Below are 56,602 nucleotides of genomic sequence, written 5' to 3'. Positions count from 1 at the left end.
ACGGCGGCTGGGCGGCGTCGTATCCCGTCGTCGACGGCGTCATCGGCGACCCCGCGACCCGCCTCGAGTACCGCAACGCGCACGCCGCCGTCGCGGACCCGACCGGCCACAACGCCTACATCGTGTCGCTCGGCTCTGACGTGATCGGGCAGTACTCCATCGGCATGGATTCGGAACTCGTTGAGCTGTCCGAGCCTGTCGTGCACGTCACCGCTGGCATCGGCCCGCGTCACCTGGTCGTCGCGCCGGACGGCCGCAACGCCTACGTGGTCACGGAGTTCACCGGCGAGGCGATCCGCTTCGACCGCTCGGAGGGCGGCCGGCTCGAGCGCCGCGAGGAGGTCCCCGTCCACGACGGCACCCGCGGCCTGCGCACCAGCGCGCTCGGCCTCGACCCCAAGGCCGGGCACCTCATCTGGGGCGCCGACATCGCGCTCGCCGCCGACGGCCGCTGGCTCCTGTGCACCGAACGCAGCGAGTCGACGGTGGCCGCCGTCGAGCTCGACGGCGAGGGCAGGCTGAGCGACAAGGTCGTGTTCACCGACACCGAGGCTCAGCCCCGCGGCCTCACCGTCGGCCCCGACGGCACCACGGTGATCGTCGTCGGCGAGGTGTCCGGCCACGCGTCGCTCTACCGCCTGGCCGACAACGGGACCATGGTCCTCTCCGACCGTGTGGAGACCGGCAAGGGCCCGAACTGGGTCCGCTTCGTCTGAGCGGTCCACCCCCTGTGTACAACCTGTGGCGGCGTCGTCCCCAGGCTTCCCACGCTCAGAAACCAGCGCTGTGCACCGCCCCTGGGGATTATCCCCGGACTTATCCACACAGTTGTTCACACCTGCGGATAAGTCTTACACGGCTGTAGTTACCTCCGTTGGACTCTCGCGAGTCAGGCATCTGCCGCCGTCCTGCCTTGCTCTGACGCAGCAGATCAGCCCGTGGGTGAGGCTGAGGCGGCAATCGGAACGCTCTGGGAGGTCCCTGTTGACGTCAGGGAACGAGTGGCAACCCTCGACGAGGTCCTAACAGCAGTGATCCTCCCAGCTCACGGTTGGCATAATCGCCTAATAGGGGGTTGGACGAGGAGGCAATTCGGGTGTGATGCATCGGATTGTCGGAGGCCGCGACGTAGCCCCACGGCCCGACGCTGACTCTTCAGCGGCCCAATTTCAAGTCGCCCCTGTTCAGTAGTGGATTAGGCCGTTGGTGTTCTCGTTCGATCCCCGCAGTCAGGGCGAGTGAAGGTCGCAGAAGAACACCTTGGTGTTGGTGGCCATGGTGAATCGGGCGTGTTCTGCCATCTCTGATCCAAGGTCAGGGTCTTGTGGAGGTTGGTGGGGATGCTGGCTGCCATGTCGATGCGGTGATCGGTGACTGTGGTGGAGCCGTGATCGTCGGGGAGTTGACGGATCAGGGTGAAGCGGCCCGTGTGTTCAACCAGGGTGATCAACGCGGTCTTGTGACGTGCACCCAGGACGAGTTCTCCTTCCCAGTGGCCGGGCAGCGCCCGGTCAGCGTCTTCGGCGGGTCGTTTCGACAACTCGTGGCCGATCAGCCATGGGCGGGTGGTTGTGACGGGGAGTTTCGTTTGCGGGATCCGTTGCCGTCGCCCTGACCGGAGGGCCTTGTCGACCTTCAGTTCGTCGCGTAGTGCTCCGCGTCCTTGGACGTAGAGGCCTAGTAAATCGTCCCAGCGCTTACCTTCACCGCGGCTGCCAAAAGTTCGCTCATCTCTCTATTTGGACTGCTTCCCCTGAATCGCGCCCTAGTGTACGCTCCCGTCATGATCGATAATGTTACCGAACTGGGGGAAACTCTTCGCGTGCTGATACAGGTTGCGATGAGTTGGTGGGTTTCAACGACGGTTCTCTGTGCGTCGATACTGGGCGCCCTCTGGGTGAAACGCAAGGATGTTAAGAATGCTGGCAAGAGGGCTGTCCGGTGGCTCTTTGGTGTGGTGGCAGTTTTCTTCGGTTCGATAATAGCCTTTGGTTTTGTTGCAGCCTCCACCGCTGGGGGTCTGGGTAAGCAGCTTCAAGCCGCATGTGATATGACGGCTCTTCGTACCTGAGCGTGGGGTGAGCGTGGATCCGGCGGCGGGCGTGTCGGGGGCGGGAGGGGGTCGAGGCCCTCAAGAATCGGGGTTACCACACCACCTGATCTTCAAGGACCTCGACGATGCCCGATCCTACGTCCTGCTGCCGTGCCGGCGGCGGCTACTGCCAGCGCTGTGACCTTCTGCTGGGGTTGCCCGGGCTCCACGTGACCGGTGTCCATCGCGACGACGCGGGGCTTCGGGTTGAGGTCGAGTCCCGGCTGCCGGGGGTGATGGGTTGCCCGACATGTGGGGTCGTGGCGCATGCGCATGGCCGGCAGCGGGTGGAGTTGATCGACGCTGCCTGTTTCACGGCGCCGGTGCGGTTGTGGTGGCGGAAACGACGATGGCTGTGTCCGGAGCCGTCGTGTCCGGTGACCTCGTTCATGGAACAGGACCCCGACGTGGCGCGGCCCAGAGCGTTGCTCACCGCTCGGGCGACATCGTGGGCGGTCGGGCAGATGCGCCGCGAGAACGCTTCGGTTCAGGGTCTTGCCCGTCAGCTGGGTTGTGCTTGGAAGACGCTGTGGCGAGCCGTCAAACCGATCCTTGAAGCAGCCGCCGACGATGAGTCGCGCTTCGCCGGTGTCACCACGCTGGGTGTTGACGAACACATTTGGCATCACGTCTCGACCAGGCCTGTCGAGCAGGGTGGACGCGGCCCGAAGGAGTTCACCGGCATGGTTGATCTCACCCGTGACAAGGACGGACGCGTCCGGGCGCGGCTCCTTGATCTGGTCCCGGGTCGTTCCGGCGAGGCCTACACGTCGTGGCTGAAGGTCCGCGGCGACACGTTCCGCGAAGGCGTCGAGATCGCCACGCTGGACCCGTTCCACGGCTACAAGAACGCCATCGACGACCAGTTGGAGGACGCCATCGCGGTGCTTGACGCGTTCCACGTGGTCAAGCTTGGCACGGCCGCGGTCGATGAGGTCCGCCGCCGGGTCCAGCAAGACATCCACGGCCACCGCGGCCGCAGACACGATCCGCTGTATCGGATCCGGAACCTGCTGCGCGCCGGTCTGGAACACCTCAGCGACGGGCAGAAGACCCGCCTCGAGACCGCGTTCACCGCCGATGACCGCCACGTCGAAGTCGAGGTCGCCTGGCACTGCGCCCAACAGCTCCGCTCGGTCTACCACCAGCCAAGCCACGCCGACGGGCGCCGGGTCGCAGAGCAGATCCTGGCCACGTTCCCGTCGTGTCCGATCCCGGAGATCGCCCGCCTCGGCCGGACCCTGAACCAGTGGCGAGACGCGTTCCTGGGCTACTTCACCACCGGCGGCGCCAACAACGGCGGAACCGAAGCCATCAACGGGTTGATCGAACTCGCCCGCCGCGTCGCCCGAGGATTCCGCGACCCCGATAACTACCGCCTCAGAATGCTCCTCATCGGCGGCGGTCTACGACTATGACCCCACGCTCAGGTCCGAAGAGCCGATATGACGGAAAGAGGGTGTGGGCAGTGTCATACCGTGGAAGCAACACTGCAGGTCAATGAGAGGTTCTCCCGCGTGACGCAACGACGGCCACTGACCGCCCACGACAGGGCCGAGATCTCCACCGGTCTGAAGGCCGGCTGGGGCATCCGCCGGATCGCGGTCCACATCGATCGGGCCCCGTCCGTCATCAGCCGTGAAATCCGGCGTAACTCCACTAAGACCTGCGGCTACCGCGTGGTGAGAGCCGACGTCGAGGCCCAGCGCCGCCGCCGACGACCCCAGACCCGCAAGATCGATGCCGACCCGGTACTGCGGGCCCGCGTGCTGGGCGACCTGAAACGCTCCCGAACGCCACGCCAGATCGCGGGACGGTTGCGTCTGGAGGCCTGTGACCCCACTGTGGAGACCATGGTCCACTCCACACCCGCTGATGGTGCGCAGGTCTCCCACGAAGCGATCTACCGGTTCATCTACGCCCTCCCCAAGGGCGAGCTGGCCCGCCACTCGGTGATGCTCAGATCCAAGCGCACCAGCCGTGAACCACGCTCAAAAGACGGGCGCCGGGCCCCGATCGTCGCGATGGTCTCGATCGATGACCGGCCCGCCGACGTCACCGAACGAAGGATCCCCGGTGCATGGGAGGGAGACCTGATCATCGGGGCCCACGGCAAATCAGCAGCAGCCACGCTGGTGGAACGAGTCACCCGTTTCACTATCATCTGCGGCCTCCCCGAGGGGAAGAAAGCCGTCGCGGTGGCCGACACCCTGGCCGAGCGAATGTGGCCCTTCCCCGAGGTACTGCGGACCTCGCTGACCTGGGACCAAGGATCCGAGATGGCCGAACATGCCCGGTTGACCGCTGCCGTGAACCTGCCGGTCTACTTCGCCCATTCCCGCTCGCCATGGGAACGAGGCACCAACGAAAACACCAACGGACTGATCCGGGAGTACCTACCCAAGGGCACCTACATCACCAGCAACCAGGCCTACCTCGACGCGATCGCCGATGAGCTCAACGACCGCCCCCGAGCATCACTGGGGTTCTACACCCCGAGGGAGAAGTTCGAGGCCCTCCTCGCAGCCGATGTTGCTTCGACGAGTTGACACCGCCGTGTAGATGGCTACGCTATACTCCTCGCAAGTAAGATTCAGCTGGGAATTTTGATTGGCACAACCTCATTCATCTTGTACACGATTGCTTTGTTCGTCCTCGCGTGTCACGTGATCAAGGGGCCTAAGGGCTGACCTTGCTCGGAATCTGACAGAGTGCCACGAACCAGCCTTGATCGCCAGCCCCTGCTTACCCGGCGCTGGAAGCACTGAAGGGCAGGCTAACTTCTGTGAACCCGTCATCGGTCAGTTGCCGCACCACCCGCGCTGGGTTGCCGAGGGCCAGGCTGTTCGGCGGGATGTCGCGGGTGACGACGGCACCCGCGCCGACGACCGAGCCTGCGCCGATCGTCACGCCCGGGCAGACGATGACGCCGCCGCCCAGCCAGACGTTGTCCTCGATGGTGATGGGTTTCGCGGCCTCCAGCTTGTCGCGGCGAGGCGTCGGCTGCAGCGGGTGCACCGGCGTCAGGAGTTGCACGTTCGGTCCGATGAGGACGTCGTCGCCGATGGTGATGGGCGCGACGTCGAGCGCGACGAGGTTGAAGTTGATGAACGTCCGCGCGCCGAGGTGGAGGTTGAAGCCGAGGTCGACGGCGAGCGGCGGCCGGATGAACGACTCCTCGCCGAGGCTGCCGAGCAGGTCGGCGAGGAGCTCCCTGGCCGCGGCCGGGTCGGTGCGGCAGAGCTCGAGATAGCGGTTCTGCAACTCGAACGACCTGGCCGTCGCCGCCGGGATCTCCTCGCCGTCGGCGATGTAGAAGTCCCCGTCCAGCATGCGCTGGTAGTTGCTGCGTGGGTCGCCCGTGAAGTAGTCCATCCGTCGATGCTAGCCAGCCCGCCCGCGGTCACGGCTCGCTGACGACCAGCAGCGACTTGATGGCGCGGCGCTCGTCCATGGCGGAGTAGGCCTCGGCGACGTGGTCGAGGTCGGTGGCGAAGTCGAAGACCAGGCCGGGGTTGATGCTGCCGTCGAGCACGTGGGGGAGCAGCTGGTCGATGTAGTGGCGGGCATGCGCGACCCCGCCGCCGAGGCGGACGTTCTTCCAGAACACCGTCCGGTACTGGAACTCCTGGTATGTGGGGACGCCGACGGCGCCGATGCGGCCGCCCGCGCGCACGATGCCGACGCAGGTGGCGATCGACTGGTCGGTGCCGACGCACTCGAGCGCCGCGTCGACGCCCACGCCGTCGGTGAGCTTCAGGACGTCCTCGACGGCGGCGTCGCCGCGGGTCTCGACGACGTCCGTGGCGCCGAACTTCCATGCGACGGCCTGGCGCTCGGGGTGACGGGAGAGCGCGATGATCCGTTTCGCGCCCAGCAGCTTCGCGGCCTGGACCGCGGACAGCCCGACGGCGCCGTCGCCGACGACCGCGACGGTGTCGCCGGGGCCGACTCCCGCGCTGACCGCCGCGTGGTAGCCGGTGCAGGCGACGTCGGAGAGCGCCGTGAGCGAGGCAAGCAGGTCGTCGGTGAAGCCGCCTTCGGGGCGTGGGACCGGGACCAGCGTCGCGTCGGCGAACGGGGAACGGACCCGCTCTCCCTGCCCGCCGTCGTGGATGCCGTCGCCGAACGAGCCGCCGTGGAAGCAGTTGGCCGTGAACCCGGCGACGCACGCCGGGCAGGTCCCGTCGTTGAACGTGAACGGGGCGATGACCAGGTCGCCGACCTTCAGCGTCGTCACCGCGCTGCCGATCGCCTCGACGACGCCGATGAACTCGTGCCCGATGCTGCCGGCCCGGTGCTTGTTGATGCCGCGGTAGTACCAGAGGTCGGACCCGCAGACGCAGCCGCGGACGACGCGGACCAGCGCGTCGGTGGGTTCGTGGAGGGTGGGGTCGGGGCGCTCGCCGAGCGAGATGGTGCCGTCCTCGTTGAACAGTGTTGCCTTCATGTGTGTCTCCTTAAGGGTGGGTGAGCCGTTTCGTCGGCGCCGGGGCGCCTCCTCAACGCCCTTCGACAGGCTCAGGGAACCGGGTCGGCTCAGGGAACCGGGTCGTTGAGCACTTCACAGGCTCAGTACAGGCCCTGTCGAAACGCCTCGAGCTTGTCGAGAGGTGGGACTGGGTGGGGTTCTCCGCAAATTGTGGACACGTGCCGCTTACGCGGCTTGATCCTTGGTGACCCGGCCGGTGTCGGTCTGGGTCTTGGTGGTTTCGAACTCGACGGGGCGTTGGTAGCCCAGGGCTGAGTGACGTCGTCGTCGGTTGTAGACGACCTCGATCCAGCGGGCGACCTCCCGTCGGGCTTGGGCCCGGGTCGGCCAGGTGTGCCGGTGGTAGAACTCGTGCTTCAGCGTGGACCAGAACGACTCAGCCATCGCGTTGTCGAAGCACACCCCGGTGCGTCCCATCGACTGCTCCACCCCGAGGCGTTTCGCGGCGCGGTGCAGTTGGTCGGAGGTGTACTGCGTGCCGCGGTCGGCATGGAACACGACCTGCCCCGGGACGTCACCACGGAGGGTTCTCGCCATAGTCAACGCGCGTTCGACCAGGTCACTGTCCTGGTGGGAGTCCATCGCCCAGCCCAGCACCCGCCGGGAACACCCGTCACGCACCACACACAGGTAGAGCCAGCCCTCCCCGGTCCGCAGGTAGGTGATGTCCGAGACCCACACCCTGTTCAACTCTCCCGTGTCCCACTCGCGGCTGACCCGGTCGGGAATGTGGTGAGTCGGGACCCCCGGGATCGTGGTCACCGGCGAGAACGAGCGCGGGGAGATCCCCTCCAGACCCTGCCGACGCAACGACGAAGCGACCGTCTTCACGTTGACTGCCGTGCCCTCCTGGTGGAGATCAGCGGTGATCCTCGGCGCGCCGTAGACCTGGTCAGAGGCCTCATGCAGAGCACGGACCCGTTCATCCAAGCTCGCCTGCCGGCGAGCCCGGCTGCTCGGACCAGCCACGCGGCGCTGGGCCCACTGGTAGTAACCCGACCTGGACACCCGCAACAGCCGCGCCATCCGGGCCACCTCAAAGTTGGCCTTCTCCGCCGCCATCAGTTCGAACCGTTCGATCGTGGTGGCTTCGACGCGAAGAAGGCAGCTGCTTTTCCCAGGAACTCGTTGTCCTTGCGTAGCTCGCTGACTTCCCGACGCAACCGCTTCAACTCGGCCCGCTCGTCCAAGCTCAGATCGCCGTCGGGCTCGCCAGCGTCCCGATCACGCTCCGCCTGGACCCACCGCCCCAACAGCTGGGACCCGATACCCAACTCCTGGGCCACATGCGCGATCGGCCGCCCGGTGTCGATCACCAACCGAGCCGCCTCGGCCCGATACTCCGCCGTGTACCTCCGACGACTCTTCTTCTCTGCTGCCATCAGGCACCCTCCCGCGGAACCCACGATCCCGCTTACTCAGGTGTCCACAAATCCAGGGTAGGCCCATGGGGTGCCTTGGGGTGGTCGGGTTGAGTCGTTTCGTCGGCGCCGGGGCGCCTCCTCAACGCCCTTCGACGAGCTCAGGGACCCGGATGGTGGCTCAGGGAACCGGGTCGGCTCAGGGAACCGGGTCGGCTCAGGGAGCCGATTGGCGGGCTCGGGGGCCCGCCGCAGGCGGCGGGCGGGGACGATCACGGCCAGGACGACGACCAGGCACAGGGCCAGCATTCCGCTGCCCCAGGTCATCGCCGTCGACACCTGCGCGGTCAGCTCGCCCGCGTGGGCGGAGGCGGCGACGAGGATCGCCAGGCCGGTCGCCATGCCGAGCTGATGCGCGGTGTTGACCAGGCCGCTGGCGGCGCCGGCATCGCCCGGCTGCACATCGATGATCCCGTAGCTGGTCAGCGGCGCGAAGGCGAGGCCCTGGCCCAGTCCGATCAGCACCATCGGCAGCGCGACGCCGGTCAGGTAGACGCTCGCGTCGTCGACCTGCGCGAGCCACGTCATGCCGACGAGGGTGAACGCGACGCCCGCCACCAGCACGGGCGCGGAGCCGAACCGCTTCACGATGCGCGGCACGCCGAGCGCGACGGCGGAGTTCACGATGGTCATCGGCAGGAACCCGAGGCCGGCCTGGAAGGCCGTGAACCCGAGGGCGTCCTGCATCAGCTGCGTCGTGAAGAAGAAGAAGCCCATCATCGCGCCCAGGTACAGGGCGCGGGCGGCATAGGCGCCCCAGCGACGGCGGTCGTTGAAGAGGCGCAGCGGCATGATCGGCTGCGCGACGCGACGCTCGTTCGCGACGAGCCCGGCGATCAGCACGACGGCCGCGACGACGGAGACGATCACGACGGGGTCCGCCCAGCCGCGCGTGGCGGACTCGAGGATGCCGAAGACCAGGGCGCCGACGCCCAGCGTCGCGGCGAGCGCGCCGACAACGTCGAAGTGGCCGGGCTCGGGGCACGTGTCGGGCAGGTACCGCGGCGCGAGGATCGCCATCGCGATGCCCAGCGGCACGTTGATGAAGAACCCGGCGCGCCACGACACCCACTGCGCGGCGGCCCCGCCGACTAGCATGCCGAGGCTGGCGCCGATGCCCGCGGTCGCGGCATAGGCAGCGACGGCCCGGTCACGCTGCGGGCCGTCGGGGAAGCTGGCGGTCAGCAGGGACAGCGCCGACGGGGCGACGATCGCCGCGCCGATGCCCTGCAGCCCGCGCGCGGCGATGAGCCACCACGACGCGGGCGCCACGCCGACGAGGAACGACGCCGTCACGAAGATCGCGAGCCCCGCGACGAACACCCGACGGCGACCCAGGATGTCGCCGAGGCGCGCGCCCAGCAGCAGGAGGCCGCCGAACACGAGCGTGTAGGCGTCCTGCACCCACGACAGCCCCGCCGCGCTCATGTTCAGCGCCTCGCTGATCGCGGGCAGCCCCGTGAAGATCACCGAGTTGTCCAGCAGGATCAGGAAGTAGCTGACCAGGATGATGACGAGGATGGCGCGCGGGTGCTGCGGGCCCGCCGTCGTCGATCCCGCCGGGGTTCGTGAAGTGCTCATGTATCCAGGAAACGCCCGGTTCGCCGAGCCAACCAGACCCGCCGGAGAGGGGTACTGGCAGGGTCTGTCGCGGACGGCCAGGCCGCGTAGCGTGGGAGCATGCCCAGCCGACCGAGCCCCGCCACCACCGAACTCCGCGAGTTCCTCGCCTCCCGACGCGCCCGCATCACGCCCGAACAGGCCGGCCTCCCCGTCTACGGAGCCAACCGTCGCGTCACGGGGCTGCGCCGCGAGGAGGTCGCGCTGCTGGCCGGCATCAGCGTCGAGTACTACACGCGACTCGAGCGCGGGATCGTCGGCAGCGTCTCCGAGAGCGTCCTCGACGGGCTGGCCCACGCCCTGAGCCTCGACGAGGCCGAGCGCGACCACCTGTTCCGGCTTGTCCACTCGGCGAGCACGCCACGGCCGCGGAAGAAGCCCGCCGCCCGTCGGCGCGTCCGCCCGACGATCCAGCGGCTGCTCGACCAACTCGCCTCCCCGGCGTACCTGCGCAACCAGCGGTTCGACATCCTCGCCTCGAACGACCTCGGGCGCGCGCTGTATGCGCCGATCTACGAGTACGCCGAGGCCCACACGCCCGGCCAGCCGCCCAACACCGCCCGCTTCATATTCCTCGACCGGTCGGCGCCCGAGTTCTTCGTCGACTACGAGAAGGTCGCCGACGACTGCGTCGCCTTCCTGCACATCGAGGCCGGTCGGGACCCGTACGACAAGGACCTCAGTGACCTGATCGGCGAGCTCTCCACCCGCAGCGAGGAGTTCCGGCGGCTGTGGGCCGCGCAGGACGTCCGCTACCACCGCTCCGGGCGGAAGCGGCTCCATCACCCGCTGGTGGGCGACCTTGAGTTGGACTACGAGGCCCTCGAACTGCCCGGGGACCCCGGTCAGCGGCTCAACGTCTACAGCGCCCCGCCGGACTCCGACGCGGAGCGGGCGCTGAGCCTCCTGGCCAGCTGGACGCTGACCCCGTCCGACGACGGTGTCCCCGCCTGACGGCCCGGAATCGTCACGGGGACGGGGAATCTGCGACCCCTTTTTAAAAACATGCGACTATCCAAAATAAAGGCGCCAAACACAGTGCGGGAATTCGCGTTCATGCGGCGCCGCTGAACGGTTCCCCGCCGCCCAGATGTGGGCGTCGTGCGTAGTAACGTGCAGGTCATTGGTTCCGACGGAGTTACCTCGCCGTGCACATCCGCTCAGCGACATGGCTCCCAAGGTGCAGCACTTCTACTCTGGCAGAACGGGTTATTGCGCAGGTGCAAGAGACCCATTCATGGAGGTGGACATGACGGATTTGTCGGTCGACGTCGTCGTTATCGGTGGCGGTGCCACGGGAGCCGGGGTCGCGCGCGATGTGGCGATGCGAGGGCTCTCCGTGGTCCTGGTGGACCGGGCCGATCTGGGGCAGGGAACGACGGGCCGCTACCACGGCCTGCTGCACTCGGGTGGCCGCTACGTGATCTCGGATCCCGAGTCGGCGCGCGAGTGCGCCGAGGAGAACGCGATCATCACCCGCATCCACACGGACGCGGTGGAGCAGACGGGCGGCCTGTTCGTCGTCACGCCGGAGGACTCCGAGGAGTACTCCGAGGGCTTCATGGCCGGGGCCGCGAAGGCGCACATGCCGGCCGAGGAGATCACGATCGCGCAGGCGCTGTCCCGCGAACCCCGCCTCCACAAGGGCACCAAGCGGGCCTTCGCCGTGCTGGACGGCACCGTCGACGGCTGGGCGATGGTGTGGGGCGCAGTTGAATCCGCGAAGGAACACGGCGCGACCGTGCTGACCTACCACGAGGTCGACAGGATCCACCGCGTCGGCGACCGGGTCACCGCCGTCGAGTGCGTCGACCGCAAGGCCGGCGGACGGATCACGATCGACTGCCGCTTCGTCATCAACGCCGGCGGGCCCTGGGCCGGACGGATCGCGGGCTTCGCCGGCTGCCACGACGTCGACGTCGTCCCCGGCCGCGGCATCATGATCGCGATGAACCACCGCCTCGTGAACTCGGTGGTCAACCGCTGCATCTACCCGGCCGACGGCGACATCCTCGTCCCCGTCCACACCGTCTCCATCATCGGCACCACCGACGTGAAGGCCGACGACCCCGACAACCTGCCCATCCCGCGCAACGAGGTCCAGCAGATGCTCGACTCCGGCGCCGCGATGATCGACGGGTTCCGCGAGGCCCGCGCCGTGCACGCCTGGTCCGGCGCCCGGCCGCTCGTCAAGGACAACCGCGTCAAGGCCACCGACACGCGTCACATGAGCCGCGGCATGTCGGTGCTCGACCACCTCGAGCGCGACGACCTGCACGGCCTGCTCACCATCACCGGCGGCAAGCTCACCACCTACCGTCTGATGGCCAAACGCATCGTCGACATCATGTGCGAGCAGCTCGGCGAGGACCGCCCCTGCACCACGGACCAGGAGCCGGTGCCCACGTCGAGGAAGACGCACAACTACAAGGTGACCCACCGCCTCGAGGAACGCGACCATCAGTTCCAGGAGGACCAGATCATCTGCGAGTGCGAGCTCATGAGTAGGCAGATGTTCACTGAGCTGGCCGAGGAGAACCCCGACGCGACCCTCGACGACCTGCGCCGCCGGCTCCGCCTCGGCATGGGCCCCTGCCAGGGCGGGTTCTGCTCGACCAGGGCCGCCGGGCTGCTGTGCACCAACGGCATCCAGGACTCCGCCGGCGCCACGCTGGAACTGCGCGAGTTCATGAAGCACCGCTGGATGGGCCTGTGGCCGATCCTGGCCGGCGCCCAGGTGCGCCAGACCGCGCTCGACGAGTGGATCATGCGCGGCACGCTCGACATCGACCACGCGCCGGGCGACGAGAATCCGCCGGAGAGATACCCCGTGGGTGTCCCGGCCGACAGCGAGGCCGTGGAGGTGGCCCGATGAGAGACGTCATGGTGATCGGAGCGGGGCTCTCGGGCCTCCTCGCGGCGATCCGGCTGCGCCAGGCCGGCCTGTCGGTCGCGCTGGTCCACAAGGGTCGCGGCGGCCTGCAGCTCGGTCAGGGCACCGTAGACGTGCTCGGCTACCGGCCGCAGCGCGTCGCGCGCCCGCTCGACGAGCTCGACGAGTTCCTCGCCGACCAGCACCGCGCCAGCGACATCGCCCACCCCTACGCCCACACCGGCGCCGATGCGATCCGCGAGGGCGTCGGCTACCTCGCCGAGCTGCTGGGGGAGGACTACCTGGTCGGTGACGCCGAGGTCAACGTCGCGCTGCCCACGGCGGTCGGGGCCCTTCGGCCCACCGCCTACTACCCGCCGTCGATGGCCGACGGCGTCGTCAGCCTCGACCCCGCGAAGCCGGGCGCGCTGCGCGCCGGGTCCGCGGTGGTGGTCGTCGGCATCCGTGAGTTCAAGGACTTCACGCCCGAGCTCATCGCCGGCAACCTGGCGCTGAACGACCTGCCCGGCGGCGGCCGCCTCGAGGCCCGCGCCGACTGGGTCAGCTTCCCCGCGCGAGACGGCGAGGTCGACTCGACGGGCCTGAACATCGCCCGAGCGCTCGACGACCCGGCCCGCCGCGGCGCGCTCGTCGACCAGCTCAAGGCACTGGGGCGGCCGGGCGAGACCATCGCCCTGCCCGCCGTCCTCGGCCACGAGGATCCGACGGCGTTCGCGGACCTGCGCTCGCAGGTCGGGTCCCCGCTGTTCGAGATCCCGGTGCCGCCGCCCGGCGTGCCGGGCATGCGGCTCAACGACCGGCTCACCCGGATCGCCAAGGAGGCGCGCGTCGAGGTCTTCCTCGGCAGCAACGTGCTGGGCGCCGACTCCGCCGGCGGGGTGCTGCAGGCCGGCGTCGTCGGCACCACCGGCCACGACACGCACCTGAAGGCGCGGGCGTTCCTGCTCGCCGCGGGTGGCTTCGAGTCGGGGACGCTCGAACTGGACTCCTACCAGAAGGTGTCCGAGACGATCCTCGGGCTCCCGCTGGCCATCCCGGCCGGGGAGCTCATCCACGACACCTGGGCCGGGCAGCAACCGCTGTTCAGCGTGGGTGTCGCGACCAACGACGACATGGTCGTCGTCGATCCGGCGACCGGGGAGCCGGTCTACAGCAACCTGTACGCGGCCGGCGGGGTGCTCGCCGGGGCCCAGCGATGGGACGAGAAGAGCGGCGAGGGCATCGCCGTCGCCAGCGCCGTACGTGCCGCTGACGCCATCATCAGCAATCTCGCGGGAGGACAGCGATGAGCGACCTGTTGGACACCAACGAGACGGCGGTCGAGGAGCTCGGGCCCCGGCCCGGCCTCGCGCCCGGGCAGACGGTGTGGGAACTCCTGGCGGCCGTGAGCCCGCGCATCAAGGACAACCCCAACACGTACGAGGCGCAGCAGCTGAACCGCGTGTCGCTGGACCAGTGCGTCAAGTGCACGATCTGCGAGACCATGTGCCCCGTCGCGAAGGTCACACCGCTGTTCAGCGGCCCGAAGTTCGTCGGCCCGCAGGCCGAGCGCTTCCGCAACGGCGAGTCGGTCGACCACACGCTCGACTACTGCTCCAGCTGCGGCATCTGCACGCTCAACTGCCCGCAGGACGTGAAGATCGCCGAGATCAACTCCATGGCGCGCGCCGTCATGAAGAAGGACCACATGCCGCTGCGCGACCGGCTGATCACGCAGACCGAGCTCGAGGGTCGCCTGCTGACGCCGTTCGCCCCCGTCGCGAACTGGGCGCTGAAGCAGAAGCCGATCCGCGTCGCCGTCGAGAAGGTCGTGGGCGTGCACCGCGACGCGCCGATGCCCGTCGCCCAGAGCCAGAGCATCAAGGGCTGGCTCAAGCACCGCAAGGGACCCGCCCCCCGTCGCCCAGGGCAGCCCGACCGCGGCCCCGTCGTGTTCTTCACCGGCTGCGCAGGCACGTACTTCGAGGTGGAGACCTCCAAGAAGACCATCGAGGTGCTCGAGCACCTCGGCTTCGAGGTCCTCGTCCCGAAGCAGGGCTGCTGCGGGCTCGCCGAGCAGTCGAACGGCCTGTTCGACAGCGCACGCAAGCGCGTCGTGAAGCTGTGCGAGCAGCTCAACGCCGCCGGCAAGGAGCTGACCGTCATCTCGAGCTCCGGCTCCTGCGCGGGCATGATCAAGCACGAGGCGCACGAGATCATGGGCGTCGACGACCCGGCTGTCCGCAGCGTCGGCACCCGGATGCGTGAGACCAGCGAGTTCCTCCTCGACCTGTTCGACGAGGACGAGCTGCCCACCGACTTCAAGACCCTCGAGATGAAGATCCCGTACCACGCGCCCTGTCAGGTCAAGAGCCAGGGCATGGGCATGCCGGCCATCCGCCTGATGGAGCTCGTGCCGGGCATCCGGGTCATCGAGTCCGAGGAGAACTGCTGCGGCATCGCGGGCACCTATGGCCTGAAGAAGGAGAAGTACGACGTCGCCCAGGCGGTCGGCAGGAACCTCTTCGAGAAGGTCAAGGAGCACAACGAGGGCCTCGCCGTCTGCGACACGGAGACCTGCCGCTGGCAGATCCGCAACTCCACCGGCGTCTCGACCGTGCACCCAGTCCACGTGATCCACGCCGCCTACGGCCTCTCGGACGTGTTCAGCCCCGAGGTGTGATCGGAGGGCCGCGGCGCCGGGTGTACGGCCTGAGAGGCCCGGCGTCTGTGCGGTCGGTGCCGCTCCGTAGGTATCGAGCACAACGGCCGAACGCCGATTGGTCGTGCGTTGCGTTGCTGTGGTAATTTCACCGCCGCCTTGACGAAATGCAGCTTTCATACTTAGCTGCACAGGTATGGGGCCGACGGATGAGATTGAGCAGCCTCCGCTTCTGCCGGCCGACGCGCGGCGAACGCAATGGGAGGGACGGCTAGGGGCGACACGCCTGGTTCGCAGTGACTTCGTCGTGCACGGTGACGAGGAAGTCCGTTCCTCGATGAAGGGGATCGCCTATCTGCAGCGGGCGAATCTGCAGGTGCTGTCTGTCGTGCGCGACAAGATTCTCGCCCGCGTCGCCGGATTCCCCAACCTGGTGTTCGCACATGTCACCCTGCCGGAAACGATCGTGATGTGGCCCCGTGACGAGTTCTCGGCCGAGACCATGACACTCATCATCCGGGTGAAGGGGGCGCTGGAGATCGAGTCGGAAGGCGGCATCCTGTCGTGGGACCCCGGCATCAGCCTCGTGCTTCCGGGAACCACGCCCATCAGGTTCAGCACTTCCGGCCCCCGGACCGAGGTGTTCTACATCAGCATGGAAGCGGATCGGTTCGCCGACCTGGTGCCGACCACCGCCGAGCGACCGCAGGGCCGTGCCGTGACCCCCGCCATGCTCGCCCCGCTCCTATCGTTCATCGCCAACACCTGCACGATTGTGGACCCGCGGCCCGAGATCGCCGAGGCTCTCGAACCCGTGGCGCTCGAGGTCGTCCGGAGCCTTCTGGTGAGCGCCTTCGGTCGCCGCACGCCCGTCGAGCCGCTCTTCTCGCGGGTGCACCGCTACATCCTCGACCACTTCCATGAGGCCGAGTTGCGCATCGAGCACGTTGCGCGGCATCTCAACGTCGCGGTCCGCACCATCCAGGTCGAGTTGCAGAACGGCGGGACCACGTTCGTCAAACTCCTACAGCACGCGCGCACCGTCGCCGCCCTTGAACTCCTGCGCTCCGAGCCTTCGGTGACCCGCGCAGACCTGGCCCGCCGCTGCGGCTTCGGCTCACTATCGTCGCTGCAGCGCGCACTGCGTTCGGTGTCTGTCGCAGACGCCTCCGGGTAGTGCCGGACGACCCGCCGCGCACAACTGTGGCCAGAGCCGCAGCACTCGTACGTGGTCCGAGTGCTGCAGCTCTGGCCACAGTTGTGTACGTGGAGGCGCTTGCGCGACGTCGTGGGCGCTGATCCGCATGAGGAGACTTGGCATACGGCGGGCAGTTGGCCCCTCCGCCGGGTCGGTTGGCGGCTCCGGGGCCGTGAGGATGAGTACCTGAGTACAAACACCTAGGTGTTTTGGTCAAAACCCTTCCCACTAGGGCAGAAATGCGCAATAATCTGGCGGCGGCAGAGTGGAGTCTGCCGGTACAGACGAGATCTCTGGCTCACGCCAGTGGGGGGCAGCAGGTATGGGCTCAGACAATGTGACGACCCTGGAGGTTCGACGCCGCGCGGTGGTCACCGGTACGGCTTGGGCCGTGCCGACGGTGCTGGCTGCGGCGACGCTGCCGGCCTACGCGGCGTCGTTCACGCCGGCGTGCCGGTCGACCGCGGGAAGCTGGTCGGTCACCACGGGAACGACGATCTACCACAACGGGACGTCGGGCTACCCTGCAGGCACCACGAGCAACGGACGGACTGCCTACCCGACGGCAGCCCAGTCGGGCACTAAGGGCAGTGGCACCTGGCCGTATTACACGACCGGCTGGACTCCCGGAGCCAGCGGTTGGACCGACCTCGATGCTGCCATCGCCGCGAAGAAGGTGACCTTCACCCATCAGATGACCTTGCCGAACCCCGGCTTCCTCTCGATGGGCGACCGGTCCACAGGCACTGGTGCCGGCCCGGCGAGGGCGATTACGGCGACCTTCACGCATCTGGTGCCGGCCGGTACGCACACCTTCACGTTCGAGGTGCAGTACTCCGCTCTGGCGCTCGCGATCCAGACCCTGCAGATCACCGCCGCCGGGGCGGGGGTATCGATGACGCCGATCCGCCGGTACTTCGGCACCACGAGCGTGACTAACGGCGGTAACGCTGGACTTGGCGACTACACGCGCGTGACGCAGGAGTCGACGCAGACAACCAACGTGTCGCTGACGGCGACGTCGTCGGGAACCATCACGTTCACGTATCTCTTCACCCTGCTCCAGCCCATCGGAATTGGCAACAACACCGACATCTGGGTGGCCAATCCGAGGCTCACCGGCGGCTGCACCGCCTGATCCGAGTGGAACCTGCGGGTTTCGCTTGCCGCTTCCCAAAAGGCGAACTCTGCGCCACACTATTGACCCCGGCATGTGATACCACCGGGCGCCATGGGGGTGGCGATCAGTCCCCCACAGGGGGGAAGATGACGATCGACGAAACGACCCGTCAGGTGAGTCGGCGAACCATGGTCAGGGGGGGCGGCCTGGGCCACCCCGGCGGTGCTGATGGCGACGGCGGTTCCGGCCTACGCCGCTTCCGTGACGCAGGCCTGTACGGCGACAGCCGCGGGCTGGTCGGTTGCGGGTGATGTGAAGCTGTATCACAACGGCGAGTACCGGTTGGCCGCCGGAACCAACCGCAGCGGTAATCCTGCCTACCCGACTGTGGCACGTTCGGGCGACTATTGGAATGGGACGTGGCCCGTCTACACGACTGGATGGACGCCCGGCGCGGCCCCGAGCGACTGGGACGGACTCGACGCAGCCCTCGCGTCCAGGGGCATCACGGGCTACACGTGGGACATGTCGCTCCCCACGACCAAGGGCTTCCTGTCCATGGACGACCGCGCCAACACGAGCGGGAACAACGCGGCACGGGTCATCACGGCGACCTTCACCTACAACGCGGTCGCGGGGCAGACCTATCCGTTCAAGCTGTCGGTGATCTACTCCGGAACCTCCGCGATACACGCGGTGGCGATCACTGCGTCTGGCGCGGGTGTGTCGATGACACCTATCCGTCGGTACGTCGGCGACAAGGGAGTGACTGACGCGGGGTCATTCCCGCTGTCGGACTACACCGCCGATGGCACGGGCCTCAAGGTGTATCCGGTGACCCTGACGGCGACGTCCACCGGCGTCGTCACCTTCACCTATACCTTCTCCCTGCTCTGCCCGGCCGGGAGTATGAACAACGCCGACATCTGGGTCGCCGCCCCTGAGATCACCGGTTGCGTGGCTGCGGGCTGAGCCCAGTCGGGACTGACGTTCGCGCAGCTGGCTCGGTTCCGGTGCACAACGATGCGCATTTCGGCGCTGCTGCGCCCATGGTGCAGCGGTCCCGAAATACGCATCGTTGTGCGGGAAAGGTGAGGCGGTTGGCTGCGGGGGGAGCGGAGCAAGCTGGGAACGGGAATGCCCTGAGCCGAGCGACGGGTCGGGACCGGTTCGGAGTGCAGTCGCCCCCCACCCGGATTGGTCAGCGTGCGGCGTCGGGTTACGCTCGACGGGTCCCCGTGCGAGATGCCGGGGCGGAAGGAATCATCGTGAATCGTCGTCTCGTCAGCTGTGCCCTGGCCGTGACCGTCGTTGTCGGCCTCGCGGGATGCTCCGGGGGCTCGAACCAGTCGGTGGCCGACGCGTGTGCCAGCCTGAACGAGCCGCTGTCGGAGGTCGTGACAGTCCTGCAGGACACGTCGAACTCCCTCGACACCGATCCCCAAGGCGCGGTTGACGCATGGACCCAGCTCGCCGTCACGTTCGGGACGCTGACCGCGTCCGTGTCGAACACGGAGGTCAAGGAGGCGCTCGACGCCACCCGCCAGGATGTCGCCGCGGTCCGCGACGTGCTGCAGCAGCTCGTCGACGGGGACACCACCTCCGAGGCGAGCCTGGAGACGGCGAAGGCGGAGATGCAGGGGTCGCTCTCCTCGCTCGCCGGCCTCTGTCAACAAGGCTAGGGCGTTCGACCCTTCGCTTCGCTCAGGGATCCGGGTCGGCCTCAGGGAACCGGGTTGGTCTGAGGGTCAGCCGACCGTGGCCATCGAATCGAGGACGACCGGCATCGTCTCGGCCATCGCGTCCTCGTCGCTAGTGTAGAGCGTCAGGCTGAAGACAGTCCCGTCCGTGTGCTGCATGTACACGCCCGACATCACCCACGCCGCCGCGTCGCCGTCAGCAGGGTTCGTGGCCTGGTAGCCGACGCCGGTGCCGAACAGCGTGTCGATCTCGAACGTGGAGGCGTCCTCGAGTCCCGACTTGGTGGCGGCCGTCACGAGCGTGTCTCCGACCGGAAGTTCCGTCAGCGTGGGCGCCAAGGTCAGCTCGACGCTGATCACGCCGTCGCTGACGTCGTCGGCGTAGGCGACCAGGTCGACGTTGTCCCACCGCTCGTGGAACTCCTCCAGCGTCTTGCCCTCGGCCTCGGCCTCCGACTGCAACTCCTCGTCGGTCATGGTGGTCAACGCTGAACCGGAGGCGAGGATCGACATGTCCTCGGGGATCGCCAGCGTCAGCCCGAGCATCGGGGCCTCGACGTACCGGTATCCCGCCGGCGCGGCCTCCTCCGTGCCGACGGCGGACGACGACGTCGACGCGGTCGGCAGCGACGCCGACTCCGAGCTTGCCGCAGCCGAGGGCGTGACCGCCGAACTCGCCGACGACGAGGCCGACGAGTCGCCGGTCGTGGCCGTCGAGCAGCCGCTCAGCGCAACCACCGCCGTCAGGCTGAGCGCAAGGCCGATCGTCCGGGCCGGGATCGTGGGGGCGTGTCGCCGCATCGTGGACCACCTTTCAGCCGCCCAGTCTGTCACCCGCGGCCAACCCCGGCGCCGCCGGAGGTTCGGCTCACAGCGCTTTGACACCCTGCTGACAGCTTCCGGCGGGTTCCGGACCCGGCCTGCCTAGAGTTGGGCATATGACAGCGCAGCAGGCCGCGGTCGACGCGGCGATCACCGATTCACTCGCGGAGCCCAGCGCCGGGGTCACGCGCGTGGACGTCGGAGACGAGACGACCCTCGAGACGGCCTGGGGGCTCGCCGACCGGCGCCACGGCATTGCGATGACGCCCACGCACCGCGTGGCCATCGCGAGCGGAGGGAAGGGATTCACCGCCCTGGCCGTGATGAGCCTCGTCGTCGACGGAACCCTCACGCTCGACACGACGGCCAGGTCGATCCTCGCCGACGACCTCCCCCTCATCGACGACCGGGTCACGGTCAGGCATCTGCTCGCCCACCGTTCGGGCATCGGCGAGTACCTCGACGACGACGCAGACCTCTCCGAGTATCTCCTCCCCGGTCCGATGAGCGGCTATGTCTCCCCGGAGGACTACCTCGGTGTCCTCGACGGCCACGAGTCGATCTTCGAGCCTGACAGCAGGTTCAGCTACTGCAACGGTGGCTTCGTCGTCCTCGCGATCCTCGCCCAACGCGCCTCCGGCATCGACTTCCACGAGCTCGTCCGCGACCGCGTAATCCGCCCGGCCGGGCTGACCACGACCGACTACCTCCGCAGCGACCAGCTCCCCGGCGACGCGGCCGTCGGCTACGTACAGGTCCACGGTGCATGGCGCACCAACGTCTTCCACCTGCCCGTCATCGGCGGCGGCGACGGTGGCATCTACACCACGGCCGCGGACCTGCACCGCTTCTGGAGGGCGCTCCTGGCGGGGCGGATCGTCCCGGCCGACGCGGTCACGCAGATGACCTCGATGGTCACTTCGGCCGACGAGAGCGGCGAGGGGGTCGGCTACGGCCTGGGCTTCTGGGTGCCCGGCCCAGGCCGGGTCCGGCTCGTCGGGATGGACGCGGGATCGTCGTTCGCCTCGGAGCACGACGTCGCGACCGGCACCACGACGTCGGTGCTCGCGACGACGGGCATGGGTGCCTGGGGCGTCTGCGAGGCGCTCGGGATCGACAACCTGTAGGTTCGTGACCCGGACTCAGGAGGACACATGGGCAGACGCAAGAAGCAGCGTGGCGCGCAGCGGCCCCGCCCCGAGGCGGACTACACGCTTCCCGTGGCGGCGAACGGCACCGTGATGGTGGACGTCAACGACGGGAGACGCGTCGCCTTCGGCCCTGCGGCCGACGAGACCGACGAGGATGCCCGCGCCAACCCCGTCTGCCACGTCTGCGGGCAGCCGGCCCGTCGCGTCGACTACGCCGAACTCGAACAGTTCGACCCGGCCGCCTTCGAGGACCTGCGGGACAACTTCACCGACGACGAGATCTTCACGTGCTGGGTCTGCGAGGCGTGCGACCGGTTCGGGTTCCTGATCGGGCACCTCGACCATGACGACGACACCCCTGAGCCCTACGAGGATGACTACTTCGACCCCGAGCTGGACTGCGCCGCCTGCGGCTCCTACGACGTACTGGTCGGCGACCCGGCGATGGCCATGAAGCAGGACCGACCCGGCTTCCTTGCGGCCAGGAAGGAGTTCGGCCCGGCCGCGCTCCTCAACGGCGAGGCCGTCTGGTGCCAGCGATGCGGGACGATCGGCTACAACCCTGGCCCCGCGGACGGGTTCAGCATCTACGGAGGCCCCGTCGACGGGGCCTGGGCCCGACCCTGACGCTCACCCCCAGGTGATGAACCCGGCGCGGGCGGCCGTGAATCCGCGACGGTCGTCGTCGAGGCACGTGATGCCGGTGGTGCGCGACGAGCACGTCAGCGACTCCACCGTCAGCGACTGGCCGTACTCGAGCACCCTGTCCCCGCCGTAGAACGGCCGCCCCTCGGTGCAGCCGGTGGCGGCTCCTCGGTCGGGCGAGAACGCGACGACGGGGGAGTCCGGGCAGTCCCGCAGGTTCGCGACGGGGGCGTCCGACTGGCAGGCCGCAGCGGGCTGAGCCTCGAACGTGTCGATGGCGCAGTGCAGGTTCCCGCTGGGACTGACGAAGTAGTACGTGCCGCTCTCGGCGTCCTGGAAGCGCCCACGCGACACCGGGGTGCCGCCGGATCGGGGAGGGGTCGGGCTCGGGGCGGTCGACGGCGTGTCCGGCGACCCGGTCTCGGTCGGGACGGGCCCCTCCCAGGACTGCGTGGCAGGAGGCGGCGACGCGGTGGTCGCCACGGACTCGGGCAAGCGGGACGGTGCCGAGCAGCCGACGGTCAGGGCGCATGCCACCACCGCGATGGTGATGATCATGCGTCGCACGCTCATGCGCCGATTGTGCCTCCACCCCGTCGCACTCCCGGGCGACCCGCCACCGAAACGACGCTGTTGCTCGCCAGAATCAGTGCCATGCCCAGCCACTCGTGGACCTCCAGCGCCTGGCCGAGCAGCAGCCACCCGGCCAGCGCGGCCCACACCGGGCTGACGCTCGACAGCGTCCCGAACAGCTGGGCGGGCACCCGCCGGAGCGCCACGAGGTCCGCCACGTACGGCACCACCGACGACAGGACCCCGCAGGTGACGGCCAGCAGGAGCGCCGACGGCGTCGGCGGGTGAAGCACGAACCACACCGCTGCGACGGGGAGCCAGACCAGGGCCGTGACCAGGCTCGCGGCCGCGGTGCCTTCGAGGCCGGGCAGCCTCTGACCGACGCTGCGGTTGAGCAGGATGTAGCAGGCCCACGCGGCCGCGGCCGTCAGCCCGAGGGCGACGCCGAGGAGGTCCGTCGTCGGCCCGGGCCGGGTCATCACGACCACCCCCGCGGCTGCGAGCAGCGCGCAGGCCAGGTCCATCCGACGCCGCGATCCGAGCAGCGCGACGGTCAGCGGCCCGAGGAACTCGAGCGTGACGGCCAGTGCCAGGCCGATCCGGTCCACGGCCAGGTACAGGGACAGGTTCATCACGCTGAACACCGCCACCAGGCCGAGCACCGGCCCCCACTGTGCGCGAGTCAGCGCGCGCAGCCGGGGCCTGACAAGGGGGACGAGCACCGCGGCGGTGGTCAGCTGGCGGATCGCGACGACGCCCACGGCCCCGATGACCGGGAATGCGTGCGCCCCTGCGGCCGCGCCCACCTGGTTCGACGCCGAGCCGCCGACGAGGGCCGCGATGCCGCCGGCGCGCTGGCGGGAGCTGGCGGTCGCCGCGGCGATCGGGGCCGCCACGGCGGGGGTGGTGGTCGTGGTCACGCGAGAACCGTACGGCCGTGTATCCCATTAGTGAAGTGCATGATCTGTGAGAGCCATACGCTGTGGTTATGGAGTGGACTCTGAGGGAGCTGCGGTTCCTGGCCGAGGTCGTGGACGCCGGCACCTTCACCGACGCGGCGGCGCGACTGCACGTCTCCCAGGCGGCCGTCTCGCGCACCATCGCCGGCCTCGAACGGGCCCTCGGGGAGCGGCTGGTCCGGCGGCTCCCGCGTGGCGTCGAGCTGACCGGGGCCGGCCAGCGGCTCCTCCCGCAGGCGAGGCGCGTGCTCGCTGAGGCCGACCGCTTCACCGAGTTCGTCGCCACCCGCCACTCGACGCTGCGGCTCGGCTACGCCTGGGCCGCGCTCGGCAGCCATACCGCGCAGCTCCAGCGGGGCTGGTCCCGCGAGGACATCGATCTCGAGCTCGTGCGGGTCAACACTCCCTCGTCCGGGCTCGTCGAGGGCCTCACCGACGTGGCCGTCACGCGGGTCGCCGTCGACGAGCGGAGGTTCGACTCGGTGGTCGTCGGTCTGGAGCGCAGGCTCGTCGCGTTCGCCTCCGACGACGCGCAGTGGTCGCGACGACGGCAGGTCACGATGGCGGAGATCGCCGAACGCACCGTCGTGATCGACCCGCGGGTCGGCACCACGGGACCGCTGCTGTGGCCGGGCCGCGAGCCACGCTTCGTCGAGACCTACGAGGTCGACAGCTGGCTCGACGCCATCGCCGCAGGCCGGGGCGTCGGCACCACGGCCGAGGCGACGGCCCACCACCACCCACGGCCCGGCGTCACCTACCGGCCCATCAAGGACGCCTCGCGGATCCCCGTCCGGCTGGCCTGGTGGCGCGGCGACCCGCCGCCTGGGCTCCGCGACCTCGTACAGGCCGTCACCGCCCTCTACGCCTCCTGACGGCTCATCGGCCTCGGCCCCGTTGCCCCTGAGGCCCTGTGCTTGACTTCGCCCTATGCCGTTCGACTACACCGCCATCGACTTCGAGACCGCCAACCCCTTCAGGGGCTCGCCGTGCTCCGTCGGGCTGGTGAAGGTCCGCGGAGGCGTCACGGTCGACGAGCGGCACTGGCTCATGCGCCCGCCGGCGGGGCACGACGACTTCAGCCCCTGGAATGTGCGGGTACACGGCATCAGCGCGGGCTCCGTCGCCCGTCTGCCACGGTGGCGCGACTTCCTCCCGCGCGTCGTGGACTTCATCGACGGCGACGTGCTCGTAGCGCACAACGCATCGTTCGACGCCAGCGTGCTGTGCCAGGCCTGCGAGGTCGACGGGCTGGAGACCCCAGACCTGGAGTACGTCTGTACCAGGGACATGGCGAAGGAACTGTGGCCGCTGTCCGACCACAAGCTGCCGACCGTGATGAAGGCGGTGGGGAAGGTGATGGTCGGGCACCACGACGCCCTGGCCGACGCCCGCGCGGTGGTCGCGGTGGTCGACGGTATGCGGCGGCAGCTGCAGCACGTGGGCAGCCTGCGGGAACTGGCGGGGGCGCTCGACGTCCAGGTCAAGGAGCTGCGCAGGGCGCGCCTCCGCGTGCGCTGACGGGCCGGACCTCCGTCACCCGGCCGCCGGTCGCACGGGCTGGCGCAGGATGGTCCGCAGCTTCCCAGGCGCGACGCGTCGCGGGTCGCTCAGATAGATCTCGTGGTGCGGGCCGTTGAACGTGACGCCGAGAGCCGGCATGACCTCGTCGTGCAGGCGCGCCAGCGTCGGGGCCTCGTCGTCGTAGCTGCCGACGTGCAGGATCTGCAGTGCCCTGCCCTCGTGCAGTTCGAGCAGCCGTGCCGCGGGGAGGTCGGGCTTCTTCGCCGCGGCCTTCTCCAGCCCGGCCGCCACGTCCTCGTGGCTCACGGCGTCGACGAGTGGGATCAGCATCGTCCAGTCCCAGGCGTCCTTGCGTCCGGCGGCGAACGAGGCGGGATCATCGCTCGACCACAGTCCCTCGAGCGGCCCGACGACGAAGTCGTCGCCCGTGCGCGCCCGAAATGCGAACTTCACGCCGTAGGCAGTCGTGTACAGCGCCTCGACCGCGGTGGGGTAGGAGTCGACCGTGTTGGGGTCGCCGTGGCCGTCGACGGCGAGGTAGCGGGTGGGCGGAACGACCACCTCCGAGAAATCCGCGGTACCCGCCCGGTACAGGGGACCTTTCTTCACGTCGTGCTTCACCGTCCGAGGATCCCACGGCCCGGGTGCCCAGCGGCCGGATCCGGTAGCGTTCTCGACGCCCGACCGCGCGAAAGGGAGGCACCGTGAACGGTGACATGTGGATCAACGTCGTCTGGACCGTCACGCTGCTCATCGACCTGGTGATCCGCATCGTGCTGCTGATGGTGGTGCCGCGCAACCGCAAGCCGACGTCCGCGATGGCCTGGCTGCTGGCCATCATGCTGATCCCGTACCTGGGGACCATCCTGTTCCTCCTCATCGGCTTCTACCATCTGCCGAAGCGTCGTCGCGACGAGCAGAAGCTCGTCGACCGACTGCTCGCGGAGCACGCGGCCGACGTGCCCATCGCCGACCCTGGGTGGCCGCGCTGGTTCCAGCGCGTCGTCGAGCAGAACCGTGCCCTCACGCACCTCCCGGCGGTCGCCGGCAACTCCGCCGAGCTCATCACGGACTACCGGGAGCAGCTCGACGCGATGACGCGCGAGATCGAGAAGGCCACCAGGTTCGTGCACGTCGAGTTCTACATCGCCTCCCTCGACGACACCACGCGCGGCTTCTTCGAGGCCATGGAGAACGCGGTCAAGCGTGGCGTCACCGTGCGCCTGCTGACCGACCACATCGCGTCACGCAAGCTTCCCGGCGCCAAGCACATGCTGGCCGAGCTCGACCGGATGGGCGTGCAGTGGGCCTGGATGCTGCCCGTGCAGCCGCTGAAGGGCAAGTACCAGCGCCCCGACCTGCGCAACCACCGCAAGCTGCTGGTCGTCGACGGCACCGTCGCCTTCATCGGGTCGCAGAACCTCATCGACCGCACCTACAACTCGAAGAAGAACCACCGTCGCGGCCTCAAATGGGTCGAGCTCGTGGCGCGCGTCGAGGGCCCGACCGTCGCGGCCATCGACGCGGTCTTCTTCACCGACTGGCTCGCCGAGACCGGCGAGGAGCTCATCAGCGAGCACATCGACGCGCCCGAGGTGCCCGCCCAGCCGCAGGACCTGCTCTGCCAGATCGTGCCCAGCGGGCCGGGCTACGAGACCGAGAACAACCTGCGGCTGTTCCTCTCGCTGATCCACGGCGCCACAGAGCGGGTCATCATCACCAGCCCGTACTTCGTGCCCGACGAGGCCATGCTCTACGCCATGACCATCGCCAAGCAGCGTGGGCTGGACGTGCAGCTGTTCGTCTCCGAGATCGGCGACCAGGCCATGGTGTTCCACGCGCAGCGCTCCTACTACGAGGAGCTGCTCATCGCCGGCGTGCGGATCTTCCTCTACCCGGGCCCGTACATCCTCCACTCGAAGTTCTTCTCGGTCGACGATGACATCGCCGTCATCGGGTCATCGAACATGGACATCCGCTCGTTCACGCTCAACTGCGAGGTGTCGATGATGGTCCGCGGCGAGTCGTTCGTCGCCGACATGCGCAACGTCGAGGCCCAGTACCGCGAGATCAGCCGCGAGCTGACGCTGGAGGACTGGCGCAAGGAACCGCTCCGTCGGACGTTCTGGGACGGCATCGCGCGCCTCGCGTCGGCGCTCAACTGACGTTGGCTGGGTTTGCCCCCTCGCTTCGCTCGGGGCACCTCGACAGGCTCGGCGACCCGGTTCCTTGAGCACTTCGACAGGCTCAGCACAGGCCCTGTCGAAAGGCCCTGAGCTTGTCGAAGGGGTTCACCTGGGCCCGTCGTGGCCGGGTCTGACCCCTCGCTTCGCTCGGGGCACCTCGACAAGTTCGGCGACCCGGTTGAGGCGCGGCGGCGCGGTTGAGGGCGCGCAGGGGGAGCCCCGGCCTTGCTACGGTGACCCGCATGAGAAGTGCGAAGCGGCTCACCGTCGCCTGTCTCGTCAGCGTTGCGCTGGCCGCCTCGACGCTCACCGCGGTCGCGGAGGATGTGCCGAGCCCCGTGCCCGACGCCCAGGCGAGCCTGTCCCCGAGCCCCAGCGCTGAGCCCAGCGTCGCACCGTCGGAGTCCGCTGCTCCGTCGGCGAGCGCCTCCCCGAGTGAGGCCCCCGAGCCGGCTGAGCCGGCCGAACCGACGCAGGTTCCGACCACGGCGACGCCGTCCGAAGATGCCCCGACACCGGCGAACTCCCGCGTGGAGGCCATCGCGGTCGAGCCGACGCTGACCGTCAAGGCCGACACCACCAAGCCGGTCGGGACCTACGGCTACGCCAGCGGCACCATCTCCCCCGCAGTCGAGGCCGACGTCGTCGTGCAGGCGTACTACTCGGGCGCCTGGCGCGAGGTGAACAGCGTGACCGCCGACGCGGACGGCACGTTCCGGCTCCGGCTGCTCTACGGCCTCAACACCGTCGGCACGCAGAAGTTCCGCGTCCGCGCGACCCACGGCGGCTTCACCATGACGTCTGATGTCATCGTCTTCACCCGCACCGCGAAGGTCACGGTCACGAGCTACGCGAAGACCAAGGTCATCCACTTCGCCAGCTACGTGAAGGGCACCATCAAGGGCGCCTCCAGCCGCACGGTGAAGCTGCAGTACTTCAACGGGAAGAATTGGGTCAACGTCGACTCGGGCAAGGCCGACTCGTCGGGGAAGTTCACCATCGAGCTGTACAAGAAGGTCACGAAGGGGTCGCACACGTACCGGCTGCGGATCGACTCGAAGCTCGGCTGGGTCTACTCCGACACCTTCACGCAGAAGCGCATCGCCGGGTGGAAGTCGTCGATCACGAACACCAAGGCCTCCGAGGTGAAGTACACCTACCAGACCGGCTGCCCCGTCGGCACCAGCCAGCTGTCGACCATCACGATGACCTACTGGGACTACGACGGGAAGATCGCGACCGGCAAGCTGATCGTCCGTCGCGACGTCGCCACGAAGGTCCGGGCGGCGTTCAAGGCCGCCTTCTTCAAGGGCTTCAACGTCAACCGGATGAGCAACCCTGACGTGTGGAAGGCCGACGACGTCACGATGATGGCCGCGAACAACACGTCCGCGTTCAACTGCCGCAAGGTCACCGGCAACCCGTACCGCGTCTCGCCGCACTCCTACGGCCGCTCGGTCGACGTCAACACCTACGAGAACCCGTACCGCGTCAACGGCAAGTGGTACCCCTCGTCGAAGTACGGCACGTACCGGCCGAAGGTCATGGGCCTGCTCCACTCCAACTCCACGCTGGTCAAGGAGCTGAAGAAGCGTGGCTTCGACTGGTATTCCGGCTGGGACTGGCAGCACTTCCAGGGGTGACGATGAGACGTCTGGTCATGGCCGCAGCGGCGGCGAGCATCGCCCTGGTCGGCTGCCAGGGAGGCGGGGGCGTGACGCCCTCGCCGTCGGAGCCGGCGCCTTCTGTCTCGCCGTCGTCCGTCGCGCCGAGCGTCGCGCCCAGCCTTGTCACGACGTCGTCGGCCGCGCCCGATCCCGGTCCGACGCCCACCGTCGACACGTCGTCGCTGCCCAGCGTCAGCGGCTGGAGCCAGCGGCCGCAGACGGTCGACGAGGAGGCCGCCAGCCCCGACGTCGCCTGGGCATCGGAGCGCGACGTCGAGGAGATCATGCAGATCTGGGCGTCGTACGCGTGCACGGACCGGTCGAAGCTGCCGACCCCCGGCAGGGTCGTCGAGGGCGCGTTCACCACCCCCGACGGCGCCCCGGCAGTGGTGGAGGTCGTCTCCTTCGGCGACGAGGCCGACGCGTCATCGTTCGTGTCGAGCTACCTGGCCGGTTCCGTTGACTGCGGCGCGACTGCCGTGTCCGCCGACGCCGTCGCGCGCCCGATCGACGGCGACGTGTGGACGGAGATCGTCACCGCGGCCGGGTCGACCGCGCACGTCACCGTCGTGCAGCAGGAGCTTGATCCCGACGAGGTCGCGGCGATCGTCGCCGAGTTCGCCCTGAGGCCCCGCGGACACCGTCGGCCCTCATCGGGCGCGGACCTACGATGAGGCCATGCCAGTCCTCGTCCGACCAGCGGTGCCGCGCGACCTGCCCTCCGTGCAGGCCGTCGAGGAGGCGGCCGACCGGCTGTTGACCGACCTGCTGCACCCCGACCACTGGGAGCCGGCGCCGACGGGGGCCGAGCGGGCCGCCGAACCGGGCTACCTGCTCGTCGCGGAGGAGGTGTTGTCGGCCGGCGTGGTGGGTTTCGTGCACGTCCTCGAGGTCGAGGACGTGGCGCACCTGGAGCAGGTCTCCGTGACGCCGGAGCACGGCAGGCAGCGCATCGGGCACCGGCTGATCGAGGCGGCCGCCGAGGAGGCGCGACATCGAGGACACACCCACCTGACGCTGCGGACCTTCGCCGACGTCCCGTTCAACGCGCCGTTCTACGCGTCGCTGGGGTTCGTGGAGACGGAGCCGGAGACCGATTTCCACCGGGCGCTGGTGGGGGCGGAGCACCTGGTGGGGCTCGACCGGTACGGGCGCCGGATCCAGATGACGCTGGCGCTCTGATCAGGCCTCGGCCTGCAGTCGTGCGCGGGCGCGGCGGCGGTGGCTGAGCCCGTCGATGAGCTCGGCGGTGCCGAGCGCGGCGACCACGCAGACGGTCACGGGGACCAGCAGCGTGAAGCCGGTGCCCGTGAACTCCAGGACGAGGGCCAGCGCTGTCAGCGGAGCGCGCATCGTCGTGGCCAGGAATCCGGCCGCACCCACGATGGCCAGCGCCGTGACCTGGGGCTGGTCCCAGCCGAGCAGTAGACCGATGGCAGCCCCGAGTGCGGCGCCGATCGCGATGGAGGGCTGCAGGGTGCCGCCGATGGCGCCCGCGCCGAGCGTCGCCGATGTCACGAGGTACTTGAGGACGGCCAGCGCGAGAAGCAGCGCGATGGGGCCCGACCCGTCGAACGCGACCTGCGCGATCGCCCGGCCGTTGCCGAGCAGCAGCGGGAACCAGACGGCCAGCAGTCCCACGGCGGCCAGCGTGAGCGGCAGCCAGAGCAGGAGTCGCCACCCCGTCGGCCGGTCCTTCGTGAGGCGTCGCATCAGGAGCGTGAAGCTCGCGCCGATCCAGCCGAGGATCGGGCCGATGGCCAGCGCGACGGCGATCACCCACCACGTCGACGTCGCCTCCGGCACGGTGTAGAGGGAGGTGTCGGGAACGAGGGGGCGGGCGACGAGGGTCGCGATGACGTTGACTGTCAGCGCGACGCCCGCCAGGCGCAGGTTGACCCTGGCCAGCAGGATCTCGAGCGCGAAGAGCGTGCCGGCCAGCGGGACGTTGTAGACGGCGGCGAGGCCGGCGCCCGCGGCGGAGGCGATGAGTGGCGCGACCCACCGTCGGTCGACGCCGAGCAGCGCGGCCACGCGGTCGCCCAGCATCGCGGCCAGCTGGCGGGGCGCCACCTCCTTGCCGATCGGCGAGCCGAGCGCGACCCCGACGACCTGGATCAGGGCGTCGAGCGCCGTCCCGAGTACCGGCATGCGGGTGCCGCGCATGGAGTCCCTGATGGACACGAGTGGGGCGCCCCAGCGGCGCAGCGCGTACCAGGCCAGGGAGAGGGCGACGCCCGCGGAGCTGAGCACGACGAGCGGCAGCCACCGGTTCGAGGGGTAGGCGCGGTTGTCGAGGAAGGGGCCCGACGCGTGCCCCCACACCAGGTCCTCGACGGCGTGGACCACGAAGACCAGCGCGAGGGCGCCGAGCCCGGCCGCGACGCCGACGGTGATGGTGGCCAGCGCGAGCCGCGCCCAGGGCTCGTCGCGCAATCGGGTCACCACGTCGCTCACCCTAGAGGGTGGGCGCGCCGCAGAGGAGCCCGGCATAGACCGAGGCGCGGTGGTCTCCGAAGAGACCACCGCGCCTCGGTGGTGTTGGGATCCGTCAGAGGGGACGGATGTTGGTCGCCTGGGGGCCCTTCTTACCGGGACCCACCTCGAACTCGACTCGCTGGTTCTCGAACAGGTCACGACGACCCGACGTAGCGATCTCGCTGTAGTGCGCGAACAGATCGGCGGTGCCGTCGTCGGGGGCGATGAAGCCGTATCCCTTATCGCTGTTGAACCACTTGACAGTGCCTTCGGCCACGATGTCATTCCTTGCTTTTGTAACTCTCCGGCGCTCCCATACGTTCAGGAGGTAATGCGTGCCGGCCGCACGCCCGCCGCTCATGGTGGCGGCGGGTCGAAGCTAGTGGGTCTGACGTTGCGGGGGCGCCCATGACGCCCCTCACACAGTCGCGGGCTGGCTGCCCGCGCGAGCCCAGCTTACGCTACCTGCGGGCAGGAGACAGCTTCCGCCCTCGGCGGATCTGGCGGATCTTGTCTGGCGGTGGCCCCGCCGTCGGCCTAGCGTGGTCGGATGAGCACACAGACACTGAGGGTCGGGGACGTCGACCTGGCCGACTGGCGGTGGATGCTGGAGGCCCTTTACGCCCGCTTCGAGACCGGCGATTTCTCGGCGGGGGCGGGCTTCGTCGCCGAGGTCGCGAGGATCGCGGACGAGCTGAACCATCATCCCGATGTCGACCTGCGCTACGGACACGTGCAGATCACGTCGACGAGTCACGACGTCGGGGGTGTCACGGATCGCGACATCGAGCTGTGCCGGCGCATCTCCGTCGTGGCGAAGGAGTCGGGGTTCGCGCCGCGTCCGGACAAGCTGCAGGCCCTGGAGGTCGGCCTCGACACGCTGGACCCCGACGCGATCAGGCCGTTCTGGGCGGCGGTGCTGGCCCTTGGCGAAGCGGACTCCGACGCGCTCGTGGACCCGGCCGGCGAGCTGCCGGGCCTGTGGTTCCAGGACACCACCTCGACCGACCCGGCGCGGATGCGCTTCCACTTCGACATCACCGTGCCCCCGGAGGAGGCACAGAAGCGGGTGGCGGCGGCGCTGAAGGCCGGCGGCCGCCTCGTCGACACCAGCCACGAGCCGTCGTGGACGATCCTCGAGGACGCGGAGGGGAACAAGGTCTGCGTCTGCTCGGCGCTCGGTCGCGACGACGACTGACGAAGTCGTCGCTGCTAGCTGGCAGCGTGGTGCGGCAGCGCGAGGAACTCCTGCGGGTCCAGAGCGCAGGTTGCCTCGAGCGAGCCGTGCAGCTTGTAGAGGCCCGGACGCCTGTCGAAGGCGTACACGCGGTACAACGAGAAGCGGGGTGCCTCCTCGGAGCTGAAGGTCACCTCGTTCTTCGAGAGGTAGAAGGGGGCCCGGTTGCCCCGCCGAGTGGTCTTGACCTCGATGAACCGCTCTTCGCCGGTAGTGGCGTTGAATGATGCGATGTCGAATCCGAGCCCGTCGCCCTTCAGCTGTGCCACATGCTCGACCCGCGAGGCCAGGTCGTGACGGTTCTTCCGGCGGAGTCGTTCGCGTTCGTAGTCGAGGACGAGCAGTTCTCCCGCGTAGCCCAGCGAGCGATTTCGCTCCTCAAGGGCAACGTAGTCCTTCCGGACGGGGAAGCGTAGACGGTCGACGCTCAACCCGAAATCGACGACCGGTGCCGCAGTCTCGTGCAGACCCCACACAACATCTGTGGCAGGCACGGCTGCCTTTTCGCTGACGAAGCGGTCCATGAGGCTGAGAATGTCGGGGTGGTGATCGAGGAATGTCTCCACGGCCATATCGAGCGCCGATTGGCGGTTCATGAGTGGCTTGTACCCGTCGATGGACACCAGCCGTCGTGCTTCGAGGGCGGCGCTGATGTTCTGGTACTCGAATTCGATGGAACCGTGGCTGCGTGAGGTCAGTGACTGGAGGCGCTCATTCTCGCGCAGCTTGACGTAGTGGTCACCCCGCAGTTCGGCGCGGAGCATCCCGAAGTAACTCTCGACGATGGCGGCGATCTCGGCGTCATCCCAGTTCTTCCCAGTCTGGGCCATGTGGCCCAGGCTACGGCACTCCAATGGTGGGAACGTTCAAGGCCCCAGTGTGGGCAGACGTCTGCCATCCGCGGGGGAACAGCACCTGTCAGACGTGACGGATTCGCAGGGCGTGGCTGCCGTTCTCAGGCGTGGCGAATGGAGCAGGTAGCGGTGGTGGATGCGTGGTTGTCTGTTGCCGGGCATGGTGGTGGGTGGGGTGAAGACGGGGAGCAGGGTGTCGGGGTCGAGGTGGACCTGCCATTGGAGTTCGGGTGGTCTGGCGGGGTCGGGTTCGACGAGTCGGTGGTGGGCGGGGCAGAGGAGGGCGGCGTTGGTGAGTTTCGTTTCTCCTCCGTTCTGCCAGGGGTTGATGTGGTGTCCTTCGCAGGCGATGGGGGGTGCGTCGCAGCCTGGGAAGGCGCAGCCGCGGTCGCGGGCGGCGAGGGCTCGGCGTAGTGGGCCGGTGAAGAGGCGTCTGGTCTGGCCGAGGTCGAGGGGGGCGCCGTCGGCGTTCAGGACGAGGCGGGCGAAGCGGGCGTCGCAGGCGAGCCGGCGGGTCTCGGCTGCGGAGAGCTGTTCGCCGGTGTTGATGAGCGTGGCCTGGGTTTCGCGGTTCTCGGCTTCGGTGGCGGTCATGGTGAGGTAGATCACGGGCCGGTCGCCGGCGTTGGAGGGGAGGGTGTGGTCTCCGGCGAGTCGGGCGGTCCATTCTTCGAGGGCGTCGGCTCGGCGGGCGGCCATGGAGGGGACGGGCTCGCCGGCGTCGGCGTAGGACTGGGCGGTGGGGATGAGTGCGTCGAGCTGGGCGCGGAAGGTTTCGCCGATGGCGCGGGGGACGCGGCCGTGGATGAGGGTGGAGCCGGCGTGGTCGTCGGCGATGAGGAGTTCGCGGGTGGCGTGGGCGGTGCGGGCGTCGAGTTCGATCTTGCGGGCTTCGGCCTGGTCGGCGGCGTGGGGGTCGAGGAGGGTGCCGAGGTGTTCGTAGGCCTGGGGGTCGAGCTGGTCGTGCCACTGCAGGAGTTCCTGCTGCGCGGTGTCGAGCTGGGCGGGGCCGAGCGTGATGGGGATGCGGCGTAGGCCGCGGATGATGCCGCGGAGCTGGGCCTGGGAGAGGTCACCGTCGGTCCAGGCCTGTCGGAGCAGGGGGTAGTTGTCGAGGTCTTTGGCGAGGCGGACCTGTGCGGCGGCTTCGCGTGCGGTGACGCGTGAGGTGGCGTGGATCAGTGGGGCGAGGTCGGTGCTTTTCACTGCGGTGAGGTCTGCTTCGCGGATGATGGTGGATCGGAGGGCGGCGACGCGGTCCTCGAAGCCGGCGAGCAGGTCGAGGATCTCGACCTGCTCGGCGAAGCTCAGCCCGGCGACGTGGGCGTGGGCGAGTTCCTGCACGGTACCGTCGAGGTACCGCGCGAGCTCGGCTGCCGGCGTCGTTTCCATACCTCTAGTACAGCCGTCGGGACTGACGGAAATGCGTGCCGGAATAGGCGATTGGTCACATTCCGGTGAACCGTTATTTAATTGTTACCGTCGGTCGCGAGGATGGGAATCCACTTAGGTCGATCCGCCCCGGAAAACCCAGAGGTATGCGCAAACGCCAACGGTATGCACGGACGCCAACGATATTCGCGCGAATATCGTTGGCGTCCGCGAAAGGGCGCCTGCGGCGCGTGGGGGGGCGGTCCGGACCCGACCGGAACCGACCCGGGCCCCGGGGTCAGGCGCAGGGGTAGAGGTCGGCGACGTCGGTGAAGACTCCCGACGCCCCCCAGTTGAAGAGCTGGTTGGCGCGGGCATGGGAGTTGACGGTGTAGACGTTGACGCCGTAGCCGGCGGCCGTGAAGGCGTGCACCTTCTCGCGGGTCAGGCCCCTGTCCTCGACGTGGATGTAGGTCGCGCCGCAGAACTCGGCCACCGACAGCCAGTCGTCGTAGAGCGCGCAGGTCTCGTACAGGACCGCGATGGCGTACTGCGGCTGGCGCTGATGGAAGTGCATCAGCAGCGGCTGCGAGAACGAGGAGACGATGATCTGGATCGACGGGTCGAGCCTGGCGAGCTCGGCGGCCACGGCGTCGATCAGCTGGATCGTGCGTGCCGCCCCCTGCTCGTTCTGCTTGATCTCGATGTTGGCGTTGATGCCGGTCTCGTTCAGGAAGTCGACGAGGTCGGCGAGCGTCTGGATGTGTGAGCCGCCGAACTGGCGGCCGAACCACTTGCCAGCGTCGATCGACGGCAGGTCCTCGGCGGTGAGGGCGTAGATGCTGCCGGTGTGGTCGGTGGTGCGTTCGAGCTGGGTGTCGTGGATCAGGATGGGGGTGCCGTCGGCGATGAGGTCGACGTCGGTCTCGATCCAGCGGGCACCGTGATCCCTCGCGTCGCGGAACGCCTCCATGGTGTTCTCCGGATTGAGCGTCGACAGACCGCGGTGCGCAAAGATCGTGTGGTCGAGGCGGGGGACGTGGGCGCTGGGGGTGGTCGGCATAGACGGATTCCCTATTGCTGAATATGTGTTATTACGACGGGTGGTATCAGTTGTACGGGGGTGCGGGGGCGGGGTTGAGCCCTCGCCGCGGGGCCTCGTGCGGGCCCGGGCATTCTGTCCATAGTGGTCAACTCCCGTGCGGCAGAATGAACGAACGTGTGATATACCGAACGTATGGATGACGGCCTGGAGCACTTCGACGGAGGATCGCACGATGCACTGCGTGGCACGACGACGGGCCGTACCGACGACCCGGCCACGCTGATCGCGGCGAACCTGCGCGCGGAGAGGGTCCGGGCTGAGCTGTCGCTCAGCGCGATCGCTCGACGTGCGGGGGTGTCGAAGTCGACTCTGTCGCAGCTGGAGGCCGGGTCGGGGAACCCCTCGGTGGAGACTCTCTGGGCCATCGCGACGGCGCTCGGGATCCCGCTGTCTCGGCTGTTGGCCGCGCCGCAGGCGACGACCCGCGTCGTGCGCGCCGACGAGCGCAGCCCGCTTGCGTCCGACCAGGCCAACTACCTCGCCTCGCTGCTCGCGCCCGGAAACGGTCACGAGCGTCGCGACCTGTACGTCATCGAGGTCGAGCCCGGGGCGCCGCGGGAATCCCGGCCGCACCCGCGAGGCTCTGTCGAGCACGCGATCGTCGCCGCGGGCCGCGTGCTCATGGGGGCCGAGGGCGACACCGTCGAACTGGGGGTCGGAGACTACGTCACCTACCCCGGCGATGTGCCGCACTACTGCGAGGCGCTGGAGCCGGGCAGCTGGCTGGTCCTGATGATGGAGCACCCGGGCGCATGAGCGACACGACGACGCGCCATCCGACGAGGGCGGCGGTCCGGCAGGGGATCTGGGTCGGACTCGCCACGGGCGCCTACGGGATCTCCTTCGGCGCGCTGTCCGTCGCGGCCGGCCTGAGCGTGTGGCAGACCTGCGCACTCAGCCTCCTGATGTTCACCGGGGGCAGCCAGTTCGCGTTCATCGGCGTCATCGGCGCTGGTGGGGGAGGGCTCGCGGCGGCCGCGACGGCCTTCCTGTTGGGCGTGCGCAACTCCCTCTACAGCCTCCAGATGTCCCCGATGCTCCGCCTGAGGGGGTGGCGCCGCCTAGCCGGGGCGCAGGTCACGATCGACGAGTCGATCGCCGTGTCCATGGCCCAGCACGAGCCGACGGCGCGTCGCGCCGGCTTCTGGGCCGCGGGCATCGGGGTCTACGTGTTCTGGAACCTGGCCACGCTCGGCGGGGCGCTGCTGGGCAACGTGCTGGGTGACCCGAAGCAGTGGGGCCTCGACGGTGCCGCTGCCGCGGCATTCATCGCGCTGCTGTGGCCGCGACTGAGGGAGCGGCAGGCCCAGGTGATCGGCGTCGCAGCGGCGGTCGTCGCCGCTGTCGCGGTGCCGCTGGCGCCCGCCGGGATCCCGATCCTGGCCGCCGGGGCAGCGGCCGCCGCCGTCGCCTGGTGGGGGTACCGGCCCGCGAGTGCCGACGCGACGGCGAAGGGGATGGTGTGAGCATGTGGTTCTGGGTGATCGCCGCGAGCGTCGCGTGCCTGGCGCAGAAGCTGCTCGGCTACCTCGTGCCGTCGAAGGCGCTGGAGAACCCGCGCGTGGCCTACGCGGCGGGCGGCGTCACCGTCGGCCTGCTGGCTGCGCTGTCCGTCACGCAGACCTTCGCCGACGGCTCGACCCTCGTGCTCGATGCCCGGCTCGCGGCGGTCGCCGTCGCAGCTGTCGCGCTGTGGCTCAGGGCGCCGTTCATCGTCGTCGTTGTGCTCGGGGCGCTCACGGCCGCGCTGCTGCGGCTCGCCGGCTGGGGCTGATTGACGCCTCCGGCGGCCGACCGCGGGGGCAGGATAGGGACATGAGCACCATGCAGGCACTGCTTCTCTCCAGCCCGTCCGGCCCGTCGGCCCTCGCGTTGGGGAAGGCGACCATCCCCGATCCCATTCCCGGCTTCGTCCGCCTGCGCGTCGAGGCCGTCGGCCTCAACCCCGTCGACGCCGGCCTGACCGGCGGCGGCCACCCCGACTGGTCCTGGCCGCACATCGGCGGGCTGGACGCGGCGGGGGTCGTCGACGAGGTGGGTGAGGGTGTCGACGGCTCGCTGGTCGGGCAGCGGGTGGCCGTGCACAGCGACCTGCGTCGCGACGGTGCCTTCGCGCAGTTCATGCTGGCCGACGCCCGCGCGCTCGCCCGGATCCCCGACGACCTCACCGCGGTCACCGCCGCGGCCCTGCCCTGCGCCGGAATGACCGCCTACCAGTGCGTCGTGCGGCGCCTGCACGTCGCGCCCGGCCAGACGGTGCTCATCACCGGGGGCAACGGTGGGGTCGGCGGATTCGCGATCCAGTTGGCCAAGGCGGCGGGTGCCCGGGTCATCGCCACCGCGTCGTCGCGCTTCGACAGGCTGGGTGAGCTCGGTGCCGATGCTACGGTCGACTACCGCGCCGACAACGCCTTCGACGAGATCCGAGGGCTGGCGGGGGACGCAGGGATCGACGCGATCATCGACACCGTGAGTCCGGAGAACGCCTCCCGCGAGGTTGCGCTGCTGAACCACACCGGGGGCATCGCCTGCGTGGCGGGCCGTGCCACCTTCGACGCGGTCCCGCCGTTCGGCATCTCGCCCTCGATCCACGAGATCTCGCTGGGCGCGGCCTATTCTGCAGGCAGGGCGGCCCACGTCGCCGACCTCTCGACGATGCTCACCGACCTCCTGACGCGCGTCGACACGGGTGCGCTGAACCCGCAGTTGAGCCGCGTGATCGAGCTCGCACACGTTCCCGACGCGCTGGCCGAGATTGAGCGTCGCCACGTCGCGGGCAAGATCGTCGCCGTCGTCGACCAGGTCTAGGCACGCCCTGTCCGGCCAGGCCTCCTCCAACAGGCTGGCCTCGCCGGGCGACCCGTGCAGAAAAGTGGCCAGAGCCCCGGCGCTCGGAAATAACCGACGTGCTGCGGCCCTGGCCACTTTTCTGCGCGGAAGACCCCGGTAGAGCTGGGGCGACGGGGTCAGGCCGCGCGCTGCACGTCGCGGGTCGGGGTGAGGCTGTCGACCTCCGACGGGGTCGCCGACTCCCGGATAAGCCGTCGTCGCTGCACGGCCCACGCGATCGCGACGGGGATCAGCGCACCCACCCAGGCCAGCGGCGCCGCGATCACAGCGCCGGTCCAGCCGAGTTGCTCGATCAGCACCAGGCCGACCAGGGCTCGGGCGGCGAGCTCCATGAATCCGGCCAGGGTAGGGGTGAGGGTGTCGCCCAGGCCCTGAACCGACTGCCGAAGCAGGAACAGAAGCGACAGGATCACGTACAAGGTGCCGTTGACGACCAGGTACTGGTGCGCCATCGACACGACCTGCTCCTGCCCGTCGCCGACGAACAGGCGGACGAGGTTGGTGCCGAAGATCGAGATGGTCGCACCGAGCACGACGGCCAGCCCCATCGTCAGCCAGGCGGTGCGGAACACGCCGACGCGGATGCGCCACCACTGGCGGGCGCCGCGGTTCTGTGCGACGTAGGTGCTCATCGCGACGCCCACGGAGGCCAGCGGGGTCACGGCCACCTGGTCGACGCGCATCGCCGCGGTGAAGGCCGCCACCGCGTCGGTGCCGAGCTGGTTGATGCCGAACTGCAGGATGGCCGCGCCGATGGCGATGACGGACATCTGGAAGCCCATCGTGAGGCCGAACCGGGCGGCCTCGCCGAGCTCGCGGGACGAGAAGCGCCAGTCCTCACCATGCAGCCGCAGCTCGGGCATCCGCCGCTGGATGAGGATCAGACAGAGGATCACCGAAATGGCCTGAGCGACGACCGTCGCGAGAGCCGCGCCACCGACGCCCATGTGGAACCAGCCGATGAACGCGACAACCAGCAGGCCGTTGAGGACGCAGGCGACGACCAGGAACGTCAGGGGCGTGCGCGAGTCGCCCAGCGCTCGGATGACTGCGCTCAGGAAGTTGAAGGCGACGGTGGCCACGGCGCCGCTGAAGAGCACGGTGAGGAAGGTCCTCGCGTCGTCCATCAGCGCGGCGGGGGTGCCCATCCACGTGAGCAGCGTGCCGGAGCCGAGCGTCCCGATCAGGAAGATGGCGATCGCGATGCCCACGCTGATGGTCGCGCCGGCGGCGACGGCTCGCCGCATGCGCGGCAGGTCGTGGGCGCCGAACGCCCGGGCGACGGGGATGGCGACGCCCGCCGACGCGCCCATGGCGAAGCCGACGAGCAGGAACTGCAGGCTGCCCGACGCGCCGACGGCGGCCAGGGCCTCTACGCCGATCATCCGGCCGACGACGATCGAGTCGGTGACGGCGTACAGCTGCTGGAACACATTGCCCAACAACAGTGGCAACGTAAACATCACGATCAGGCGGACGGGGGGACCAACCGTCAGGTTGTGGGACATGCAGCACTCTCGCGTGTGGTGGTGAGCGGATGACCTGGTCGGTGGCTCGATCGGCTGGCCAGGCAGGGGAGGTTCCCGGACACTTCGGGAAACCCGAAGGGCGGAACCCGCAAAGCCTACAACACTGGGCCCGGGGCATCCTGCCCCGGGCCCAGTGTCCGGTCTTGTGTCTGGTCCCGGGTGCGGTCCCGCATCGCTCCCAGAGGCCGTCCGGTTCCCGTCATGGGTAGGCCTGCGCTGGGATCACTCCCGGTTCCCCGGCACAACGATGCGTATGTCGGGGCTGCTGTTGCCATGTTGCAGCGGCCCCGGAATAGGCATTGTTGTGCTCTTGTGTCGGATGAGGAGGCCCGGTCCGGTCCGAGTGGCGCGTCAGGGGAGGAGGTGGCCCGCCGCACGGAACAGCTCGTACCACTCGACGCGGGTGAGCGGGACGTCGGCGCCCTTGGCAGCGGCCGTCACCCGGTCGGCGCTGGTCGTGCCGAGGACGACCTGCATGTTGGCCGGGTGGCGGATGATCCAGGAGGTGGCGATGGCCTCGGCCGGCACGTCGTACTGGGCGGCGAGGCGGTCGATCACGGCGTTCAGCTCCGCGTACTCGGGGTTGCCGAGGAAGACGCCGGTGAAGAAGCCCGCCTGGAACGGCGACCACGCCTGGATCGTGATGTCGTGCAGGCGGCAGTAGTCGAGGATGCCGTTGTCACGGTCGATCGACTGGTCCTCCTTGACCATGTTCATGGCCAGGGGCTGGGCGATGATCGGCGCGTGCGTGATGGACAGCTGCAGCTGGTTCGCGACGATGGGCTGCTTCACGTAGCGCTTCAGTAGCTCGATCTGAGCCGGCGTGTGGTTCGAGACGCCGAAGTGGACGACCTTGCCGGCCGCGTGCAGGTCGTCGAACGCCCGCGCGACCTCCTCCGGCTCGACCAGAGCGTCGGGGCGGTGGAGAAGGAGCACATCGAGGCGGTCGGTGCGCAGGGCTTTGAGGGATCCCTCGACCTGGCCGACGAGGTGGTCGTAGGAGAAGTCGAAGTGCGACCCCTTGTTGATGCCGGCCTTGGACTGCAGCGTGATCTGGTCGCGCTCGGCGCTGGTCAGCTGCAGCGCCTCGGCGAATCGGGACTCGCAGCCGTGGAAGGGCGCCTCGCCGTAGATGTCGGCGTGGTCGAAGAAGTCGACGCCCGCGTCGAGCGAGGCGCCGTAGAGTTCGCGGATCTTCGCGTCCGTCAGGGCCTCGATGCGCATCATTCCGGCAACGACGGCGGGCACCTGCAGATCAGTGGTGCCGAGGGGGAACGTCTTCATTCCTGCTCCTTGAAGTTGTGGCGTGAAACGAACTCTAGCGCCATTGTCCGGCCGAGCCGCGGGTGGGCGTCGGCGTAGGTTTCGCCTGTCTCCTGGAGCGAGAGGCCCGATGGCGCGGCCCCGGGGCGCCCCGTTGTATGAGGACCGACGGTGGACGGTCCCCCTGCCGACGACCCGGGATGAGCACGACACACTTGTCGTCGGCGAAATCGCCGTGAATCAGGGCCTTTTGGTTCATGACAAGTGTGTCGTGCTCATCGGCGCACTGGCGGGCGGGGGGCCTCAGCTCTACGAGCGCCGCGTGGGATCGGCGGGCGGACGGGCCCACCAGCAGCAGGGCGGTCAGTCTCCGTAGACGAGCGGTTCGTAGTCGGGGTGCTTCTGGATCCAGACCTTGATGAACGGGCACAGTGCCATGACCTTGTTGACGCCGTTGTCGCGGACGTCGTCGAGGCCGAGCCGCGCGATCGCTCCGCCGACGCCTCGGCCCTCGAAGGCCGGGTTGACCTCGGTGTGGGTGAACACCGTCAGCTTGTCGGCGAGCATGTACTCGGCGAAGCCGGCAAGTTGCCCGTCGAGGTGCGCCTCGTAGCGCTTCAGCGCGGGGTTGTGGACCAACTCGATGTCGCTCATGGCTGTCCTCCTTGGGCGGGCGTGCCGCTCACACTACTCAGGCCTTGCGCCGCGCCCCGCCAATCAGGCGCTGGATCGGTGGACACGGTGGCCGGCACGATGAGTGGTGCCAGGGCCGATGTCGGACGACGCCCCAAACTACACGCCTGTGGTTTACCCCCAGGGTTGTGAACATCTGTGGATAAGTTCGCTGACGGCCGTCCACCGCTGTGGACGAAAGTTCCCCAGCTTGCCGGGTGGGCCTTGTGTGGCGACCGCGGCGCTGACAGACTGGCACCACCTACGGATCCGGCTTGGGGGAGGCGGCGACGTGATGAATCGGCTTGCGGCGATGCTGCCGCTGAGCCTTGTCCTGTTAGTGGTTGGACAGGGCGTGGCCATGGCGCTTCCGGACCCCGACCCCGCCGACGTCGAAACGACCGCGAGTGTCGGCATGGTGGTATCCGCGCACAGCGTCTCGGCGGGGGAGACGCTCAGCTACACCCTCACCGTCGGGTGTGATGGCGCGGCCGGGTGTCGCGACGCCGTGTTGACGGACGTGCTCCACGCTCCGCTGCAGGTCAGTGGCGCTGTGGTTTCGGCCGGGCCAACGGCGGATGTCGTCGTGCAGGGCAACGACATCGCGGTCTACTGGAAGGTCGATCTGGGTGACGGGACCGTCGGCCTCCCGGCGGGAGAGGTCGCGGAGGTGTCCGTGACGGCGGTCGTCCCCGCTGATCTGTCCACCGATCAGGTCGGGCAACCTGTGGACAACACCGCCGTTCTGGAAGGCGCGAACTTCCTGGACGTCGGCGCGTCGGCGACCGTCACCCCGGCCGCCCCACCCGCGCCACCGTCCATGAGCGAGGAGCCGCAACCCACCACCGAGCCAGCTACTCCTGAGTCGATCCCTGCGAAGGAGCCGGAGACGGAAGTGTCGGCGAGTGCGGACAAGTCCATCGACCCCGATGTCGTGGCCGCAGGGAACTCCACGACGGTGACGATCACAGCGGCAAACACCTCGGCAGCGCCCATCGACCGGCTGTGGATCAGGGAGCCGGCCACGGGCAGCTTCCCTGACGTCTTCACCTTCGACGGGTTCAGCCGGGGCATCGACTTCCCGGAGGGGGCGACCTCGGGCATGGTGGCCTACACACTGACCGACGGCGAGACGGAGTCCGTGCCGTTCGACGACGGCGTCACCCCCGCCGACCCTTCCGCTGAGGTCGCGAGCTTCGAGGTGATCTTCCAGGGGCCCATCGCCACGGGCGCCATCGCGACGCTCGCCTACGCGATCACCACCGACGCCGACCTGCCCGTGTCCGCCTTGCCCGTCCGTCACCACAACCGTGTCGCCGTGCACGTCGAGAACCGCGATGCCCAGAGCGAGGCGACCGCAGAGGCCATCGCGAGCGTGATCCCGCGGGCTGAGCCCGTCACGCCTCCCGCCCCGCCAGCCACGGCGCCGGCCGCGCCGCGCGACCCGGTCGGCGTGCCGCAGGAGGGCCCCGGGATCGGGTCGACCGGCCCGGTGGTCGCCGAGACGGGGCCGACGACCAGCCCCCGCGCAGCCGTCGGCTGGATCGGCATGGGCGTGTTCCTGACCCTGGCGACCGTCATCGGGGCGCTCGGGATCGGGGCCCGCAGACGCCCACGGCGCCGCTACCACTAGTTGCATGATTGCGAAAGCGTGCAAGAATGAGGCATGCTTCGCGTCCTGCGGGTCCGCGCCTTCCGCCGTCTGTATGGCGCCCAGATCGTCGCGCTGCTCGGCACCGGGCTGGCGACGGTCGCGCTGGGGCTGCTGGCCTTTGAGCTGGCGGGCGACCACGCGGGTCAGATCCTCGGCACCGCCCTCGCCATCAAGATGGTCGCCTACGTGTTCGTCGCCCCGGTCGCGACGGCGTTGGTCGCCGCCCTGCCACGTCGTGCGGTCCTCGTCGGGTCCGACGTGCTCCGCCTCGCGGTTGCGCTGTGCCTGCCCGCCGTGACCGAGGTCTGGCAGGTCTTCGTGCTCGTCTTCGTCCTGCAGGCCGCGTCGGCGACGTTCACCCCCACCTTCCAGTCCGTCATCCCCGACGTCCTGACCGACGAGGACGACTACACCGAGGCGCTTTCGCTGTCCCGGCTCGCGGGCGACCTGGAGCAGGTCGTCTCGCCAACGCTCGCCGCCGCAATGCTGGTGTTTGTCAGCTCGTCGACCCTCTTCTACGGGACCGCGGTCGGCTTCGCCGGCTCGGCCGCACTGGTCCTCTCGGTGGTCATCCCGCGGGTCGCCGCGCCCGAGGTCGGGCCGACCGTGGCCGGCGGGGCCCCGGCCACGTTCTGGCGCCGGGTCATCCGTGGCGCGGCCCTGTTCGTCGCGACCCCCGCGCTCCGCCCCGTGCTCGCCCTCAACCTCGTCGTCGCGACGGGTGGCGCGTTCGTCATTGTGCAGACGGTCGTCGTCGTGAGGTCCGTCTTCGGGCTGCCGGAGTCTGCGGTGGCCTGGGTGCTCGGCGCGAACGGACTGGGCTCCATGGCCGCCGCGCTCCTGCTGCCGCGGGTGCTGCGGGTCGTGGCCGAGCGGCGCGTGATGCTCGTGGGAGCCGCGGGGGTCACGGTCGCCACCGCGCTCATCCCGGCCGCCCTCTCCATCGCGGACCCCGCCTGGGGCGTGGCCGGGGTCTGCATCCTGTGGGTCGTGATCGGACTGGCGTGGGCGTCGGCCGAGACGCCGGTGGCCCGCATCATCCGCCGCTCCGTGGGAAGGCCGGACCTGCCGGCCGTCTTCGCGGCGCAGTTCTCCCTGTCCCATGCCTGCTGGCTCGTGACCTACCCCCTCGTCGGGTGGCTCGGTTCGGCCAGCCTGACGCTGACGGCCGCCGTGCTGGCCGTGATCGCCGGGGCGGCGACCGTCGTGGCCGCCGTCGCGTGGCCGAGGAGAGCGACCAGCGTCGCCGCGCTGCGCATCACCGCGGAGTGAGAACATGGGGACCATGACTCTGCCGCCGGACGCCGACCTCGACAACGCCGCCTCCGTCGCGCGCCTCCTGGCTGACCGCACCAGGCTGGCGATCCTCGCAATGCTCGACGGCGTCGAGATGCCCGTGACGGCGATCGCGGAGGCGCTCGGTCGTCCGGTCCCGGCCGTGTCGCAGCATCTGGCGAAGCTCCGCGGGGGAGCACTGGTAACGTCGCGCCGCGACGGGGTGACCGTGTTCTACGGCCAGCCCGACGAGCACGTAGCGGCGCTCGTCAGCAACCTCCTGCAGCACAGCGAGCACGTCCTCTACCCGAGCCCGCCCCACCACAGAGAGAACCGATGAAGCTCCTCGCCTATGACCGCCAGCCCACCACCGTCGCCGAGGCCAACAACGAGGACATCGCGCTGAGCCTCCACCTCGCGCTCGAGGAGGACGGCGCCTGGGAGCCGCTGAACGGCAACTACGGCATCTTCTTCGCCCGCGTCTCCGCGACCCCCGGCCCGTTCGGCACCCGCGACGACGTCATCCGCAGCCTCCGCGACCCGCGGGTCTTTCCCCTTGTCGACGGTGGTTTCGGGATCGTCGCGACGCGCACCGCCCGCGGCGGCGGGCCGGACGGTACGGAGCGTTCCGGCGTCCTGTTCGCCCGCACCGTCGACTTCCTGACCTTCGAGGAGGTCGGCCTGGTGGACCTGGGCGTCGACGACGGCGTCCACGGCGCCGACGTGCGTGTCGACGGAGGCGGCTACCTCGTCGGCTGGACCTCGGACGACGGCGTCGACCGGCAGGTCCGGTTCGACGACCTCTCCGACGGCGCGACGCGCGGCGAGGTGCGCGACGGCCGGCCCGAGCCGGTCGCCGTCGCGGCGGACGTCGCCGACTTCGGCTCCGGCAACGTCGTCGAGGTGTCGGACGAGATCGCCGCGGCACTGCGGGTCCGCTTCGGCCGGATCGTCAACACCGCCGTCGCGCCGCTGGGGCCGGTCGAGGTCGCGGTCGGCGCGGCGCCGCAGCTTCCGCCCCGCGTTGGGCTGGCGTACTCCGACGGCTCCACCGCGACCCGCGCCGTCGAATGGGACGAGGTCGACACGTCGACCGCTGGCTCCCGGCGCGTTCGCGGTCTCATCCGGCAGCCGCTGTACCCGACGCCGTTCGCAGACGAGCGGGCCGACCCGTCGATCGTCCCGTTCAGCTTCGATGGTCGTCGAATCTTCATCATGATCGCCACCGAGGACTACATGATGAACTGCATCGACCCGTCGGTCGGGCCGCACATGCCCATCCGCGTGGCCGAGCGGATCGAGGACCTGTCCGACGACGCGATCGAGGCCGGCCGGTGCAAGGAGATCGACCTGCTCGTCGCGGGGGACACGGACGCGGCCGGTAACGTCCTGACGGGCTGCTTCTGGGCGCCGGAGATCCACACGATCGACGGCAACCTGTCTGTCCTCTTCATGCCCTGCTACGACGGCGCCGACGGGAAGCCGGACATGTGGACCGGCCGCGCGAGCATCATCCAGCTGCGCAAGGACGGCGCGGGCAACGACCTCGATCCGCGCGAGCCGGGCAACTGGACGAAGGCCGTTCCCGTGCTGCGCGCCGACGGGTCGATCCTCAACGACCTCGAGGCCATCTCCCTCGACATGACGCACTTCGAGGACTCCGGCACGCACTACTACTCGTGGCAGATGCTCGGGTCGGTGTTCATCGCGACCATGGATCCCGCCGACCCGACCCGCCTCACCTCCGACCCCGTCCGCATCATCGCGCCGGAGTACTCGTGGGACAACGTCATCGCCGAGGGGCCGAACGTGCTCGAGAAGGACGGCACCCTGTTCATGCTCTACTCCGGGTCCGCTGTCGGGGACTCGTACACGACGGGGCTCGTCACCGCTCCGTCGGGCCGGGGAATCGATCTGACAAGCCCCGACGCCTGGACGCGGCTGAACTACCCCATCCAGAAGTCGAGCATCTTCAACGGTGAGTGGCAGCTGGGGACCGGGCACGGGATGTGGTCGCTCGACGAGGACGGCAACCGCATCTACGTCTTCCACGCCCGCACGCACCACAAGGGGCTGACCGGCCGCGACACCTTCGTCCGCCGGGTCCACTGGGCCTCCGACGGCCTGCCGGTGCTGGACATGACCGCCGACGAGGAGGTCGCGCCCGGCAACCGCGAGGTGTACGTCGACGTCGTCGTCCGGTGAAGGTCCGCTGAGCCGACGGGTCCGCGCACAACTGTGGCCATAGCCGCAGCACGCGGGTATATCGCGCGTGCTGGGGACCTGGCCACAGTTGTGCGCGGGCTCGGTGTTCCCCTTCGCTGCGCTCAGGGCGCTTCGACAGGCTCAGCGATCCGATGGTGTCCTCAGCGATCGATGGTGTCCTAAGCGATCGATGGTGTCCTCAGCGATTCCGGTTCCCTGAGCACTTCGACGGGCTCAGCACATGCTTGTCGAAGGGCCCTGAGGAGGCGCGCCAGCAACGACGAAACGGTGCCTGACCTGCGGTTAAGGTGAGGCATGCCCGATGACCAGCTGTTCCTGCACCGGTTCGCGATCAAGCCGCGGCGGCATCTCGACGCGTGGCTGGAGCTGTGGCCCCGCGAGGTCGCGCTGCTGCGCCGACACGGGTACTCCGTCCACCAGGCGTACCTGGAGACCGACGCGGAGCCGAAGCTGAGCTGGCTCTACTCGCACCCCGACCCGTCGGCCGGCGCGGCCGCCGTCGCAGCCGATCCGGAGCGGGCGGAGCTGGATGGGCTCGCCGCGCCGCACGTCTTCCGCAACGTCGCCGTCCGTCAGGTCCGCGCCGAAGTTCTGCGCGACGACCTCACCTGGTCCGGCACCGTCGTCATGCGGCGATACTGGATCACGGGCGGCTGGCCGGGTTTCCTGGATGTGTGGCGCGACATCGTCCCCGTGCGCGAGAAGTACGGCTTCGAGTGCCTGTTCGCCGTCGCCGACGAGCCGCACGACACGTTCACCTGGGCCTTCACGTTCGACGGTGAGTGGCCCGACTTCCCAGCGGCCCAGCGGGGCTACTACGGCGATGAGGCGCGGGTGCGGCTGCGCGGCGTGTTCGACTACATGGCCGACTACGCGCTCCACCCCGCCCACCAGCTCCCCCTGGCCTGAGCGCATCGGCCCCGGACATCACTCCGCACCGCCTGGAGGTAGGAGCGGGCGGTTACGCGCTCCGGTGAGCTTCCCCGCCGGCAGGGCGCTCAGCGGCGAAGCCGCATAGAGTTAGCCCGTTGATAGGAGCATCGCCATGGAATCCCGGCCCCGACCTCCCCGTCGCCTGAGCCTCGCTGGCCTGCTCGCCGTCGTGGTGGCCTTCGCCCTGCCCGTCGCGTTCGTGCTTGCCGCCGGCGCCGCGCCCTACGAGGCCATCGTGCGCGTCTTCCCCGGCGACGCGGTCGCGGTGACGACGACGATCCTGCAGGTGATCGCGGAGCTCGCCGGGGTCATCACTGTCGGCGCGCTGGTGCTCGTGCTGTTCCTGCGCGACGCAACCTCCAAGGAGGCGTTCCAGCTGAAGCCGGGCCTCGACCTGGCGATCGCGCGGGTCGCAGCGCCGATCTGGTCGCTGGCCGCCGGTCTGCTGATCATCTTCAACGCGCTCGACACCACCGGCGTGCCGCTCTCGGCCCTCGGCCAGGCCGGCGCCCTCGACTACGTCTTCGGCGCGGCCAGTAACTCTGGCATGACCATCCTGCGGTTCGGGGCGGCGGCGCTGGTGGCCGTCGCGCTGACGCTTGCCCGCCGCTGGCCGACGCTGCTCATTTCGCTGTGGGCCTCGGCCATCGCGATCCTCGCCCCGCTCGTCACCGGCCAGGTGCTGGTCGGGCCGTCACACGACCTCGGCGGTGACGCCGCGGTCATCCAGGCCGTCGCGGCCTACCCCCTGCTCGGCGTGCTGGGCGTGTTCGCCATCATGGCCGCCTGCGGCGAGCTCCCCGGGCCTGCGACGTGGCGCCGGTTCGTCGGTTGCGCGGCCGTCGCGATCCCCGTCGTCGTGATCGCCGACGGTGTCGTCACCTGGTTCAAGCTGGCGGGTACCGGGCTCCTCGCCTCCGCCACCGGCCAGCTGATCGTCGCCCGCTGGGTCGTGCTGGCGGTGCTGATCGCCGCCGTGGTCTGGCTCGCGGTCGCCCGGCGCCGCGACACCCTGCCGACCGCCGCGCCGTCCGCGCTGGCGCTCGCACTGCTCGCCGTGGGGTCCTGGATCGCGCTCAGCGTCGCGATGACCCGCGAACCCCCGCCGCAGTACTTCGTCCCGACCTCCGTGCAGGAGGTCTTCCTCGGCTTCGACGTCACCGCCGCCCCGACCTGGGCCGTGGTCACCACCCACTGGCGCCTCAACCTGCTGTTCTTCGCCATCGCCACCGTCGGCGTCACGCTCTACCTCGTCGGGGTGCGCAGCGCCAACCAACGGGGCGTCAAGTGGCCCGTCGGCCGCACCGTCGCGTGGGTGCTCGGCTGGGTCGTCGTGGTCGTCGCCACCAGCTCCGGGATCGGCAAGTACTCCGGCCCGCACTTCGGCATCCACATGGTCATGCACATGACGCTGTCGATGCTGGTGCCCGTGCTGCTGTCGATGGGCGGCGTGGTGACGCTGACGCTGCGAGCGTCGCGCTCCGACGCGCCCGTCCACTCGCTGCACCACTGGGTCAGCTGGCTGATGCGCTGGGGCCTGACCAAGTTCCTGTACAACCCGATCGTCGCGTTCACGCTGTTCATCTCGTCCTACTACGGCCTGTACTTCACCGGGCTGTTCGACTTCCTGATGCGCTTCCACTGGGGCCACCAGCTGATGAACCTGCACTTCCTCGTCGTGGGTTACCTCTACTACTCGCTCATCATCGGCGTCGACCGCGGCCCCAAGCCGCTGCCGCACATCGGCAAGCTCGGCCTCGCCATGGCTGCCATGCCGTTCCACGCATTCTTCGGCGTCATCCTGATGAACACCGGATCGATCATCGCCAAGAGCTACTACGAATGGCTCACCCTGCCGTGGGCCGACCTCGCCGCGGCCCAGGAACTGGGCGGCGGCGTCGCATGGGTCGGCGGCGAGCTGCCGTCGCTCATCGTCGTCATCGCGCTCGGCTTCCAGTGGGCGAAGCAGGACCGACGCGAGGCCGCCCGCAAGGACCGTCACTACGATTCGGGCCTCGACACCGAGTACGAGGACTACAACCGCATGCTCGAGCGGCTCGCCGCCCGCGACCAGGAGGCCAAGCAGTGACCGCCACGCACGAGGAGTCGCTCATCGAGCTCGAGATCTCCGGCATGACCTGCGCGGCGTGCGCGAACCGGATCGAGAAGAAGCTCCGCAAGATCGACGGCGTCACCGCCACCGTCAACTACGCCACCAACCGCGCGACCGTCGTCGGGATCGACGACGCCGCCACCGCGATCGCCGCGGTCGAGAAGGCCGGCTACGGGGCGCACGAGCGGGTCGCCGACGACGACATGTGGTCCCGGCGTGCCACCGAGGCGCACATCTCGGCGCTGCGCCGCCGCCTGATCGTCGCCGCCGCGCTCGCCGTTCCGCTGATGGACATCACCATCGTGCTGGCGCTGGCCCCGCACCTGAGGTTCCCCGGGTGGGAGCTCGTCTGCCTCGTGCTCGCGCTGCCGATCGTCACCTGGTGCGCCTGGCCGTTCCACAAGGCGACGTTCCGCAACCTCCGGCACGGCGCCGTCAGCATGGACACGCTGGTCAGCCTGGGCATCATCGCCTCCTTCGGCTGGGCTGTCGCGACTCTGCTGTTCGGCCTCGGAGAGGCCTCCGACAAGGGGTTCTGGCTCGGTTTCGGCGCCACTCCGGAGGGCGCGAACTCCGTCTACCTCGACGTCGCGGCCGGCATGACGACGTTCCAGCTGGCCGGCCGCTACTTCGAGACCCGTTCCCGGCGGAAGGCCGGCGACGTGCTCGGCGCGCTGCATGCCCTGGCCGCGACGTCGGTGCGGCTCGTCCGCGACGGGGTCGAGACGGTCGTGCCCGTCGCCCAGCTCCAGGAGGGCGACACCTTCGTCGTGCTCCCCGGCGAGACGATCGCCACCGACGGGGTCGTCACCGCCGGCGCCGCGGCCGTCGATCAGTCGATGCTCACGGGCGAGCCGGTCCCTGCCTCCGTGCGCGTCGGCGACCAGGTCACGGGCGGCACCGTCCCCACCGACGCCCGCCTCGAGGTCCGCGCCACCGCCGTCGGCGCCCACACGCAGCTCGCCCAGATGGCCGCGCTCACCGAGGACGCACAGGCCCGCAAGTCGCAGGTGCAGCGCCTCGTCGACCGCATCATCGGCTGGTTCGTGCCGACCATCATCGGCATCGCGGTCCTCACGACCGTCGGCTGGGCGCTCGCCGGCGCGCCGCTGCAGCAGGCCTACGGCATCGGCATTGCCGTGCTGATCATCGCCTGCCCCTGCTCGCTCGGCCTCGCGACCCCCACCGCGCTGATGGTCGGCATCGGCCGCGGCGCCACGCTCGGGGTGCTCATCAAGGGCCACGACGCGCTGGAGGCCTCCGGCGCCATCACCACCGTCGTCCTCGACAAGACCGGCACCCTGACGACGGGAAGGATGACCGTCGCGGAGGTGGCCGGCGCCGGCTCGTCGCTCGCCCTCGCCGCCGCCGTCGAGAAGGGTTCGGAGCACTCGATCGCCCGCGCGATCGAGGCCGAGGCCGAGGCGCGCGGGGTCGACGTCCCTGCCGCCACCGACTACCGGGCGCTGCCCGGCCTCGGCGCCAGCGCGGTCGTCGACGGTCGCGACGTCGTGATCGCCAACCGCGCCTACTTCGCGGCCGAGGGGGTGTCGCTCCCGGCCGAGCTCCGAGAGGCCGTCGACCGCGCCACCGACCGAGGCGACTCGGTCTCCATCGTCGCCGTCGACGGTGCACCCGTCGGCGTGATCGCGCTGGCCGACACCCTCAAGCCCGACGCCAGGCAGGCCATCTCCGCGCTCAAGGCCCAGGGGCTCCGCACCGTCGTCCTCACCGGAGACTCGAAGGCCGCCGGCCGGCGGATCGCCGCCGAGCTCGGGGTCGACGACGTCCACGCGGAGGTGCTGCCCGCGCAGAAGGCTGAGGAGATCCGGAGGCTGCAGGAACGCGGCGAGTGCGTCGCGATGGTGGGCGACGGCATCAACGACGCCATCGCGCTCGCCACCGCCGACCTCGGTCTGGGCGTGGTCAACGGCACCGACATCGCGCTGAAGGCCGCCGACATCATCCTCGTCCGCGACGACCTCTCCGTCATCGCGGACGCCGTCGGGCTCTCGCGCCGCACGCTGAAGACCATCAAGGTCAACCTGATCTGGGCCTTCGCATACAACATGGCGGCCGTGCCGATCGCGGCCGCGGGTCTGCTCAACCCGTTGATCGCGGCCGGCGCCATGGCCCTGTCCAGCGTGCTGGTCGTGCAGAACTCGCTGCGCCTGCAGAACTACGGCACCAAGCCTGCGAACCCGGACGACGACGTCGAGCTGATCGGCTGATCCGCGCCGAGACGGTCTCGGGTGGTGCCGTTCTCGAGTGTCTCCCGCAACCGCTGCCGCGGGTGGTCAGGTGACAATTGGTCGGTCCTGAGTGAGTTGCACCGGTTCCGCTGCGCTGGGTTAGCATGGGCGGAACTCGCCGGGGGGCGTGAGACAGCCAACTGAGCGGGCAAAGGAAGAACACATGGGCCGCACGCCGCGTCGGCAGTGGGGAGCTGAGCGCTTCACCGCGCCGATGGCGATCATGCACGACCGCCCGTCGAGCCGGAAGATCCTGCTGAACCGCATTGCGATCATCGTCACGATCTTCGCCTGGCTCATGTACTCCGTCACCACAGTGGTGCGCGAGTTCGTCGAGGGCAGGGCCAACACGCTGAGGTTCATCCTCGAGTCCGCCTCCTACCTCGTCGTCGTCACCGCCCTGACGTTCTCCGCCCTGATGTACCTCCTGGCCCGACAGGGCGCGCTCTACCGCTTCCGCGACCACGTCCGGGTCCCCCGCGGAGCGCTCGACCGCCACTTCGAGGACTACGACAAGGGCATCACCGTCCTCATCCCGTCGTACCGGGAGGAGCCGGACGTCGTCGCCAAGACCGTCTGGTCGGCGGCGCTGCAGGAGTTCCCCACCAAGCGCGTGGTGCTGCTGATCGACGACCCGCCCACCCCCGACAATGACGAGAACGCCGAGCTGCTGCGCCGCGCCCGCGAGCTGCCCGCCGTCGTGATGGAGGCGCTGGAGGAGCCGCGCAGACGTGTCGCCGAGACCCTCGACCGGCTCCGCGACGATCTCTCCGACGCCGGGCGCGCCACCCCGGCCCACGCAGCCGCCGTCTCCGAGGCCTACCACTTCGCCGCGGACTGGCTGGAGGCCCGCGCGGCCGCGCACCCGCTGGTCGACCACACCGATGCCTTCTACGCGGACCGGGTCCTGATCGGGCTGGCCGGCGACCTGCGGCTGACGACGATCGCGCTCGACGGCGCCATCAACGCCGGCGAGTCCCCGGACGCCGAGCGCCTGATCCAGCTCCAGAACCGGCTGGTGTGGATCTTCACCGCCGAGATCACCTCGTTCGAGCGCAAGCAGTACGTCTCGCTGTCGCACGAGGCCAACAAGGCCATGAACCTGAACTCCTACATCGCGCTGATGGGTCACGACTGGTTGTTCCAGCCCACCGGCGACGGGGTCGCCCTCATCCCGTGCGAGCACGGCCAGGACCCCGACCTGAGCGTCCCCGACACCGAGTACCTGCTGACGCTCGACGCCGACTCGATGCTGTTGCGCGACTACTGCGTGCGGCTCGTCGCGCTGTTGGAGGAACCCGGCAACGAGCGCGTCGCCGTCACGCAGACGCCCTACTCGTCGTACCGCGGCGCGCCCAGCCGCATCGAGCGGATCGCGGGCGCCACCACCGACATCCAGCACATCCTCCACCAGGGCATGACCTACTACGGGGCGACGTTCTGGGTGGGGGCCAACGCCGTGATCCGCAAGCAGGCGCTGCTCGATATCGCGGAGTACCAGAGCGTCGGCGGCTACGACATCGCCACCTACATCCAGGACCGCACGGTCATTGAGGACACCGAGTCCAGCATCGACCTCGGCACCAAGGGCTGGACGCTCGTGAACTACCCGGAGCGGCTCAGCTACTCGGCGACGCCGCCCGACTTCGGCTCGCTGATCGTCCAGCGTCGCCGCTGGGCCAACGGTGGTCTGCTGATCCTCCCGAAGCTGGCCCGCCAGCTGCGGGAGCGGCGCTTCCGCCGGGACCGCATCCTGCACCGCGAGGTGATGCTCCGCGTCAACTACATGGCCTCGATCGCCTGGGCCAGCCTCGGCCTGGTGTTCCTGCTCGGCTACCCCTACGACTCCCGGCTGCTCAGCCCCTGGGTGATCCTCGCCGCCGCGTCGTATTTCATCTGCCAGGCCAGCGACCTGCGCTACTCCGGGCACCGCGCGAGCGACATCTTCCGAATCTACGGCTTCAATCTCGTCCTGCTCGCCGTGAACCTCGCCGGCGTGGTGAAATCCGTGCAGCAGGCGCTGACGAACGAGAAGATCCCCTTCGCGCGCACGCCGAAGGTCCGCGACCGGACGGCCTCGCCCGGCCTGTACATCCTCGTGCCGTACCTGATCGTCGGCTTCTCGGTGTTCACCCTGGCGCGGGACGTCTTCGCGCAGAACTGGGGCAACGCGATCTTCGCCGGGTTCAACGCCGCCCTGTGCCTGTGGGCGATCATCGCCTACATCGGCGTCAGGAACTCCGTCGTCGACGTGGTCGTCGGAGCCGTCGACTGGCTGTTCGTCCCGAAGCGGAGGAAGAAGCAGGCCCCGGTGCCGGTCGGCCCGCGCGAGGGGGCCGCCGTCGACTGGCGGGGCATCCTCTACCACGGCGACCGCAGGCTCGGTCGCGACGTGGCGCGCAAGAACGACATCCGCCGGCGAGTGAGCCCCCGCTAGGGCCCGAGAGGAATCCATGTCCACGAGATACTCCGGCCGTCGCCTCTCCCCGGTGCGGCTCGTCGTGCTGCTGGCCGTCGTCGCGGCGCTGATATCCGGTCTCGTCTACGCCTACTCCTGGACCCGCGACGCCCTGGGCTCCCGGGGGGACGCGCACTGGTTCTCGGCCTACGTGGACGTCACCGCGACCCCCACCTACACCTTCGAGGCGGCCACAGAACCGCATCAGAAGATCGCGACGCTCGGCTTCGTCGTCGCCAGCTCCCCGACGACGTGCGAGGCGAGCTGGGGAACGTACTACTCGCTCGACGGGGCCGACGGCGACCTCGACCTGACGCGTCGCATCGCGCGGCTCACCCGGGCCGGCGGGGACGTCATCGTCTCCCTCGGAGGGGCCGCGAACAGCGAGCTCGCGCTCGTCTGCGACTCGGTGGCGGACCTGCAGGCGCAGTACCGGGCGGTCGTCGACACCTACTCGCTGGAGACCATCGACTTCGACATCGAGGGCACGGCCCTGGACGACACCGCGGCCAACCAGCGCCGTGCGGAGGCCGTCGCGGCCCTCCAGCAGGAGCGCGCAGCCGCCGGCGACGACCCGCTGAAGGTCTGGGTCACGCTCCCGGTCTCCGCCGACGGGCTCCCCGCCTCCGCAGTCGCCGTCGTCACGGCCTTCCTCGACGCCGGGGTCGACCTGGCGGGCGTCAACGCGATGACGATGGACTTCGGCGGCGGCGACGCGGCCAGGAACCAGGCCGACGTGGCCATCGCCGCGCTGCGGCGCACTCACGACCAGCTGGTCGCCATCTACGCCGACCGCGGCGAGTCACTGGGCGACAGGGAGGCGTGGGCCCGGATCGGGGCGACGCCGATGATCGGCCAGAACGACGTGGTCAGCGAGGTCTTCAGCCTGGACAACGCCCGCGCGCTGAACGAGTTCGCCACGGAGGTGGGGCTCGGCCGGATGTCGATGTGGTCCGCCAACCGTGACCGCACCTGCTCCGACGCCTACGCCGACGTCACCGTCGTATCCGACTCGTGCAGCGGCGTTGAGCAGGACGACGAGTCGTTCGGCGCCATCCTGGCGAAGGGTTTCACCAGCAGCGGCGATGCGCCGTCGCCGACCCCGAGCGCATCCGCATCCGCGACGGCCCGCGCCGACCAGGTGGTCGACGACCCGAGTACCAGCCCGTACCCGGTGTGGGCCAAGGAGTCGTCCTACCCGCAGGGCACCCGGATCGTCTGGCGGCGCAACGTCTACGAGGCGAAGTGGTGGACCCAGGGGGACCAGCCCGACGACCCGACGGTCGCCGCCAGCGACACCCCGTGGCGGCTGATCGGGCCGGTGCTGGAGGGCGAGTCCCCGTCCCCCGAGGCGACGCTGCCCGCCGACTTCTTCCCGACGTGGGACGCCGCCACCGTCTACGACAAGGGCGACGAGGTGATGCTCGACGGCGGCGCCTACCGGGCCAGGTGGTGGACGCAGGGCGACAACCCCGCCTCGGGGCAGGTCAACCCAGGAACCTCTCCATGGGAGAAGCTGACGAGCGCTGAGATCACCAAGCTCCTCAAGGCTGAGGGCTGAGGATCACGCGCTGGCCGACTGCGTCAGCCGCGTGCACTCCGGGCACGTCGTGCCGTAGTTCCTGAAC

The 56,602-nt window shown here is 69.3% G+C and carries 51 protein-coding genes and 1 pseudogene (2 of these 52 only partly in view); 34 read left to right on the top strand and 18 right to left on the bottom strand.

Annotated elements, in window-relative coordinates; genetic code table 11:
• Window positions 1-716: the 3' portion of a lactonase family protein gene (locus tag KDB89_RS14025; RefSeq protein WP_219082066.1), read on the top strand. Its footprint begins 301 nt before the window's first position; 716 of the gene's 1,017 nt are visible here — the last part of the coding sequence; its start codon lies off the left edge, out of view; it ends in the stop codon at window positions 714-716.
• Window positions 717-1,232: 516 nt separating this feature from the next.
• Here the strand turns inward: KDB89_RS14025 and KDB89_RS14825 are convergent.
• Window positions 1,233-1,675, bottom strand: a pseudogene (locus KDB89_RS14825) (IS30 family transposase); the annotation flags it as partial.
• A gap of 108 nt (window positions 1,676-1,783) precedes the next feature.
• On the opposite strand from KDB89_RS14825, the gene KDB89_RS14020 reads away from it, so the two are divergent.
• The 3 genes from KDB89_RS14020 to KDB89_RS14010 all read left to right on the top strand — a co-directional run bounded on the left by KDB89_RS14020 (window position 1,784) and on the right by KDB89_RS14010 (window position 4,641).
• Window positions 1,784-2,071 (top strand): hypothetical protein, encoded by a 288-nt coding sequence (locus KDB89_RS14020; protein WP_219082064.1) that lies wholly within the window; start codon window positions 1,784-1,786, stop codon window positions 2,069-2,071.
• Between the two features lie 107 nt (window positions 2,072-2,178).
• Window positions 2,179-3,510 carry an ISL3 family transposase gene (locus KDB89_RS14015; RefSeq protein WP_219082062.1) on the top strand — a complete coding sequence of 444 codons (1,332 nt, stop codon included), beginning with the start codon at window positions 2,179-2,181 and terminating at the stop codon, window positions 3,508-3,510.
• A 60-nt stretch (window positions 3,511-3,570) separates the two neighbouring features.
• Window positions 3,571-4,641, top strand: coding sequence for an IS30 family transposase (locus KDB89_RS14010; protein WP_255556000.1), 1,071 nt, complete (start codon window positions 3,571-3,573; stop codon window positions 4,639-4,641).
• Between the two features lie 196 nt (window positions 4,642-4,837).
• Here KDB89_RS14010 and KDB89_RS14005 read toward each other — a convergent pair whose 3' ends face one another.
• The 4 genes from KDB89_RS14005 to KDB89_RS13990 all read right to left on the bottom strand — a co-directional run bounded on the left by KDB89_RS14005 (window position 4,838) and on the right by KDB89_RS13990 (window position 9,586).
• On the bottom strand, window positions 4,838-5,467 hold the full coding sequence (locus KDB89_RS14005; protein WP_219082060.1) for a sugar O-acetyltransferase: 630 nt from the start codon (window positions 5,465-5,467) through the stop codon (window positions 4,838-4,840).
• Window positions 5,468-5,495: 28 nt separating this feature from the next.
• Entirely contained in the window at window positions 5,496-6,542 is a 1,047-nt protein-coding gene (locus KDB89_RS14000) for a zinc-binding dehydrogenase (RefSeq protein WP_219082058.1), read from the bottom strand.
• Window positions 6,543-6,749: 207 nt separating this feature from the next.
• Window positions 6,750-7,966 (bottom strand): IS3 family transposase gene (locus KDB89_RS13995; RefSeq protein WP_219079980.1). Its coding sequence is split into 2 segments (ribosomal slippage): window positions 6,750-7,690 and window positions 7,690-7,966, totalling 1,218 coding nucleotides; the frame shifts between segments, so codons are not numbered across the junction.
• A gap of 36 nt (window positions 7,967-8,002) precedes the next feature.
• A complete protein-coding gene (locus KDB89_RS13990) occupies window positions 8,003-9,586 on the bottom strand; it encodes an MFS transporter (protein ID WP_219082056.1) in 1,584 nt (527 codons plus the stop codon).
• 99 nt (window positions 9,587-9,685) lie between these two features.
• Between KDB89_RS13990 and KDB89_RS13985 the strand changes: the two genes are divergently transcribed.
• The 8 genes from KDB89_RS13985 (at window position 9,686) to KDB89_RS13950 (ending at window position 19,159) form a co-directional block, all read left to right on the top strand.
• Window positions 9,686-10,579 carry a helix-turn-helix transcriptional regulator gene (locus tag KDB89_RS13985; protein WP_219082054.1) on the top strand — a complete coding sequence of 298 codons (894 nt, stop codon included), beginning with the start codon at window positions 9,686-9,688 and terminating at the stop codon, window positions 10,577-10,579.
• 295 nt (window positions 10,580-10,874) lie between these two features.
• Window positions 10,875-12,500, top strand: coding sequence for an anaerobic glycerol-3-phosphate dehydrogenase subunit GlpA (gene glpA / locus KDB89_RS13980; RefSeq protein ID WP_219082053.1), 1,626 nt, complete (start codon window positions 10,875-10,877; stop codon window positions 12,498-12,500).
• Window positions 12,497-13,807: a glycerol-3-phosphate dehydrogenase subunit GlpB gene (gene glpB / locus KDB89_RS13975; RefSeq protein ID WP_219082051.1), complete on the top strand. Its 1,311-nt coding sequence runs from the start codon at window positions 12,497-12,499 to the stop codon at window positions 13,805-13,807. Before glpA ends, glpB begins: the two co-directional genes overlap by 4 nt.
• On the top strand, window positions 13,804-15,180 hold the full coding sequence (locus tag KDB89_RS13970) for an anaerobic glycerol-3-phosphate dehydrogenase subunit C (protein WP_219082049.1): 1,377 nt from the start codon (window positions 13,804-13,806) through the stop codon (window positions 15,178-15,180). Before glpB ends, KDB89_RS13970 begins: the two co-directional genes overlap by 4 nt.
• 175 nt (window positions 15,181-15,355) lie before the next feature.
• Window positions 15,356-16,336, top strand: a complete 981-nt coding sequence (locus tag KDB89_RS13965) for a helix-turn-helix transcriptional regulator (RefSeq protein WP_219082048.1) — start codon at window positions 15,356-15,358, stop codon at window positions 16,334-16,336.
• A 358-nt stretch (window positions 16,337-16,694) separates the two neighbouring features.
• Window positions 16,695-17,495 carry a hypothetical protein gene (locus KDB89_RS13960; protein WP_219082047.1) on the top strand — a complete coding sequence of 267 codons (801 nt, stop codon included), beginning with the start codon at window positions 16,695-16,697 and terminating at the stop codon, window positions 17,493-17,495.
• 204 nt (window positions 17,496-17,699) lie between these two features.
• Window positions 17,700-18,449 carry a hypothetical protein gene (locus KDB89_RS13955; RefSeq protein ID WP_219082045.1) on the top strand — a complete coding sequence of 250 codons (750 nt, stop codon included), beginning with the start codon at window positions 17,700-17,702 and terminating at the stop codon, window positions 18,447-18,449.
• Between the two features lie 296 nt (window positions 18,450-18,745).
• Window positions 18,746-19,159, top strand: a complete 414-nt coding sequence (locus KDB89_RS13950; protein ID WP_219082043.1) for a hypothetical protein — start codon at window positions 18,746-18,748, stop codon at window positions 19,157-19,159.
• A gap of 66 nt (window positions 19,160-19,225) precedes the next feature.
• On the opposite strand, the gene KDB89_RS13945 is transcribed toward KDB89_RS13950, so the two are convergent.
• The gene (locus KDB89_RS13945; RefSeq protein WP_219082041.1) at window positions 19,226-19,978 is read right to left on the bottom strand and encodes a hypothetical protein; all 753 of its coding nucleotides are present in this window, start codon (window positions 19,976-19,978) and stop codon (window positions 19,226-19,228) included.
• Window positions 19,979-20,115: 137 nt separating this feature from the next.
• Here KDB89_RS13945 and KDB89_RS13940 point away from each other — a divergent pair, with 137 nt between their 5' ends.
• Together KDB89_RS13940 and KDB89_RS13935 are read left to right on the top strand one after the other, a co-directional pair.
• The gene (locus KDB89_RS13940; protein ID WP_219082039.1) at window positions 20,116-21,126 is read left to right on the top strand and encodes a serine hydrolase domain-containing protein; all 1,011 of its coding nucleotides are present in this window, start codon (window positions 20,116-20,118) and stop codon (window positions 21,124-21,126) included.
• A 27-nt stretch (window positions 21,127-21,153) separates the two neighbouring features.
• Window positions 21,154-21,777 carry a hypothetical protein gene (locus tag KDB89_RS13935; RefSeq protein ID WP_219082037.1) on the top strand — a complete coding sequence of 208 codons (624 nt, stop codon included), beginning with the start codon at window positions 21,154-21,156 and terminating at the stop codon, window positions 21,775-21,777.
• Window positions 21,778-21,780: 3 nt separating this feature from the next.
• Here KDB89_RS13935 and KDB89_RS13930 read toward each other — a convergent pair whose 3' ends face one another.
• Window positions 21,781-22,368: a hypothetical protein gene (locus tag KDB89_RS13930; RefSeq protein WP_219082035.1), complete on the bottom strand. Its 588-nt coding sequence runs from the start codon at window positions 22,366-22,368 to the stop codon at window positions 21,781-21,783.
• Window positions 22,365-23,288: an EamA family transporter gene (locus tag KDB89_RS13925; protein WP_255555997.1), complete on the bottom strand. Its 924-nt coding sequence runs from the start codon at window positions 23,286-23,288 to the stop codon at window positions 22,365-22,367. Before KDB89_RS13925 ends, KDB89_RS13930 begins: the two co-directional genes overlap by 4 nt.
• 68 nt (window positions 23,289-23,356) lie before the next feature.
• Between KDB89_RS13925 and KDB89_RS13920 the strand changes: the two genes are divergently transcribed.
• Together KDB89_RS13920 and KDB89_RS13915 are read left to right on the top strand one after the other, a co-directional pair.
• Window positions 23,357-24,202, top strand: coding sequence for a LysR family transcriptional regulator (locus tag KDB89_RS13920; protein WP_219082033.1), 846 nt, complete (start codon window positions 23,357-23,359; stop codon window positions 24,200-24,202).
• 55 nt (window positions 24,203-24,257) lie between these two features.
• The gene (locus tag KDB89_RS13915) at window positions 24,258-24,848 is read left to right on the top strand and encodes a 3'-5' exonuclease (protein ID WP_219082030.1); all 591 of its coding nucleotides are present in this window, start codon (window positions 24,258-24,260) and stop codon (window positions 24,846-24,848) included.
• Window positions 24,849-24,863: 15 nt separating this feature from the next.
• On the opposite strand, the gene KDB89_RS13910 is transcribed toward KDB89_RS13915, so the two are convergent.
• Window positions 24,864-25,472: a GyrI-like domain-containing protein gene (locus KDB89_RS13910; RefSeq protein WP_219082028.1), complete on the bottom strand. Its 609-nt coding sequence runs from the start codon at window positions 25,470-25,472 to the stop codon at window positions 24,864-24,866.
• An 83-nt stretch (window positions 25,473-25,555) separates the two neighbouring features.
• On the opposite strand from KDB89_RS13910, the gene cls reads away from it, so the two are divergent.
• The 4 genes from cls to KDB89_RS13890 all read left to right on the top strand — a co-directional run bounded on the left by cls (window position 25,556) and on the right by KDB89_RS13890 (window position 29,886).
• Window positions 25,556-27,016: a cardiolipin synthase gene (gene cls, locus KDB89_RS13905; RefSeq protein ID WP_255555995.1), complete on the top strand. Its 1,461-nt coding sequence runs from the start codon at window positions 25,556-25,558 to the stop codon at window positions 27,014-27,016.
• A gap of 263 nt (window positions 27,017-27,279) precedes the next feature.
• Complete coding sequence (locus KDB89_RS13900) at window positions 27,280-28,680, top strand: M15 family metallopeptidase (protein WP_219082026.1); 1,401 nt, start codon at window positions 27,280-27,282, stop codon at window positions 28,678-28,680.
• A gap of 2 nt (window positions 28,681-28,682) precedes the next feature.
• Window positions 28,683-29,378 (top strand): hypothetical protein, encoded by a 696-nt coding sequence (locus KDB89_RS13895; RefSeq protein WP_219082024.1) that lies wholly within the window; start codon window positions 28,683-28,685, stop codon window positions 29,376-29,378.
• Window positions 29,379-29,382: 4 nt separating this feature from the next.
• Entirely contained in the window at window positions 29,383-29,886 is a 504-nt protein-coding gene (locus KDB89_RS13890) for a GNAT family N-acetyltransferase (protein ID WP_219082022.1), read from the top strand.
• Here KDB89_RS13890 and KDB89_RS13885 read toward each other — a convergent pair whose 3' ends face one another.
• A complete protein-coding gene (locus KDB89_RS13885) occupies window positions 29,887-31,152 on the bottom strand; it encodes a chloride channel protein (protein WP_219082020.1) in 1,266 nt (421 codons plus the stop codon). It lies immediately after the preceding gene.
• Between the two features lie 103 nt (window positions 31,153-31,255).
• Window positions 31,256-31,459, bottom strand: a complete 204-nt coding sequence (locus KDB89_RS13880) for a cold-shock protein (protein ID WP_219082018.1) — start codon at window positions 31,457-31,459, stop codon at window positions 31,256-31,258.
• Window positions 31,460-31,732: 273 nt separating this feature from the next.
• On the opposite strand from KDB89_RS13880, the gene KDB89_RS13875 reads away from it, so the two are divergent.
• The gene (locus tag KDB89_RS13875) at window positions 31,733-32,380 is read left to right on the top strand and encodes a 4a-hydroxytetrahydrobiopterin dehydratase (protein ID WP_219082016.1); all 648 of its coding nucleotides are present in this window, start codon (window positions 31,733-31,735) and stop codon (window positions 32,378-32,380) included.
• A 14-nt stretch (window positions 32,381-32,394) separates the two neighbouring features.
• Here KDB89_RS13875 and KDB89_RS13870 read toward each other — a convergent pair whose 3' ends face one another.
• The 3 genes from KDB89_RS13870 to KDB89_RS13860 form a co-directional block, all read right to left on the bottom strand.
• Window positions 32,395-33,249 (bottom strand): protein NO VEIN domain-containing protein, encoded by an 855-nt coding sequence (locus KDB89_RS13870; protein ID WP_219082014.1) that lies wholly within the window; start codon window positions 33,247-33,249, stop codon window positions 32,395-32,397.
• Between the two features lie 36 nt (window positions 33,250-33,285).
• Entirely contained in the window at window positions 33,286-34,665 is a 1,380-nt protein-coding gene (locus tag KDB89_RS13865; protein ID WP_219082012.1) for an HNH endonuclease signature motif containing protein, read from the bottom strand.
• Between the two features lie 277 nt (window positions 34,666-34,942).
• Entirely contained in the window at window positions 34,943-35,707 is a 765-nt protein-coding gene (locus KDB89_RS13860; RefSeq protein WP_219082010.1) for a glycerophosphodiester phosphodiesterase family protein, read from the bottom strand.
• A 174-nt stretch (window positions 35,708-35,881) separates the two neighbouring features.
• On the opposite strand from KDB89_RS13860, the gene KDB89_RS13855 reads away from it, so the two are divergent.
• From KDB89_RS13855 to KDB89_RS13840, 4 genes are read left to right on the top strand one after another with little or no spacing between them, the layout of a single operon-like run.
• Window positions 35,882-36,505, top strand: coding sequence for a helix-turn-helix domain-containing protein (locus KDB89_RS13855; protein ID WP_219082008.1), 624 nt, complete (start codon window positions 35,882-35,884; stop codon window positions 36,503-36,505).
• Window positions 36,502-37,215, top strand: a complete 714-nt coding sequence (locus KDB89_RS13850) for an AzlC family ABC transporter permease (RefSeq protein WP_219082006.1) — start codon at window positions 36,502-36,504, stop codon at window positions 37,213-37,215. The genes KDB89_RS13855 and KDB89_RS13850 overlap by 4 nt, the downstream gene beginning before the upstream one ends.
• 2 nt (window positions 37,216-37,217) lie before the next feature.
• A complete protein-coding gene (locus KDB89_RS13845) occupies window positions 37,218-37,523 on the top strand; it encodes an AzlD domain-containing protein (protein ID WP_219084338.1) in 306 nt (101 codons plus the stop codon).
• Between the two features lie 41 nt (window positions 37,524-37,564).
• Entirely contained in the window at window positions 37,565-38,557 is a 993-nt protein-coding gene (locus KDB89_RS13840; protein WP_219082004.1) for a zinc-binding dehydrogenase, read from the top strand.
• Window positions 38,558-38,715: 158 nt separating this feature from the next.
• Here KDB89_RS13840 and KDB89_RS13835 read toward each other — a convergent pair whose 3' ends face one another.
• The 3 genes from KDB89_RS13835 to KDB89_RS13825 form a co-directional block, all read right to left on the bottom strand.
• On the bottom strand, window positions 38,716-40,062 hold the full coding sequence (locus KDB89_RS13835) for an MATE family efflux transporter (RefSeq protein WP_219082002.1): 1,347 nt from the start codon (window positions 40,060-40,062) through the stop codon (window positions 38,716-38,718).
• Between the two features lie 417 nt (window positions 40,063-40,479).
• Complete coding sequence (locus tag KDB89_RS13830; RefSeq protein ID WP_219082000.1) at window positions 40,480-41,412, bottom strand: aldo/keto reductase; 933 nt, start codon at window positions 41,410-41,412, stop codon at window positions 40,480-40,482.
• A gap of 342 nt (window positions 41,413-41,754) precedes the next feature.
• Entirely contained in the window at window positions 41,755-42,045 is a 291-nt protein-coding gene (locus KDB89_RS13825; RefSeq protein ID WP_219081998.1) for a GNAT family N-acetyltransferase, read from the bottom strand.
• 379 nt (window positions 42,046-42,424) lie between these two features.
• Here KDB89_RS13825 and KDB89_RS13820 point away from each other — a divergent pair, with 379 nt between their 5' ends.
• The 9 genes from KDB89_RS13820 to KDB89_RS14720 all read left to right on the top strand — a co-directional run bounded on the left by KDB89_RS13820 (window position 42,425) and on the right by KDB89_RS14720 (window position 56,535).
• On the top strand, window positions 42,425-43,696 hold the full coding sequence (locus tag KDB89_RS13820) for a hypothetical protein (RefSeq protein ID WP_219081996.1): 1,272 nt from the start codon (window positions 42,425-42,427) through the stop codon (window positions 43,694-43,696).
• 33 nt (window positions 43,697-43,729) lie between these two features.
• Entirely contained in the window at window positions 43,730-44,989 is a 1,260-nt protein-coding gene (locus KDB89_RS13815; protein ID WP_219081994.1) for an MFS transporter, read from the top strand.
• Window positions 44,990-45,002: 13 nt separating this feature from the next.
• Entirely contained in the window at window positions 45,003-45,332 is a 330-nt protein-coding gene (locus KDB89_RS13810) for an ArsR/SmtB family transcription factor (RefSeq protein ID WP_219081991.1), read from the top strand.
• Window positions 45,329-47,197, top strand: a complete 1,869-nt coding sequence (locus tag KDB89_RS13805) for a family 43 glycosylhydrolase (RefSeq protein ID WP_219081989.1) — start codon at window positions 45,329-45,331, stop codon at window positions 47,195-47,197. Before KDB89_RS13810 ends, KDB89_RS13805 begins: the two co-directional genes overlap by 4 nt.
• A gap of 315 nt (window positions 47,198-47,512) precedes the next feature.
• Window positions 47,513-48,127, top strand: coding sequence for a hypothetical protein (locus tag KDB89_RS13800; RefSeq protein WP_219081987.1), 615 nt, complete (start codon window positions 47,513-47,515; stop codon window positions 48,125-48,127).
• Between the two features lie 136 nt (window positions 48,128-48,263).
• Window positions 48,264-50,240, top strand: coding sequence for a cytochrome c oxidase assembly protein (locus tag KDB89_RS13795; RefSeq protein ID WP_219081985.1), 1,977 nt, complete (start codon window positions 48,264-48,266; stop codon window positions 50,238-50,240).
• Window positions 50,237-52,495 carry a heavy metal translocating P-type ATPase gene (locus tag KDB89_RS13790; protein ID WP_255555993.1) on the top strand — a complete coding sequence of 753 codons (2,259 nt, stop codon included), beginning with the start codon at window positions 50,237-50,239 and terminating at the stop codon, window positions 52,493-52,495. The genes KDB89_RS13795 and KDB89_RS13790 overlap by 4 nt, the downstream gene beginning before the upstream one ends.
• Before the next feature lie 184 nt (window positions 52,496-52,679).
• Complete coding sequence (locus KDB89_RS13785; protein WP_255555992.1) at window positions 52,680-54,953, top strand: glycosyltransferase family 2 protein; 2,274 nt, start codon at window positions 52,680-52,682, stop codon at window positions 54,951-54,953.
• A 16-nt stretch (window positions 54,954-54,969) separates the two neighbouring features.
• On the top strand, window positions 54,970-56,535 hold the full coding sequence (locus KDB89_RS14720) for a chitinase (RefSeq protein ID WP_304650871.1): 1,566 nt from the start codon (window positions 54,970-54,972) through the stop codon (window positions 56,533-56,535).
• Window positions 56,536-56,538: 3 nt separating this feature from the next.
• On the opposite strand, the gene KDB89_RS13775 is transcribed toward KDB89_RS14720, so the two are convergent.
• A protein-coding gene (locus KDB89_RS13775) for a putative bifunctional diguanylate cyclase/phosphodiesterase (RefSeq protein WP_219081983.1) crosses the window boundary here: on the bottom strand, window positions 56,539-56,602 show its 3' end. 2,297 nt of this gene lie beyond the right edge of the window; 64 of the gene's 2,361 nt are visible here — the last part of the coding sequence; the start codon falls outside the window, past its right edge; the stop codon is at window positions 56,539-56,541.

Source organism: Tessaracoccus palaemonis, assembly GCF_019316905.1.
In the GTDB taxonomy this organism is placed as follows: domain Bacteria; phylum Actinomycetota; class Actinomycetes; order Propionibacteriales; family Propionibacteriaceae; genus Arachnia; species Arachnia palaemonis.
Note: the sequence above shows the minus strand (reverse complement) of the source record. Positions and strands in the feature narration are given on the sequence as shown.

What these genes read in the sequence shown, in the direction of transcription:
- KDB89_RS14020 (WP_219082064.1), top strand. Translation starts at nt 1,784, where the DNA reads ATGATCGATAATGTTACCGAACTGGGGGAAACTCTTCGCGTGCTGATA.
- KDB89_RS14015 (WP_219082062.1), top strand. Translation starts at nt 2,179, where the DNA reads ATGCCCGATCCTACGTCCTGCTGCCGTGCCGGCGGCGGCTACTGCCAG.
- KDB89_RS14005 (WP_219082060.1), bottom strand. Translation starts at nt 5,467, where the DNA reads ATGGACTACTTCACGGGCGACCCACGCAGCAACTACCAGCGCATGCTG.
- KDB89_RS14000 (WP_219082058.1), bottom strand. Translation starts at nt 6,542, where the DNA reads ATGAAGGCAACACTGTTCAACGAGGACGGCACCATCTCGCTCGGCGAG.
- KDB89_RS13990 (WP_219082056.1), bottom strand. Translation starts at nt 9,586, where the DNA reads ATGAGCACTTCACGAACCCCGGCGGGATCGACGACGGCGGGCCCGCAG.
- KDB89_RS13985 (WP_219082054.1), top strand. Translation starts at nt 9,686, where the DNA reads ATGCCCAGCCGACCGAGCCCCGCCACCACCGAACTCCGCGAGTTCCTC.
- glpA (WP_219082053.1), top strand. Translation starts at nt 10,875, where the DNA reads ATGACGGATTTGTCGGTCGACGTCGTCGTTATCGGTGGCGGTGCCACG.
- glpB (WP_219082051.1), top strand. Translation starts at nt 12,497, where the DNA reads ATGAGAGACGTCATGGTGATCGGAGCGGGGCTCTCGGGCCTCCTCGCG.
- KDB89_RS13970 (WP_219082049.1), top strand. Translation starts at nt 13,804, where the DNA reads ATGAGCGACCTGTTGGACACCAACGAGACGGCGGTCGAGGAGCTCGGG.
- KDB89_RS13965 (WP_219082048.1), top strand. Translation starts at nt 15,356, where the DNA reads ATGGGGCCGACGGATGAGATTGAGCAGCCTCCGCTTCTGCCGGCCGAC.
- KDB89_RS13945 (WP_219082041.1), bottom strand. Translation starts at nt 19,978, where the DNA reads ATGCGGCGACACGCCCCCACGATCCCGGCCCGGACGATCGGCCTTGCG.
- KDB89_RS13940 (WP_219082039.1), top strand. Translation starts at nt 20,116, where the DNA reads ATGACAGCGCAGCAGGCCGCGGTCGACGCGGCGATCACCGATTCACTC.
- KDB89_RS13935 (WP_219082037.1), top strand. Translation starts at nt 21,154, where the DNA reads ATGGGCAGACGCAAGAAGCAGCGTGGCGCGCAGCGGCCCCGCCCCGAG.
- KDB89_RS13930 (WP_219082035.1), bottom strand. Translation starts at nt 22,368, where the DNA reads ATGAGCGTGCGACGCATGATCATCACCATCGCGGTGGTGGCATGCGCC.
- KDB89_RS13920 (WP_219082033.1), top strand. Translation starts at nt 23,357, where the DNA reads ATGGAGTGGACTCTGAGGGAGCTGCGGTTCCTGGCCGAGGTCGTGGAC.
- KDB89_RS13915 (WP_219082030.1), top strand. Translation starts at nt 24,258, where the DNA reads ATGCCGTTCGACTACACCGCCATCGACTTCGAGACCGCCAACCCCTTC.
- KDB89_RS13900 (WP_219082026.1), top strand. Translation starts at nt 27,280, where the DNA reads ATGAGAAGTGCGAAGCGGCTCACCGTCGCCTGTCTCGTCAGCGTTGCG.
- KDB89_RS13895 (WP_219082024.1), top strand. Translation starts at nt 28,683, where the DNA reads ATGAGACGTCTGGTCATGGCCGCAGCGGCGGCGAGCATCGCCCTGGTC.
- KDB89_RS13890 (WP_219082022.1), top strand. Translation starts at nt 29,383, where the DNA reads ATGCCAGTCCTCGTCCGACCAGCGGTGCCGCGCGACCTGCCCTCCGTG.
- KDB89_RS13875 (WP_219082016.1), top strand. Translation starts at nt 31,733, where the DNA reads ATGAGCACACAGACACTGAGGGTCGGGGACGTCGACCTGGCCGACTGG.
- KDB89_RS13870 (WP_219082014.1), bottom strand. Translation starts at nt 33,249, where the DNA reads ATGGCCCAGACTGGGAAGAACTGGGATGACGCCGAGATCGCCGCCATC.
- KDB89_RS13865 (WP_219082012.1), bottom strand. Translation starts at nt 34,665, where the DNA reads ATGGAAACGACGCCGGCAGCCGAGCTCGCGCGGTACCTCGACGGTACC.
- KDB89_RS13860 (WP_219082010.1), bottom strand. Translation starts at nt 35,707, where the DNA reads ATGCCGACCACCCCCAGCGCCCACGTCCCCCGCCTCGACCACACGATC.
- KDB89_RS13855 (WP_219082008.1), top strand. Translation starts at nt 35,882, where the DNA reads ATGGATGACGGCCTGGAGCACTTCGACGGAGGATCGCACGATGCACTG.
- KDB89_RS13850 (WP_219082006.1), top strand. Translation starts at nt 36,502, where the DNA reads ATGAGCGACACGACGACGCGCCATCCGACGAGGGCGGCGGTCCGGCAG.
- KDB89_RS13845 (WP_219084338.1), top strand. Translation starts at nt 37,218, where the DNA reads ATGTGGTTCTGGGTGATCGCCGCGAGCGTCGCGTGCCTGGCGCAGAAG.
- KDB89_RS13840 (WP_219082004.1), top strand. Translation starts at nt 37,565, where the DNA reads ATGAGCACCATGCAGGCACTGCTTCTCTCCAGCCCGTCCGGCCCGTCG.
- KDB89_RS13835 (WP_219082002.1), bottom strand. Translation starts at nt 40,062, where the DNA reads ATGTTTACGTTGCCACTGTTGTTGGGCAATGTGTTCCAGCAGCTGTAC.
- KDB89_RS13830 (WP_219082000.1), bottom strand. Translation starts at nt 41,412, where the DNA reads ATGAAGACGTTCCCCCTCGGCACCACTGATCTGCAGGTGCCCGCCGTC.
- KDB89_RS13825 (WP_219081998.1), bottom strand. Translation starts at nt 42,045, where the DNA reads ATGAGCGACATCGAGTTGGTCCACAACCCCGCGCTGAAGCGCTACGAG.
- KDB89_RS13820 (WP_219081996.1), top strand. Translation starts at nt 42,425, where the DNA reads ATGGCGCTTCCGGACCCCGACCCCGCCGACGTCGAAACGACCGCGAGT.
- KDB89_RS13815 (WP_219081994.1), top strand. Translation starts at nt 43,730, where the DNA reads ATGCTTCGCGTCCTGCGGGTCCGCGCCTTCCGCCGTCTGTATGGCGCC.
- KDB89_RS13810 (WP_219081991.1), top strand. Translation starts at nt 45,003, where the DNA reads ATGACTCTGCCGCCGGACGCCGACCTCGACAACGCCGCCTCCGTCGCG.
- KDB89_RS13805 (WP_219081989.1), top strand. Translation starts at nt 45,329, where the DNA reads ATGAAGCTCCTCGCCTATGACCGCCAGCCCACCACCGTCGCCGAGGCC.
- KDB89_RS13800 (WP_219081987.1), top strand. Translation starts at nt 47,513, where the DNA reads ATGCCCGATGACCAGCTGTTCCTGCACCGGTTCGCGATCAAGCCGCGG.
- KDB89_RS13795 (WP_219081985.1), top strand. Translation starts at nt 48,264, where the DNA reads ATGGAATCCCGGCCCCGACCTCCCCGTCGCCTGAGCCTCGCTGGCCTG.
- KDB89_RS13785 (WP_255555992.1), top strand. Translation starts at nt 52,680, where the DNA reads ATGGGCCGCACGCCGCGTCGGCAGTGGGGAGCTGAGCGCTTCACCGCG.
- KDB89_RS14720 (WP_304650871.1), top strand. Translation starts at nt 54,970, where the DNA reads ATGTCCACGAGATACTCCGGCCGTCGCCTCTCCCCGGTGCGGCTCGTC.